The organism is Parabacteroides caeci (genome assembly GCF_023656795.1).
In the GTDB taxonomy this organism is placed as follows: Bacteria; Bacteroidota; Bacteroidia; order Bacteroidales; family Tannerellaceae; genus Parabacteroides; species Parabacteroides segnis.
In genome coordinates this window covers 1-45,709 of the sequence record NZ_JAMOKT010000058.1, presented here as the reverse complement: position 1 = coordinate 45,709, position 45,709 = coordinate 1, and the positions used below count along the sequence as shown (strand labels likewise).

Genomic DNA, 45,709 nt, shown 5'->3' with positions numbered 1-45,709 from the left:
GGTTGTATCATAGATCATGGATTACTTGTTGTGTGGTAACTTTAAAGTAATTCTTTCTTTGATATTTCCAATGGCTTTTTTCGTTTTAAGGGTATTTTTTCTTAAATTGATGACATTGAGTTGTTACCGTTGGCAATAGTCGTTGCCGCTAATTCTCCGGCCATGTATTTTTGTATGCGACCGATGGTCTCTTCGTCAAAAATGACACTACCTCCCTGATTGATAGATGCTTCATTGAAGAAATTGGCAAAACGGTATGAATCGAGTTGATTGGGGAGGTTGGTCGGACCGGAATAACGGACGTTATTGTTGTAGTTTATTTGCATTTTCCCGGCTTTACCTTTTTTTGTTGTTATCATGATTACGCCGAACGCTGCCCGCGAACCATAGATAGAGGAAGAGGAGGCATCTTTCAATACAGAAATGTTTTCAACATCTTCCGGATTCAGGTTGTTCATGTTTCCTTCCATGCCGTCGATCAGGATAAGTGGCTCGCCTTTGGAACCTTTACCGATCGTTCCCGTACCACGAATATTAACATTCATGTTCTGACCCAATTGTCCTCCCAGGTCGGCGGTGGATAAGTTTAATCCGGGAACTGCCCCTTGTAAAGACTGTGAAACGGAAGTTACCGGCCTGGATGCCAACACCTTCTTATCGACAGTCGCTACAGCTCCGGTCAGATTAACTTTCTTTTGGGTACCGAACCCAACTACTACTACTTCGTCCAGTGCCTGAGTATCTTCACTCAATTCTATTTTTAGACTGGATTGTCCGGTAAGTTTGATCTCCTGTGTAGTGTATCCTATGTAGGAGATCACCAGGATATCATCTTTCGAAGCGTTGATAGCGAATTTTCCGTCCAGGTCGGTAATGGTCCCGTTTGTTGTACCCTTTATTTGAATGGAAGCTCCGATAACGGGTTCATTCAGGTTCTTGTCAATGACAGTACCGCTAATGTTTTGCTGTTGCGCGTATATATGAAATATACTAACCATTAGCAGCACAATTAAAAAAGTGACTCTTTTCTTCATCCTTTTTAGTTTTAAGGTTGTTAATACTAATTTTATTAATCTTTGTAAGCAAAAGTATCTGGTCTGCCTGGAAGGGATAACGCGTGTTTTATTCATTAACGATGGGTGTTTTCTTTATTTTTCTTGTTGAAAAACAGGATACTGGGTGTTTTATTCATGAATAGTCGGCAGATTGTTCATGCATTATATTTATGTTGTTTTTCTTTGTCTTGTTTAGAGGTAATATCCTCCTTTTTTTGTTTCTTTGTATATGTTTGAAATATCTAAATGAGGAGCTTTGTTAATTAGATGATGAGGAAATTTATTGCAGCTATACTATTCTCTATTTTTTATAGTTTTTCCGGTTATGCCTTTTTTGAAAAGGATATCAGGGTGCTTACCATGCAAAACGGACTGGCCGATAATACGGTCTTGTGTATTCATAAAGATATGGATGGTTTTATGTGGTTTGGCACAGATAATGGTTTGAGCCGTTATGATGGAAAAAATATAAAGAATTTCGGTTCGGATGGGCTTTATATGAAAGTTTCAAGTATCCATGAGACCGGAAATAATCTGCTTTGGTTGAATGTGAGCGGGCAACTCTTCTGTTTCGATCGCCGTATGGAGCATTTTGTTTCTATTAATGAAAACGGGAAATTTACCGGAGTCCAAGATGAACTCTGTCTGTTTTATCTCGGCAATATGCTTAAAAGACGTGATAACATTCTTAACCAGCACTGATATATCAACTTCTGACAGTTTTAATTGCACCATTCCGGCTTCTATTTTTTGTACATAGAGTAATTGATTTACCAGGGTAGATAATGAGGTCGCATTATTGTAAACCAATGACAACTTATCATATAGAATTTGTGAAAAGCGTTCCGTCTGCAATAACTCCTGTAAAGGAGAAAGGATCAGTGTCAGAGGCGTACGAAGTTCGTGAGAGACGTTCGTAAAGAAATTACTGCGTTCCCGGTTGATTTGCTTCTCTTTCTCACGTTCCAAATTGGCAACAAACAATTCATGTTTTAACCGTTCCTCATGCCTTAGACGTGCCTGCTCCTTTTTTACACGACGCATCAGATAATATATAATAAAACCGATTGTGATAATAATTAGAAGACGGAACCAAATTGCCTCATACCAATGAGGCAGGATGTTGACATCCATGGATGTCAGGTAACCGCTAGAACCGTCTGCCATAATACTTTGTACCTCAAAAACATATTTTCCTTGAGGTAAGTTTGCATACGAGACCTTTTCACCTTCATTGATTGTCAACCAGTTCGATTGAGCCGGACTTAACCGGTAATTATATTTTTGCAGGTCGTCCGAGTAGGTCAGATTACTGAACATCAATGAAAAGCTATTATTAGCAGCCTTTAATGTTAATCCGTGTGTATAGGGAATACCTTGTTTCAAAATGACTTGATTATTTATCTTTTGCCCGATTTCAACTGGTTTATTATCTACTTCCAATTGAGTTATGACTACTTTGCCGGGAATAAAGTGGTTGTTCATTGCTTCATTCGGGAGGAAATAGGTTATGTTTTTATTATTCCCCCAAAACAGAAAATCCTTATAAAACATGACTGAGCGGTTGTTTCCGGATATATAGTAATTATAGAACAATTTCTGATGTCTGCTGTAGTTACAAACACAGGAAGCGGAACCCAGCCAAATACGGCCTTCCTCGTCTTCGCAAATACAACCTATGTAATTACTGCTTAACCCATTATGAGTTGTGTAAAAATTCTCGATTGAATCAGACTGAATATCCATTACTCCAAAACCGTCGGAATAACCGATATATAGCTTTCCGTCTGAAGCGGCATAAAGGGAACGTATATCCCTGACTGGAACATTGGCTGTTTTTTCATAGTCCGATCGAATAGGTTGACCATCCAAAGAACACTTTACTAAGCCGTATGACAATCCTAACAAGAGGTATTTACCGGGTACTTCTACCATTGCCCGTATGGTTCCGGAACCGACAGGGTAATAGGTAAAATCTTTTGTTTGGCGATCAAACAACAATAACCCGTTAGTGGTTCCCACCCATAAACGATTTTGATTATCAATCAATAAAGACCAGATGGAACCGGACCATTCAGGTTTGTTTTTAATGCGGACAGGATAAACGGTAAAGGTTTTATTTTCAGAATCATACTGAATTAGTTCGGACTGGCCGTTTCCGAACCATAAGTTTCCTTTTTTATCGTTGAGCACACATAAAACAGTATTGCTCGAGCCGGCAGGGACCGATTCAAACTCCAAACGGCTTTGAGGATTAAAAGGTTCCGTACTTCTCAAAATTCCCTTATGGAAAGTGGCAAGCCAGATATATTCATTCTTATCCATCGCCATTTCACATATTTCATTATGCGTTTCCTGATGAAAGCGCTGATAAAATTGTTTCCTTAAATCGGAGGCATACACTCCTCCGCCTTGTGTTCCGATCCAGATGATACCTTCCGTATCGTAATAAGCGGAGATCATCCGGGTCTCCAGGTTACGATGAAGTTGAGACGCAGTGTTGTTATAGACCTCTGTTGTATAACGGGTAGGGTCTTCTTTATCAGGAATAAAAACTGTGTAACCATTCCATGTAGCAGCTAAATACCGTCCGTCTCCCAAAGAAACCATCTGATAAATATCTCCGTGGGAAAGAGTTTTTTCCGTATCCTCCGGTTTATAGGTATATTGAGTATAGACACCTGTCTTCGGATTGTAACAAATCGCTCCGTTGGCCCAGGTTCCAATCCAGACAGAACCGTCGGAATAGAGAAGGCGGTGAACATGAATTTTATTGACTCTCGGTAAATCACCCCGGCTTGTCATTTGATGTTTTTGGGGATCGAAAGTGACTATATTTCCCCAATCGGTCGCAATATAAATAATTCCGTCAGGGGATTGGCACATGACCATATAGTTTGTATTGTTCCCGGCCAATCCTGTAAACTCCATTTCTACTTTTAAGTCCACTTTGTCTATATTCCCCATTTTATCCGTTTGATAAGCGACTGAAACAAGCGAAAGTACATCAGTGGATATCATCCAAAAACTCGTATCATTTTGCATGAGTACATCTTGGACTTTGGCATTCAATCTCTTTATCTCTGGATTGATATCTCAAAAATAGAATCAGCCTTGAAGAACCTCCTTTCGAATGCGCTCAAATATACCCCGAAGGGCGGAAAGATAAGGGTTACGATCGAGGAGAAGGAGGTAGACGGGAAAATGTTCTGTTTATTATCCGTTGCAGACAATGGGCCCGGCATCGCTGAAAATTTGCAGGGACGCATCTTTGAATCCTTTATAACGGGCGAAAATGATCCCTCATTTTCTACCAAGGTGGGTATCGGCCTGCGTATCGTTAAAAACACGATGGACCTCCATCATGGGAAAGTATTGCTGAACAGTGTTCCCGGCAAAGGCTCCGAGTTTATCCTTTATCTTCCGTTGGGGCGCGAGCATTTTAAAGAAGATGTATATCAACTGGTTGAGGATACCCGTGATGAACAGAAGGAGGAAGCATTCATTGCCCCGGAAAAGGTTCGTGAAGAGACATCCCCCGAATCAGGCAAGAAATTGCTGGTCATTGAAGATAACGATGAGATAAGACATTATATCCATACTCTATTCGAGAAGAAATACCGTGTTCTGGAAGCCCGGGACGGTGAAGAGGGCGTGCGGACCGCCCGTGAAGAGATCCCTGACCTGATCATTTCGGATATAATGATGCCGGTCAAAGACGGTTTTACCTGTTGCCAGGAGATCAGGCAGGAGTTGCAGACGGCCCATATCCCGATCATCATGCTGACAGCCAAAGCTGAGGAGGAGGATTTGCTGAAAAGTACCCGGATCGGTGTGGACGACTATATCATGAAGCCTTTCAACCCCGAAGTGCTCAAAGCCAAGGCAGAGAACCTGATCCGCATGCGTGAGCAGTTGAAACGCATCTATACGAAAACCCTGATGCTGAAACATACGGTAGAGAAGCCGGAGGAAGAAGAGCAAGCCGGGCTTTTCATGCAGCAGGTGATCAGTATCGTCGAAGCCAACCTGACGAACCCGGACTTCAGTGCCAAAAGTCTGGCAGGCCTGTTGAATCTTAGCCAGCCTACCTTATACCGTAAGATGAAGCAGTTGAGTAACCTGTCGATTATCGAAGTGATCCGCAGTATCCGTATCAGCAAGGCTGCTTCCCTGATCATGCAGAAGAAATATTCTGTTCAGGAGGTGGCTGAAATGGTCGGTTATAACGATATAAATACATTCCGCAAGCACTTCACGAATCAGTTTGGTGTATCGCCTTCCCGTTATAATGCTTTATAGTCTCCGTTACCCTTGGGATAGAGCCGGTTACAAGGGAGAGACTGCCGTTAACCCGGCGTATCGTTTCCCTTGCCATTACATTCTCTTTGCATATCACAGCTGTGAAACAAAAGAAATCCATCTGTGAAACAAACGGAATCCAACTGTGATATGAAAGGAATGCAGTTGTGATAAGCAATAGGAATATTAAAAAAGAATTATTGCCAATGGGTGTTGACTATTATGGAATAAATCTTATTTTTGTATGGTATTGAGATAAATGGAGTGAGCCTTCTTTATATTCTACAGGAGATGAGTAATATAAGTTTCAGCGATATATATACAAACTACTACAAACGTTCGTTTTTGTTTGTGAAGTCATATGTCAGAGATGACATGGCGGCAGAGGATATTGTATCTGAATCTTTGATTAATTTGTGGGAGACCAGTAAAAAGGAGAAAGTTGAATATCCACTGGCACTGCTTGTCCAGATGTTGAAAAACGGTTCCCTGAACTATTTGAAGCATCAGGACGTGAAACAGGCTGTCTCTGAATCCATCTCTTCTAAAATGGACCGTGACCTGTATTATCGCATCTCGACTTTACAAGCTTGTGACCTGGAAGAAATATTCTCGTCAGAAATAACCCGTATCGTCAATGATACCTTACAGGCTTTGCCCGAACAGACCCGCCGCGTTTTTGAAATGAGCCGTTACGAATGCCGTACGGTCAAGGAAATATCGGAAGAATTGTCTATAAGCCCAAAAGGGGTCGAATATCATATAACCAGATCGTTAAAGGTTTTGAGGGTCGCTTTGAAAGATTATCTGCCTGTTTTCTATCTCTTGTTTCTAAGATAACAGATTGTTGTTATCTGATAGTATACATCCGATAAAACAATCTGCTAACTCAACTATTCCGCTACTATCTTACCAGCGGAAATTCAGAAATCCTGAGAGTCGTACATCCGAAAGGAATGAGTGTGATCTCTTCTACAGGCTGTTTGCTTCTCCCTGTAGAGAAAGGTAACGGACCGGCCATTTCGTTGTACAATTGCCAGGAAGTTATTTCTTTCGCTTTTACTTTGATCCAGATGGGGGCATTCTCTACATTCCAGAAATAATTGCCGGCCTGCTTGCTCTTGTCGATCGTTACCTGGAAATTCTCCTGCATATTATCAGGATCGAAAGCAACTATGCCATAATTCCATTTGGTTGGTGAAGTCACTTCATAATAAGACTTTCCGAACTGGGTAACTTCATCTCCCTTAAATTCTTTCTTTTCCCATTTCTCATCCATTTTCAGGGCATATACCAATGGTCCGCGTTCAACGGCAACAGAGTTCTCATACCATTTGCTTGTTGAAACCTCCATGGGCAAATGTAAAAGAACCTGGTCTCCACTTTTCCATGTCCGCCGTATGATAGCCACGCTGTTTCCTTTGGCCGTTGATTCCGGGACGCCGTTGACTGTCACGGTTGCTTCCTTGCACCATCCGGGAATACGCAAATGGAGCGGAAATGCTATTTCTTTCGTTTTGTTAAGTAGCCGGACTGTCAGTTGGATTTTATCGTCCATCGGGTAACAGGTTTCTTCCGTAATTTTAATTTTACATCCGTTACCCACTTTTGCTGTTACTTCAGAAGGCGAGTAGGCCAATGCGGCAATACCGTTATCCGGGGTTGCATACCAAAGGCTTTGGGTGAACTTGGGCCATCCCTGGTGCATATTGGAGAAACAGCATGGATATCCGGTCCGTGTCCCGTATATAATATCTGTTTCTGCATGATTGGCATCTTCATAGAAATTGTGGGCGTGGCGGGTTATCATGACCTGGTTGGCTTGCTGGAAATATTGTTTGTTTATAAAGTCATCAGTGACCTGGGTCGGGAGGGCATTGAAGGCGATCCGTTCCAGATGATCTGTAAAAGCCAGGTCCCCTGTTATTTCCATAATCTTTTCCAGTGAATACATTAATTCGACGGCAGAACACAGTTCGGAACCTTGCGTAGGATTATTACCGTGTAATCCTTCGTCTCCGCCATACATCCCCTGCGGTTGGCCGTTGTATTGCCGGATATCGGCAAATCCTTTCTTTACGGCATCCAGGTATTTTTTGTCAGGATCTTGTTGATAGTAAATAACCGGCTCTTTGATACCTTGGGCCAGATTGACACAATGGATGGTGTTGAAGCGGGTCAGGTCATCCCGGTTGAGGAACATGTCGACGAAGTCATAGCTCTGTTTATGTAATAAATGACCTAAATCGAGTAGGAAGGCATCTCCGGTTATGTTGTAAAGCCAGTATACGGCCTGGAGATTGTCGCAGGCACGGTATTCAGCCCAGAAAGTCCAGTTTCCCAGCGGGGTGGACGGAAGGGTTTTCAGCTGGTAGCGGAAATACCGGGTCATAAAGTCTGTCACCCGCTTATCTCCGGTTGCCGAATAATATTGCTGCATGATCTTCAACAGAACCATTCGGGGCCACCAGTCGGCAGAGTTGTCCCGTTGAAGTCCGGGTTCTGGCGCATAGTCTTTGGCCGGTCCGAAGAAACCGTCCTCACGCTGGCTCTTCAAAGCCCATTCTATCCAGGGTTGTACCTTTTGTTTCAGTTCTTTATCATCGAGGATATAAGCCAGGGGCAACAATCCGTCTATCCAGTAAGGACCTCTTTCCCATTGGTCGCCGTCGCCTCCCAGCCATCCGTTACGTGCCCCCATTACTTCCGGATACAGGATGTCCATCTGGCTGGATGCCCCTTTTTTCTGCCGTTCCAGCATTTCAAGGAGCCAGCCTTTAGGTTTGATACTGCCTAACGGTAGTTCTATATAAGGTTTTCTTATAAGCGGATAGCGGTTATTGGGATAATCCGGATTATCGGCCTTCCCTGAAAAGGGAAGGCTATTCAATGCTGCTGCAATTAATAAGGATAGAATGACTTTATGTTTCATGACTCATTGTTTGTTTATTTTTCAATTGAAAGGGTTACCGGTCCCATAAGGCCGCTTTCTCTCAAGGGTTCATTCTTATCCGGCCATCTTAACACCCATGTCTTCCGGTTACTTTCCGGCTGTCCTGCGTCATAGACAAGACGGTTGAGCCAGGTGCTGGTTACTTTTACCTGAAGTGTGTTTTTTCCGGGACGAACGGCTTTTGTTACATCGGCTTTGTAAGGTGTGGTCCAGACTGTCCGGACAGGTTCGCCGTTGATGATTATTTCTGCAATCATATCCACTTTTCCCAGATCAAGAATAAACCGGTTGCCGGATGTATTATCTATATTGAAGGTCGAAGAATATTCGACTGTTCCGGAAAATGCTTTCGCTTCTGTTGAAGTATCCAGATCTTTCCACGGTTTCAGTTCAAATATCTGAAGAGATGCAGGTGCTCCCCAGCCGTCCGGGAATTTGAGTTCCCATGGCTGGCTGAGAGGAATCGTTGCTATGACTTGCTTTTCCACAGCACTTTTTGCAGGTATTTCGGGGTTGTCTTTGCGGAATACGACAAAATAAGATCCGGCCTGGGGTAAACTGATCTTTACAGATGTCCGGTCTCCCTTTTTTTCATATATGGCAGGAAGAACATCTCCTGTCAGAGGGTCCCATATCTCGGCATGTCCGCTATTTCGGAAATCCAACTCTCCCTGAAAACTTTTGTCTTTCGGTACTGTAACAAAATACCAGTCGGCATTCTCTGTCTTTCTGTGCAGCCACAGGGGACCTGAACCTTTTACATCCGGGGCGATATCCAGTTGTTCCAAAGCATCAGCCAAAGTTATACCGGAAATGATACGGCCTTTTCCTATCTGCCGGATACCTGTTTCCGACGCATTTCCCCATATTTTCTTTATGGTCCTGTCGAATCTTTTCTGTGCATCTTTTCCTCCTGAAAGTGTGGCAAGTCCGGATGGCACTTCTCCGACGACAGTCGCTCCTTCATAAATGAGTTCATATAATTTTTCGACTGTCTCCGGGCGCATGCGCGGTACCTCCGGTAGCCAGAGGAGACGGTAACGTAAACCTTCCGGAGTCACCAGGTCACCGTTGTTTACGGAAAGCCGGTTCAACAGTACATCCGGATTGCAATAGTCATATTTGAATCCTTCCGGGAACGGTGCTTTCTGGTCTGGTTTATGATCGGTCTCGTCTCCCAGATACCAAAGCACATCGGAGACTGGTTTCCCTCTTTCCAACAGATAGTTGCATCGGGCTAAATAAGTCGTAAACTCAGGCATGTATTTCCACCAGGTCTGTCCGCGTAAGAACGGTGTACCGATGCCTGCTCCGGAGAAAGAAGTTCCGGGAGGGGGAAAACCTACTTGCGGATTATGTGTATATGTATGGAATACCAGGTGGGTAACTCCTTCCGTAGAATTGACATTGGCTACTTCTTTCAGCATTTGCCAATGTTCGTCCCAGGTATGGTTAAAGGAAGTGAATGCTTCTGCCGCAACGCGGGGTTTCCCATATATGCGGGCTGCGGAGGCCGCCGGTTTGATCGGTTTGAAATTGATTGAACCTACGAAATTCTCCGTCATCGGTTGCCAGAACTCGCACATAGGGACATCGGCAAATTTGTAATATTCCAGGATATCCGTGGGGAAACCGTCGCCGGCACTGGTCTCGTATGTCAGGGAGAGATTATTCTCTTTGGCCAGCCTGGCTATATTCCCATAAAAGTTATTGACAAAAAGAGTATTGAGTACCCTGCGCCAATCGCATAAAAAGCGAAAAGTGGTTTCTTGATCTTCCACTATATAGCCGAAGAGTGCCGGAATCCATTTTTTCAGCGGATAACCTGTGATTTGTTCAAACTCTTTGTCGAGTCCGGCTGTCCAGGTCTGTGTGTAACACTCCCAGCTATCCATTAACAAGCCGTTGAGCAACCCTCCGGCTAAAGGACCGTTTTCTCCCGAGAGCCGTCCGATATATCCGGCGAACTGTGCACTGGAACCTTCTACGGAGAGTTTGTTGCATTCCCATCCTGTACCTTCCGGTGGTGCTGGAGAATTACGTCGTCCGGTATTCACATGGCCGATGCGTAAAACAGTCCATTTCCCTTTCGGTGCTTTCCATTTCAGATTGCCTTGTGCATCCATAAAGGTGGTTATATCCTTGATTTGTTTCGCATTCAGGTAGGTTTCCGGGTCATGCTGTTTCAGATCGCCTGTCCGTTCGATGCTTCTTGATACCCATGCGGCCTGTGACTCCCAACTGTTTTTGCGGGCAGCAGTGAATAAACGTAACGATTTAAGGGTGATATTGTGTCGGTTAATGAGGGTGATACGATATTTCTTTGCCCCTTTTGTCTCTGCACAGGCTAAAGAGATAGGGTAATTATCTTGTGTATTGCTCTGGGGAAGGTTTGTATTCAGAACTTCCCAGGTTGTTCCGTCAGGTAGACAGGCCTCCAGCTTCACACGCATATCAGGCTCAAAGCACCACGGGTGGTTCATTTCGTTACTGGAAGGAAGTTCCAGTGTACGGATAATCTCGTTTTCCGGGAATTCGACTTCGATCCAGTACGGGTTCTCGGCAGTAGTTGCGGTGAGCTGTACCGGGTTTTCACTTTTTTCCTGCCATAAATGTTCCCATGCCGCCTCTTTATTGCTTTTGAACGAGACTGGTATCAATGGCTTTCCGTCATCATCCACGGGCGTTGGGAATGCTATTACCATTAAGTCTTCATAATCCCTCCAATCTTCTTCACTGGGCTGGGGGAGAGGTAACTTTTGCATTATCTCATCCGAGTTCCCCTCTATGTCCGTGCGGCTCCAGGCCAGATGGCGCATGGCATTAGACGGTTTTATCCAGGGACCGCCCGCCATTGCCCATCCCGGGCAATTCTGCATTGTGAACCGTAACCCTAAACGCCGGCATTCTTCTGCCGTATGTTTCACCATTCCATCCCATAGCGGACTAAGGCAGGCTATTTGCGGATCGACCCCCGGCCAGGGGCCGCCGAACTGTCCGTGAAACAGATGTATCCCGGAGAATCCGGCATCCGCAATTGCTTCTAAGTCAGCAGTAATACCTTTGATGGATACGTTACCCCCGATGTAGTGGAACCAGGTTTCGGGGTAGAAGACTTTGGGCGGTGATTTAAATTTATCTGCGTCCGCATTCTCAAAAGGACTATATAGTTCTTTATCAGACGGCACGACCGGCACCTGTGCATTTGCAAATAAAATATTTGCAAAAAGCCCTGTTATGAAGCAGGACAATAGAATGAGCGAATCCGTATGTTTCATGATATAAAGAATTGAGTTTGTAAATTTAGAAGAATTTAAACGATGTTGTTCTCAAAAAAAGATTAAAATGCGGACAAATATCCTCATAATCGGAGATATCCTATCTTTTAATCGTGACAGGTCCTATAAGCCCTGAAGGCATCAGCTTGTATGCTGGCGAAAAACCAATATTCGTTTTGGTAATCCTTTTTTCTTCAGGCTGTGAAGCGTCATAGACCAACCGGTTCCACCAAGTATTGGTTACTGCTATTTCAAGAATATTTCCTTTCGGTTTGCAATATTGAGAAATTTCAAGTCTCCATGGAGCGCACCATACAGTACCCAGGTCATTCCCATTTAAACGGACAGTTGCCAGGTCGTGAACTGTTCCTAAATCAAGGAAAAGATTTTCTTCGGATAATATATCAAGATCAAATTCTTTACGATAAACCACTGTACCGGAATAATATTTGATTTCGGGTATATTGTTTGTTGTCAGATCCTGTAATGAATTGTAAATTACGGGCTCGCCAGGGCCTCCGGATTTAGGATCGAAATGCAGGCTCCATAAAGTATCAAGTGTTTTGACTACCGTATGCTCCGTGTAGTTAACTCCATCCTGCCGGGTATCAGAAGTAGGTTTACGGAAAACAACAAAAAGACCTTGGTAAGGTGCTAGCTGCATAGGTACGGTTGTTATCGAATCAGTGATTGAAAAGGCTTTTGCCGAACTTGTTGAACCATCAACCGGGTTCCAAAATTCCGGTACTTTTCCTGTCATACGAAACCTGGCATTTATATTTTCAGTTGTATTCCTTCGGTTAATAACAAAATATATATCAGTTTCTCCTTCTCTGCGATGGATAAAATCTATTTTTACGGGTGCTATTCCATAGCTGGCTATTTCATTCTCATTCATGTATGAGAAATCTCTTTCAATAGCATTTTTCTTTAATACGTCTGCAATTTTGAATCCACTGATAACACGTCCTTTGCCTACAATGCGATCAACTGGTTCATCCGTTTCGCCCCATAGTTTTTGGGTAATTTCACGAAGTATTTTTTCACTTTGGGGGAAATCTTTTAATCCTGGGGTTTTAACGAATCGCGGACCTATAACTGTTGCTCCTTCCTGAACTAATTCGAGAATCTTATGAGCAACTTCAACTGGAACAATCCCGGATTCAGGAAGAACAAGTACCTGATAATTCATTCCGTCAGGCAGGTAAATCCGACCATCCCGGACGGATAAACGGGTCATTATGATTTCTGTATTGCACACATCATAGTCGTATCCAAAGCCACGGTCAGGATCTATATTCTTCGGGGATACGAAACAGGGAACAAGATCTCCTTCATAATAAAGTACATCTGCAACGAAATGTCCGCGTCGAAGCATGTATTGGCAGCGTGCCAGATAGTCCGTAAATGATTTTGCCTGATTCCACCATGTAATCCGGTTATTGAAATGAATTCCGGCAGCAAATACAGTTCCCGGAGTTCCATTTGCAGGGCCGGATGTTGCAGAACCATGAAATGTTATATCGTTGATACCTTCACAAAAAGCGACATTGGCCCGTGGTAACAAAGTGGCAGGAGAACTTACCCAATGGGTAAAACTGGTAAATGCTTCCGAAGCCGTTCTCTTTTTCCCGTATAAATGAGAAGCACTGGCTGCTTGTTTGGTATTGACATTCTGGCGTCCCTCGTACCATTCTTCCGGGAGTGATCCGCTGTGATGTACTGCCTGTATCCATTGGTTTTCACTCCAATGGCCGCTATACCAGAATTCTCCGACCGGAACATCCAATCTTCCCAGATTCTTCAAACCGTCATTCATCATCAGTCGGGGAAGATGTTGTCCGCCGGCTTCCGCACGTACCATAACACCTTTTTCATGTGCGCGGTCTGCCCATACTTTATAATGTCCATCTGCAACACAATCTGCAATCGTCCGGCGTACGTCATTCAAAAAACGTTCTGTGATATCTGTATTTTCAATTATTTCGCCGGCCATAGCTGCAAGATAGGGTTTTGGATCATAACCCCGGCGATTACGGAACTCTTCCAGCATTTTTTTTGTCCATGAATAGATACCATGAATTTCTACATTATCTTCATGCAGATATTTAAAAGTTATTCCCTCATGTTTTTCAGCTTCACTGATTAGTATTCCACTACTATGATCAAAATCAAAGGATGTAGACTCTACTGATAAATAATCAGGCAGTAAACCGCCACCGACCGGAATCTTAACAAAAGCGGTTCCAACCCTGATGACTTTCCATTTTCCTTCCGGGACTTTCCAGTTTAAATTTCCATCCGGTGATATTTTATTGGTCAAGTCAATCGCATCCTTTGTACGGAGTGGCAACTTTTCAGAAGAAGCCCGTAATGGCTCGAGAGGGAAAGCCTGTTCCACCTGTAGTTTTGATGTGCCGATGGGAGTCAATGGATTCATCAGGCCGCGTTTGGCATTCATTAAAGCAACCTGGTGAACGTCCTCTTTGGTTCCAAGAGATACCATACGAACAGATTCGTTTGTCCCTTTCTTCAGGATAAGCCGGAAAAAACGAGCAGTGCATTCGGGTACGGACTGATAAACGTTTTGATAAACAATGCCGACTGAATGAAGCGTGTCGACTGGTTGATATGTTTTTCCGTCTTCCGAAAACTCAAGTATTGTTGTTCCCTCCCGTTCAAGATATACAAAATCGACTTTTTGGGGATGTTTATAATCAAATAGAATCCATGATTCTTCCGTCTCATTTTTCGGATTCCAAACGGTGTTGTAATCGCCATCCAGCATATTGTTGATATCTTTGGCATTACTACTAACTGAAATAGAGGGTTTAAATGATACAGGATCATGGACAGGATAAGCTAGAACAACATCATCCTTATATAGTCCGCTAACTCCGGATGGCATATTTAATTTCCCGGAAAATTGGGATTGCCCTTCAAGAATCGTTTCGCTGCATGCTACTCGTTTTGCCCCGTTTTCCTGATTGACCCAGGGACCACCGGAAGGCCATCCGCTACTTACATTAGCCCCACATTCCAGACCCAGACGGGCGCATTCCTGTACGGTATGGCGATATAACTCAAGCCAGGATTCACTTAAAAAAGGAACATCCGGCATTCCCCCATGATAGAACACGACAACTCCACCTATTCCCTTTTTACTTAATTCTTCCAAATGTTCTGTTATAGCAGGTTTATCTACATTATCATACCACCACATAAATACCCACGGACGATATTCTTTAGGTGGATTCAGAAAATGATCGATTGCTGTATTAGATCTCTCTGCAGCATGAATGGGACCTGATAATAAACCGGCAAAGAGTAGGATCGCAATAATTACAGATATTATTTTTTTACTCATCATTCTATTTTGATAAACTGTTTTTATAATATTACATTAGTCTTCCTGATATAGGTGTAGAGATTTGTATATTTCACATGTTCAATACACTTATAAAGTTCTAAGGACTGTATTGGTGTTTTACAGTCCTTAGATTAAGTCTATTTCAGAGTCGAAACAGAACTAATTTATCTCATATCCCGGGTTCTGCTCCAGGCTATTGTTACTTTTCTGGATTTCAGAGAAAGCTATAGGCAGGCGGTAAAATGCATCTTTCCATTCATTCTTCCGAGAATCCTGAGTCAATTTATATCGATTATAAGTAAATGTTCCATCATTATTCTTTATAATCTCATGGCCCATTATATGTGTAGTCTCTGTTTTTTCTGCTATCTTCCAGCGACGTACATCAAAATAACGATGTCCTTCGAAAGCCAATTCAATCATACGTTCATGGTATATTTTATTCAGTAATTCCTCTCCGGAGGCTGTTACAGGAGGCATTTTAACTCCTTCACGATCTCTTATTTTATTTATGTATTTACGTGCAAGATCTTCATTTCCCAAATGATATTGGGCTTCTGCATAATTGAGATACATTTCTGACAACCGGAATAGCGGAAAAGGTCCCGTATAATGTCTTGTTTCTGAAATGCCTTTATCCTCTTCTATAAACTTCCTTATATAGTAACCTGTCATGGTGGCATCCTGATTTGTGGCATCATAACCTCCTATATAAGTTTCTATTTTGCGATTCACAAAATCGGAACCGTTATAATAGATCGATGCATAGAAACGAGGGTCTCTGTTTGCATAAGGGTCGGATGGGTCGTACATTGATTTAGGGTTGACTGTTCCCAATTCACTATCGGTAACCGGAATTTCACCATCTATTGTTTCGTAAGCATCTACTATATTCAGGGAGGGAGCTACCCATGCACGTCCGTTATCTCCTGCGGTGCCAAGAAAAAAGGTTAATCGGCTGTAGTAGGTCTCATTGAATTCTTTTGTGAAGATAAATTCGCTACAGTTTACATCCAGAAACATTTTCTGATAATCTGTTGCCAGTGTATATCCTTTGTCGAAAAGAGCAGCAGCAGCTTCGGCTGCTTTTTGCCATTTCTGTTTATCGTTGGACGGATTATTCAATATACTTGCATCATAGAGTAATACTCGTGATTTAAGCGCGCGAGCAGCATTTCCACTAGCCCTGTTTCTTACTGAAGGTTTATCTGGGAGGTCGGTTATTGCCTCATCCAGATTTTTTACTATATAAGTAACACATTCATCCCATGAGCTTCTTTTTACTTGCGACCAGTCGCTATTGATATCATAAGCCTCCTCTATAATGGGAACACCTCCATATGACCAGATCAATTTGGCATAAATATAAGCACGTATGAATTTCATCTCTGCAATAAGCTCTTTTTTTACAGACTCATTAACCGATGATTCCTCTATGTTTTTAAAGAATACATTGATATTGTGTATGAATTTATACGAATTATCCCATACATATAATATGTTGCTTAGAGAGCCAACATTGTCGGCTGTCAATATGTTTTCCCGGACAAGATTACAACTACCGTTATTGTATTTACTGAAATTATCATCTCCGAAAAACATTATCTCATAATAATTATCCTTCGTACAAATACCACTATATTGTTCATTTACAAACATTTTTAGCAGGTTTTCGTCCTGCCAGACTAAAGGATCAGGATATCTGTCGGTTGGTGTTATGTCAAGCACATCACTACAGGAAGATAATAACATGATCCATGTTATGCTTACTAAATATATTATCTTTTTCATCATGTGTATTTTTAAAATGAAACGTTTACACCCAGATTTATCAATCGCATCGGATTCAGGTCCCATCCTCCGTTGGCAACTTCCGGATCTATACCGAATTTGCTGGTATGGTCAATAGAGAATAGGTTTGTCCCGCTCACATATACCCGGGCTCTTGACAAACCCACTTTAGATATGATCTCTTTAGGAATTCTGTATCCTATCTCTGCATTTTTGAGTTTGAAGAAATTAGCACTGATCTGAGTGAAAGTTGTTCCACCTATACCATATGCTGTACCTAACCGTGGTTTTGTACCATTCGGATTATCAGGGGTCATAGTATCTTCTGTCCACCATTGCAATATATTAGCACCACCGTTTGAAGTTGCGGGGTTAACCCAGTCTTCACGAAGGTAAAAGACTGCACGTGCTTGTCCTTGGAAGCCTAACGTCAGATCGAATTGTTTCCAACTTAGATTGATGTTGATACCATAAGTGATATCAGGTATATTAGTCAGATCCTGGCGTACCTGGTCCAGTGAATTGATTTCACCGTCTCCGTTGACGTCTCTGATTTTGATATCTCCGGCTACTGTTCCCGGTCTTTTGGGTACATTCGGGTCTGCAATGTCTGCTTCGTTATATATTCCGATCGCTTCGTATCTTAATGCTGCACCGATAGGTTTTCCTTCTTCTTTCTGGTATATTTCCGCCATGGGCGTTTCATCTTTAAATATTACTTTATTCCGGGCGTAAGTCAGGTTGCCGGATATTGAATAAGAAAAATCTTTGGTAGGGTCATCCCTGAAACCAAGCATCATTTCAACTCCTTTATTTTCGGTTTCTCCGATGTTTTCGTCAGGTAAACTCAAGCCTGTGAATGTAGGGATTGATGCATTACGTTTTGTCAGGATATCCTTTCTGTTTGTTTTGAACCAATCGAATTCAAAAGTCAAACGGTTATTCAAGAATCCAGTTTCCAATCCGATATCATACGTTTCGGCTTTTTCCCAGGTAATATTAGGATTGGGTACATTTGCCTGAGATATGCCTGAGTACTGTGTTCCGTTAAAAACTGAGCCGTCTGCCAACGTATACATCGTTAGATATTGGAATGAGTCTTTGAGATAATCATTACCCATTTTTCCCCATGAACCACGTGCTTTCAAATTGCTTAACCAGGTAATATCCTTCATGAAGTTTTCTTTGGATATTGTCCAGCCTCCTGAAACTCCGGGGAAGAATCCAAAACGATTTCCTGAAGGGAAGTTATGGGAACCATCGTATCTGAACTGGAATTGTAGCATGTATTTATGATCATAGTCATATAATACTCGTCCGAAGTAGTTTCTTCTGGCTGTTTTTGCTGAACTACTGTGATTTGTCTGTGTATTGGCATCTCCGGCATTCAATTCTCCCAATGCACTTGTAGGGAAATTAGTACGTTTGCCGTCCAATGCAGTACTTTTGGTTTGATTCTGTTCGAAACCGACAAAGGCATCCACCGTATGTACGTCAGCAAATGTGTTCAAATAATTGACACGTACATTTCCGTTTATATACTCAGTCCGCTTTTCCTCAATAAATAGCTGAGGAGCAGTTGTATGACCCATTAATTTTTCATAAGTATTGCTACTTTCATCATAGCTATATACATAATATACATCTTCGAATTGTTTGTAGTTCTGACCAAAATAGTCATATGCTATACTGCCTTTTAACGACAGACCTTTCACCCAGGGTATCGAGATGTCGATGGTGGATTGTCCGTTAAATACCCATGTTTTTGAAGCAGTACTACCGGCATCTCCTGTAGAGATAACCAAGGGATTATAATTACCCCATCCCTGATTTGTCGGATAATCTGTTCCAGGCCAGTATGCATGAGCTGTTGGTGCACTCAAACCGACCCAACTGTACATCCCGTTACCACTGGCTTGCCCATTATACGGTAAAGTCCGGTCTGTGTTTTTACCAAACAAGTCAAAAGTAAGTTTTATATAGTCGTTTATTTTTGCATCTATGTTTGACCGGACATTGTACATGCGGTTCTTCATAGAGCTTTCTCTGTAAGGAGAACCTTGATCCAGGAACCCTGCGGATACAAGATAAGTTAAGTTATCCATACCTCCTGTAAGTTGTATATTTGCTTTGTCCTGACCAGACCAGTTCTTTTGTACTACGTCATACCAGTTGGTATTAGGATAATGTTGTGGATCTGATCCGTCGGCGAATTTCTGTATCTCATCTTCTGTCCATCGAGCGCTGAGTCCTCTGACTTCATTTGCCAGGTTCTGAGCTCTTGCATATGAAGCTGAGTTTGCCATTTTTACAGTCCGGGTAGGCTGTGTAAATGAATGATTATAAGAGACTGAAATGGTCGGTTTTCCTACTTTACCACGTTTGGTGGTAATCAATATAACTCCATTTGCTGCACGAGAACCATATATTGCGGCTGAAGCATCCTTCAATACAGTGATTGATTCAATATCTTCCGGATCAAACCGACTGAATATACCTCCTTCTTCAGAACGAACAACACCGTCGATTACATAAAGCGGATCGTTGGATACCAAGGAATTCTGACCTCTGATACGTATGGTTGACTCGTCTGCCCCTGGTTCACCATTTCGGGTGTTAATAATAACACCCGAAAGACGTCCTGCTAATCCGGAGGCCATATTGGCTGTTGGGCTGAGTGAAATATCTTTAGATTTTAAAGAAGTGATAGCACCTGTAACCACTTCCTTTTTTTGAGTTCCGTATCCTACGACTACAACTTCATCCAATGCTTGCAAGTCTTCTTTCATGATAACATCCAATGATGTTTTATTCTGTACCCGGATTTCTTGTGTAAGATATCCGATATAGGATATTTGTAACATTGAAGAAGGAGAAACCGTTAAGGTATAATTACCATTTATATCTGTCATGGTGCCGTTTACAGTTCCTACTTCTATAACATTTGCTCCAATGATGGCTTCACCGTTTGAATCGGTTACCTTACCGGATATTCTTTTGCCACTTTGTTGCTTTTTTTCCGTTGTATTTTTCATTAACAGGATATTGTTACCTTCTACAGCATATACTACATCCGAGTTCTTAAAAAGAATTTTCAGAACTTCTGCTACGGAGATATCTGAAGCCTTTAATGATACTTTTTGTGACAGATCTACATTTTCATAATTGTAAACAAATAGATAATCCGTTTGTGACTCGATCTGACTGATAATATCCTTCATGTGCATATTTTCGGCTTGGATATTTACTTTAGTCGTCTGAGAATTGGCATTATTTGCCCAAACACTTGAAATACATAACAGAAATAATAAAAAGGTTAACTTCATAAGTCTGAATATGTGTTTAAAATTTGATAATAATAGGGCATACTTCTTCCCTATAGGTTTTTTTTTCATAACTTTGAAAAATCTAGAAAGTTAGTACTAAAATCAATTTGCTGTTGTGTCAGAGTACTGACTGTGATAACCGGGTTATGTTGGAGCATGATCCGGTTAATTTTTACATTCCATTTTTTATCTCATAGGCATTCTATTTTATAGTTATTAGATTTAAATCGTTATTTTTGGTATAACTGAATTTATGTTCTATCTGCAAGACTTTTAATACTTGCTCGATACCATCTTTTGTTCTGAACTTACCGGAATACCGACTGTTTAAAAATTTCTTATTGTGAGTCTCTATATTAATGTCGTAGTATAGTTTGAGTTTCTCAATAATTGTTGCAACCGATTCATTGTTGAAACAGATGAGTCCCTCTTTCCATCTGAAATAATCATAATCGGTAATATTGTTTATAATCAGTTTGTTGTTTTTTAATTTGATGTGTTCTTTCTCTTTCATCCGATAGGTGGATGAGAGGTTGGGCGAAGATAATTCTATACATCCTCTTAATAATGATACTTCAAAATCAGAAGAATAGGAAGTTACATTGAATTCTGTGCCTAAGACCTGTATGTCCATTTGACGAGTTTTTACAATAAAAGGTTGTTTTTCATTATGAACAACGTCAAAATAGGCTTCCCCGTTTAATTCTACCTGACGGTTTCCTTTTCCAAAACTGACAGGATATATAAGCTTACTATGTGCATTGAGCCATACTCGTGTACTATCCGGTAAAATTAACTCGGCACGTTGTCCGGCAGGTACATATAGTGTCTGATAGGTAATAATACTTTCTTCGGTAGTGTTTGTTTCGAATAATTTCGTGCCTCCCCAGAATATGATCAGTATAGCGGCTATTTTGGCCAATTCATAGCCTATTTTCCGGAAAGAGACAGTCCTTTTCTTCTTTTGGTTATCGGCCCGATTATCCGCTTGATTCAGTAGAGAGATATCATTTAGTTTATGTAATGCCATAAATTCCCGGACGTTATTTTCATCTGCATCTAACCAGTCGACTACGGCAATGATTTCTTCCGGGTTGACATTTCCTTCTACGTATCTTTGTAATATCTCTTTATCCATATAGGCTTACTAGTGTGTATTATTTTTGTCTTGTATAGAAAAGACAACACAAGTTCAGAAATCCCTAGTAGGAAAATGAAATATTTTAAACAAAAAGAGCATCCCGTGAATCAGAGATGCTCTTTTTTGTTTTACTGTTCCTTCTTTACCGGCGGATAATCCAACGTATAATGCAATCCGCGGCTCTCTTTTCGTTCGATGGCCTGGCGCATGATTAAATAACCTACATTAATCATATTACGCAGTTCGCAGATATCTTTCGAAGCTACCGAGCGTTTGAACAGGCTCTCCGTTTCTTCATAAATGATATCCAGACGGTCCCAGGCACGTTTCAGGCGCAGGTCGGAGCGGACGATGCCGACGTATGTACTCATGATTTGTCCCACTTCTTTCACACTTTGGGTGATAAGGACCATTTCTTCCAGAGAGGTCGTGCCCTCGTCGTTCCATTCCGGGATGTTTTCCTGATACTTCAATGAATCAATGATTCCTAAACTGTGTTTGGCTGCTGCATCGGCATAGACAACGGCTTCGATTAGTGAGTTGGATGCCAAACGGTTGCCACCATGTAAACCGGTGCAGGAACATTCGCCTACCGCATAGAGACGGTCGATAGAAGAACGTGCATCCAAATCTACCTTGATACCTCCGCATAGATAATGGGCGGCAGGAGCTACCGGGATATAATCCTTGGTAATGTCGATGCCCAGGCTCAGGCATTTCTCATAAATATTCGGGAAATGTTTCTTTGTCTCTTCCGGGTCTTTGTGTGTAACGTCCAGATATACATGGTCATCTCCACGGGTATCCATTTCGTTTTTGATGGCGCGTGCCACAATATCGCGGGGAGCCAGTGAAAGACGTTTATCATATTTCTGCATGAACTCTTTTCCGTCCAGCGTACGCAAAACGCCGCCGTAACCACGCATCGCTTCCGTAATCAGGAAGGAAGGGCGGTCGCCCGGATGGTACAAGGCCGTTGGATGGAACTGTACAAACTCCATGTCCTTAACGGTCCCTTTTGCACGGTAAACCATCGCTATGCCGTCGCCTGTGGCTACCAACGGATTGGTCGTTGTCTGGTAAACGGCACCTACACCGCCGGTTGCAATCAGCGTTACCTTGGAAAGGAAGGTGTCGATTCGTCCGTCCGGGTCCATGATATAGGCGCCGTAGCATTCTATATCCGGTGTCTGGCGGGTGACAGTGACACCCAGATGGTGTTGCGTCAGTATTTCGATTGCGAAATGATTCTCAAATACGGTGATGTTGGGGTGTTTTTGGATGGCCTGAATCAGGCTATCCTGTATTTCGGCACCTGTATTGTCTTTATGGTGCAGGATGCGGAATTCGGAATGTCCCCCTTCACGATGCAGGTCGAAGTTGCCTTTCTCGTCCTTGTCGAAGTCTACACCCCAGCTGATTAGCTCTTTGATTTGCTGAGGGGCGTTGCGCACGACCTTTTCCACGGCATCGCGGTCGCTGAGCCAGTCGCCGGCTATCATTGTATCTTCAATATGTTTGTCGAAATTATCAACAATCAGGTTCGTTACCGAGGCGATGCCTCCCTGAGCGAAATATGTGTTAGCTTCTTCCAGATTAGTTTTGCATACCAGGGCTACTTTTCCCTTGCTGGCAACTTTAAGTGCGAAACTCATTCCTGCAATACCGGAACCTATCACTAAGAAATCGAATCTTTGTACCATAAGACATTACTGTTTAGACCGCCAAAGTTAGGAATTAACTTTTATGGTTGTACCCTTCGATGCCCCTTTCCTTATAAATAAGGGCGAAATAGGCATTCTTTTGCTATTTTTAAAAGAAAAGCCATAAACATTCGCTGACTTCTCCTGTTTTAACTACGCATTGGATATCCGGCTTATTATTAATACTTAAACGTTTTGAAATATGAAATCTAAAGTTTTACTGTTAGCTTTGGCCGCTATGTTGGCAGGCGGGGCTATGGCACAAGATTGTACATTCTTTTTCCCTACGACAAAAGGTACTAAACTGGTGAAAAAGAGTTATGACGGCAAAGGAAACCTGTCAGGTGTAATGACTTATGTAGTGGATGAGGTGGAAAGTAAACAATCCGGCCTGGAAGTCGAAGCCGGCTACGTGTTCGTCAATAATGGCGGAACAGTTATCGACAAAGGCGAACTGGAGGCTTTTTGCCAGGATGGCGAATTCTTTATGGATATGAAAGAGGTGCTGTCCAATCCATCTTTTGTTACTACAACGAATACCGCAGTGGCGGCTACCGATGCCGTAATCAATTATCCGAGCGTAGCGCAAGGAGCATCTTCGGATGATGTCTATTTCGACGATGCAGTCATCAACATTTATTCAAAGAAGAATCGTAAAGACAGGAAGAACATTTCGATTTACGACCGCGAATATGTGAAAACCGAAGAGATTACCACTCCGGCAGGAACGTTCGATTGCACGAAGGTAAAATTTAAAATCAAATCACGTTCCCCGAAAGAAACAATCGAAGGTTACGGATATGAATGGTATGCTCCCAATATCGGGGTAGTCCGCACGGAACAATACAATAATAATAATGTATTGCAATCTTATTCCGTACTCGAAGAAGTAAAATAAGTAAAATATATTCCTTTTTGGAATTGTTTGACCGGTTTAAGTGGATACGCTGTTGCTGTGAAGCGGCGGCGTATTTTCTTTTCCCCTGTCAACTCTCTTTCCTTCTGTTTTTTTCTTTAAATTGGGTTGGAGTCATTCCTTTGACTTGTTTAAATATGGTACTGAAATACCGTTGATAAGTGAAACCTACTTCATAAGATATTTCCGATATGGTCAAATCCGTTTGTATAAGCATCAAAGAGGCTTTCTCTATCCGGATTTTATTGATGTAATCGTTAACGCCCATACCGGTAAGAACCTTTACCTTATTATATAAGGAAGCACGGCTCATAGTCATCTTTTTCATCAGATAGCTTACATCGAGGTCCGGGTTGGCCAGGTTATTATCTATCAGTTCATTCATCTTCGACATGAAATGTTCGTCTGCATTGCTGATTGTGGCCTCCTGTGGCAGGAGCAGGGTAGAGGATTCTTTATATTTTTGTTTGATGGCTTCCCGGCTTTTTAGCAAGTTAAGAATGATAGTCAGCAGGAAGTCTAACTCAAACGGTTTCGGGATATAAAAATCTGCACCGAGCTTATACCCTTGTTCGGTACTTTCCTGGTCGCATTTGGCTGTCAGCAGAATGATGGGGATATGGCTGATTTCAATATCGTTCTTTATATTCTTACAGAGTTCATAGCCGTCCATTTGGGGCATCATGACGTCGCTGACGATGATATCCGGTTGTTTAGCTTTCGTTATTTCCAGGGCGGCAAGACCATTTTCTGCGGTATAAACCTGCTTGAATATATCTTTGAACGAATCTTTCAGGAAAAGCCGAAGTTCATCTTTATCTTCTACGATGAGTAAAGAATATCCTGCACAAGAAATTCCGGTCGCGGACAAGTCTAACGGTATAGATAAATTTTCTTTGTTTTCTGTTTCCTGTGTTTCCTGTTGTCCGGACGTTGTATTTTCGGGCGATATGGGTAACTCATAATAGAAGGTTGCGCCTTTATCCGGATTATTATATGCACCTATGTGTCCTCCGTGCATTTCAATCAATACTTTGGCATAAGACAGACCGATTCCGCTACCGCTTTTATTGTGTTTGCCCTGATAAAAACGGTTGAAGAGCTTCCGGGGGTCGACATTCTGTAAGCCGATACCCTGGTCTGCGACGGCGACTCTGACATAGTTACCCATCAGTTGGGTCGATACTGTTATTTGTGTTTCCGGTTCGCAGAATTTAAGGGCATTCATCAGAATATTGGAAAAAATAGTCTGGCATTTCCATTCGTCGAACCAGATTGACTCAATCTGAGTATCCAGCTGATATATCAGCTGGATACTCTTTTCCTCTAATTCAGTTTTGAAATCTTCGGAGACGGAGACTATCCATTTATTTAACGGGTGAGGCTGTTTTTGTAAAGACTTCTGCTCCGTTTTGATGCGGTTTAGGTCGAGAACCATGTTAATCAGGTTTTTCATTTTTCTCGACTGTTTGTAAATAGTATTTAACTGGCCGTGAATAACTTCGGGATTCAGATTTTCATGGCTGGTGTCGATAAGTCTTTTCAACGGAGCGTAAATGAGTGTAAGGGGAGTCCTGAGTTCATGGCTTATATTGACCAGGAACTGTATCTTTTCTTCGTTCATGGCCTGCTCATGTTCTTTCATCTCCCATTTCAGTCGGTTTTCTTTTTTCTTCAGGATAGTATATACCGTAGCAGTAATGATTCCTATGATTAACAGGATTGCGCTGACAATAAAAAGATTGCTTTTATACCAGGGCGGGGTGATATGGAGTGTGAGTATCTTTTTGGGCTGGCTCCATATCCCGCTTTTCGTATTGTAGGATGCAATAATCGAATAACTTCCCGGGAGTAGTACCGGCAGATTTAATTTGTTGTTATAAGATTCGATGTATTGTTCGTTTGCCCCTTCTATTTTGTAGCGGAACATTGTTTTTCTGAATATATCTTTCTGGTTTATATTGAACACGACCGATAGAGATGTGTAATTCCAGGGAACCGTAATTGACCGTTGGGTTGCATCGAACTCTTTCAGATAAGTGCTTCCGTTGAATAGAATATCGGATAAATTTATTTCCGGTTGGAGGTCATTATTGTATGAGATATTCTTATCTATTTTTACCAGTCCGTCGGTTCCTGCCAGGTAAATGTTATTTGTTTTGGACTGTTCCTGATACATAAACAGGATTTCATTCGGCGAAAATCCATCGGATTCGCTCCAGATAATAAATCTCCCTTCATCGATAACATACGAAAAGAGCATATTCTGTGCACCTATCCAGAGACGCCCTTTATCGTCGAGGAAAAGATAAGACACGTTATTGAAAAGCCGGGTATTGATCCGGTGCAATACTTTCTCATTCAGATTGTAATAGCTGAGTCCCTGGTCGCTTCCTATCCAGACGGTCCCTTTTTTATCATAACAAAGGGTATGGATAGTTTCGCTTGGTTCAGTGGTGAATAGAAGGGACAGGCTGTCGTTCTTCTGTAATGTCTGTAAGACATAATTCTCTTTTATCATAAAAATAAGTGAATCGTCCGCATAGGTCAGGTTCAGCGCTTCCAGGGAGAAATCGGTTTCTTTTGTTTTTATGGTAGAGAAGGTCTTTGTCTCAGGATAGTAGATACGTGCACTGAGCGACAGAATATATATTTTGTCGTTGCTGACTTTATGCGCCAGGGGCATAAAGCCGTAATAACATTCTTCTGTATTGATCTGGTTGTTGACAATGGTAAATGGGGTGTATTTCCCCGTTTTTTTGTTGAAAACAACTATTCCCTGATTGAATAACGAGACCAGAAGCTCCGTGTCGGATAAGCCGGTAATGGAAGTCACCTTATCGCCGTAGGTGGAAGTAAATTGTTTGAATGTATCGGTAAATGGGTTGTATACATTGATTCCTCCGCCGTCTGTCCCTATCCATAAAAGACTGTCATTGTCTTCGTACAGGCTGGTGATGGCTTTTTCACTTAATCCGTTGGTGTTGTTTAAGGCAACGTCTTTATACGTCCTGATATAAGTTTCCTTGATTCCGAATATGCCGCCTCTCACACTACCGGCCCAGAGATTCTTTTCATTATCCATATAAAGGACAGTAATGGAATTGACGGGAAGCGAATTTGCATCTCCCGGAATATGTTGTAAGACGGTAAAATCTTTTGTGCTGGGATGATATATATTGATACCTCCGCCGTCGGTTCCTATCCATATATCCCCGTCTTTCTCCAGGATGCTGAGAATGATATTATTACTGAGTTTGGAGTTTTCGCTTTTGTAGTGGGCTATCAGTTTCCCTTTCGGGTCGTAGCAGAAAAGTCCCTGCCTGTAAGGGGATAGGTAAATATATCCTTCGGCGTTGATAAAAATGGCGGATACTGTATTGGTAAACGGCAACGAGTCGTCTTTATAAATCTCGTTTGTCGTATAATTATAGGTGAGAAGCCCATGCTTTTTTGTGTTCAGCAATACCTTATCCCCTTCTATGTTTAATATGCTGAGGATGGAATATTCTCCGGCTTCCCGTAAGTGATTTTCTGTATTGAGATGAGTACGTTCAATATTTTTGTTCTGATAATCAAAACGATAAAGTGTTTTTTCTCCTCCGAAAAGAATTCCTCCGGGTATACAGAGATAAGAAAATATCTTTTCTTTTATAATCGGGTCGAAATTGTTGTAGTCGGGATTATATTTAACCAATCCCTTATTGGTGGAAACCCAAAGATTATTGAGCGAATCTTCTGCAACAAATTGTATATAGTTGCCGGGAAGTGAATATTTATTGTCTTTTTCGTTGAAGAAACTTTTCAGTTCATGCTGGTCGTAGCAGTTTAATCCAGACTTTGTTCCTATCCATAGTATTCCTTTATGGTCGCATAAAATGGAGTTGATGCTCGATTGTGATAATCCCTGCTCGATTGCTATTTGTTTGAAATAATAGCTGGCATTGTTGCTCCGTCCGGTACCGGGTAAAAGACAGAGTAAAATAATGTATGCGATATGTGGAAAAAACTTCATAATCTAATTTTACTTTTTTTACAAATATACAGCTAAACAATGAATTCCCCAATAGGTAAAATAGTATAGGATCCAAAATCATATTCAAAAGGTTTGATTGTTATTTTCTGATAATTAGGTGTTTGTACAATAGAGGAATACTTTTAGACAGGATTTGACGCCCTTCTTGAAAGCAGACTATACATTTGTCAGCATATCTTAAATTTAAAATCAGATGAAAAAAAATGTAATTATTATGCAGAAAGGACCGCCTCCGGATAATAAACGGACTCTTAGAAAAATGATTGGTGATTTTGACTTTAAACTAAAAATACGATTAAACTTATGAATCAAGTACAGGCTAAGTATAAGCTGGTAGGTAGTCCCCTTCAAAAGGTCGGCGTACTGTTGCTGCTTATTTTGTTTATACGACCAGATGTACAGGCTGAGGCTAACAGTCCAGCTCTTGCTTCCGGTCCGGATAGTAATGTTCCGTCTATAACCCAGCAAAGAGAACAGAAAAAGCTGGTGAAGGGAACAGTCAGTGACGACACTGGCGAATTGATGATAGGAGCCACGATTTCTATCAAAGGAACGACTCAGGGAGTTCTTTCTGATATAAATGGAAATTATGAAATTGAATGTACGGATAATGATATTCTTCAGGTCTCTTATCTGGGTTATACGCCTCAGGATATAAAAGTCGGTAACCGGAAAGTCATCAATGTTGTTTTGGCTTCCGACAATGTTCAGCTGGAAGAGGTACAGATCATCGCTTATGGAACTCAGAAGAAGTTGACTGTGACCGGCTCTGTTTCTTCGATAGACACAAAGGATTTGTTGAAATCGCCCACGTCCAGTATCGGTAATATGCTGGCCGGCTCTGTTTCGGGTATTTCAACCGTTCAGTATAGCGGACAACCCGGTGCTGAGGACCCGGAAATATTTGTCAGAGGTATTGCTTCTTTGGATGGCGCCCGCTCACAACCATTGATTCTGGTGGATGGGGTGGAACGTTCTTTCTTCCGCATGGACCCTAATGAAATAGAGAATATTACTGTTTTGAAGGATGCTTCGGCAACGGCCGTATTCGGTGTACGGGGTGCGAATGGAGTTATCCTGGTAACGACACGTAGAGGAAAAGAAGGACGTACGGAAATATCGCTGTCTTCTTCGGTCGGTATCAGTGAAGCGATGCGTGTTCCGGAAATGATGGGGAGTTATGACCATGCCAAATATTTCAATGAGATGCAATTGAGCGACAATCCAAATTTAGGTCCCAACGATTTGAGATTCTCGCCTTATGTATTGGATATGTTCCGGACGAATGCCGATCCGATCATGTTCCCGAATACGAACTGGGAAGATTTGATGTTTAAGAAAGCATCTTTACAAACACAGCATAACCTGAATATTTCGGGGGGAACGAAAGATGTGAAGTTTTTTATTTCCCTGGGTTATCTGTATCAGGATGGTTTGCTGAAGAGATTTTATGAAAGTTATAATCCGAACTATAAAAACAACCGTTATAATTATCGGGCGAATCTCGACATTAACGTAACTAAGAGCACTACTTTGAAATTGGGGTTGGGCGGACGTCTGGAAACAAAGAAAGATCCTAAGTTCGGCGAACAAAACAATTTATGGATGGAGATTCTCCGTGTGCAACCATTCTCCAGTCCGGGCTTTGTAGATGAAAATCTGGTTCAGATTAAAAACCGTTATATCCCGATGACAATGCGTAACCTGTTCTCCATGTATTATGGGAAAGGATATACAGAGGCTTCGCAAAATACGATGAATCTGGATATGGATTTAACGCAGAAACTGGATTTTATCACCAAAGGTCTTTCTTTTAATATTAAAGGAGCTTACAATACCTCTTATACGGGAAGTAAATCATGGAATGGCTCGATGGAATCGTATACTCCGGTCTATAAATCCAGTCTGACCGATCCGGGATTGGCCATTGATGATCCTAATTTTGATCATACGATTGTGTATCAACTTGAAGGTACAGCGAGTGCTTTGTCTGCGTCGGAAGACTGGAGTACCAAGACGCGCGACTGGTATGTAGAGGCCAGTTTGCGTTACGACCGTACTTTCGGGGATCATAAAGTCGGCGGCTTGCTTTTGTATAATATGACCAAACAGTATTATCCCAAGGCTAATACGGATATCCCGAAAGGATATTTGGGATTGGTTGGGCGCGTCACTTATGCTTATAAAGATCGTTATCTGGTCGATTTCAATGCCGGTTATAACGGTTCGGAAAACTTTGCACCGGGTAAACGGTACGGATTTTTTCCGGCGGCCTCACTCGGTTGGGTGATATCGGAAGAGAAGTTTATGAAGCAGGTAGATTTTATCAGCTTCCTTAAATTAAGAGCTTCTTATGGTCTGGTTGGTAATGATATATTGAATGAATATAAACGTTTCTTGTATTTGCCGGACTCATATTCTGCCAGTTCGGGCGGATATTATTGGGGAGTGAATACGCCGCAGGCTTATCCGGGTGCATCGGAACTGATTCTGGGAAATCCGGATGTTACCTGGGAGAAGGCTGCCAAACAAAACTACGGCTTGGATATGAACCTGCTGGATCAGCGTTTGAGTTTCTCTCTGGATGTATTTTTTGAGAAACGTAAAGATATTCTTATTCAGCAAAATACAGTTCCGGGATTCGTTGCAGCCGACCTGCCTGCTGTCAATTTGGGCAAAGTGAACAATAAAGGGTATGAAATCTCTTTGGGATGGAACGATAAAATTGGCAGCAAGTTTCGCTACTGGTTGAAAGGAAATATCTCTTTCTCCAGAAATGAGATTGTCTATAAAGATGAAATTCCACAGAATGAACCTTATATGTATGAAACAGGACGTTCTATCGGTTTGAATTACGGATATGTCTTCGACCGTTTCTTCGAGGCAAAAGACTTTAATGAGGATGGTTCGACTATTACCGGAATCCCAGCACAATCGGGAACATTTAAGCCTGGTGATATTTTGTTCAAAGACCTGAATAATGACGGAGTAATCGACGGGGATGATAAAACTTATTTTGGTTATGGAGAAAATCCCGAATATATATTTGGCTTGAATGCCGGATTCGAATATAAAGGTTTTGACTTCTCGATGAATTGGACAGGGGCAACTAACGTTTCCAGACGTTTGGAAGAAGACTTTACCCGTCCGTTCAATACCGGTGACGCTCCCCTGATGAAATGGATGGTTGAGGAACGTTGGACAGAAGAGAAAGGACAATCGGCCCAATTCCCGCGCTTTACCCAAACCAACAGAATGCATAACTCGCAAATGTCGGATTTCTGGGTGAGAGATGCTTCTTATCTGCGTCTGAAGAACCTGGAGGTAGGATATACGTTGAATGCGGATGTGTTGAAGAAAGTCGGTATCCAGAAACTCAGGGTGTTTGCCAATGGGTATAACCTGCTGACATTTGACCATCTGGGATTTATCGACCCGGAATCAAAAATCAGTAATAAGAACAAGTATCCCAATACGCGTATTTACAATTTTGGAGTGAATGTAAATTTCTAATGATACAAATAGTATGAAAAGATTATTAATACCAATATCTATAATAGCCACCTCTTTCTATTTCGGTTCATGTAACGACTTGAAGATAGGCGATGATTTTCTGGAAAAAGCCCCGGGAGCTGATGTTACCCTGGATACGATTTTTGCATCCAAGCAGTATGCCGAACGTGCTTTGGCTGCGGCTTACAGGCATTTGCCCTATGGGGTTATGTACAGTTGGGATGCTGCCGAAGACAAACTGGGAGTAGACTTGCTTGAATCGACAACCGATCTTTGCCAATCTTACCTGGGATGGGGATGTGGTGCGGAACGCCATTATTATAACGGACAATATAATGCTTCGGTTGCCGACACCTATGATGTGATGTATGCTTACACAAAAGAACGTAGTTGGGAAGCTATCCGTAAAGCGTATATTTTCTTGGAAAATGTAGACCGGGTACCGGATATGACGGCAGAGGAAAAGGCCATCCGTAAGGGTGAAGCCAAGATGGTGATAGCAGTACAGTACACTCAAATGATGCGTCATTTTGGTGGCTTGCCTTTGATTGATAAAGCTATTTATCCGGGCGATGACTATAATTATCCGCGTGAAACCATTGAAAAGACGGTCAATTTTATCGTCAACTTGTGTAATGAAGCCGCAGCTGTACTTCCCTGGCAGGTATCGGTGGAAGAAGACGGGCGTTTCACCAAAGCTGCTGCACTCGGATTGAAGGTGCGTGTGCTATTATTTGCAGCCAGTCCTTTATTCAATGACAGCCAGCCTTATCTGGATGGCGAAGCCAGTACGAACCTGATGGTTTGGTATGGAAATAAATCCGATCAACGCTGGCAGGATGTTGTGGATGCCTGTAAAGAATTCGAACAGGCAAACAACTCGGGTTCTTATTACTATCAGTTGGTTGAAACGGGCGATTACCGGCAGGATTTTCAGGATGCATGGTATAAAAGAAGAAACGGTGAAGTGTTGATATCTACACGTGTAGCCTATACTTGTCCGGATATTTGGGATGGAAACTTTTATTTTATGCAGTCGGCCGGTTGGTATGGTTGTAGCTGTCCGACATTGAATTATATCGATATGTTCGGTAATGCCGACGGTACGTCTTTTAATATAGACTGGGATAATATACCGCAGGGCGTCAATCCGTTCGAAGGCAGAGACCCCCGGTTGTATGAGACTCTTGTTATTAACGGCGACAGATGGCAGGGGCGTACAGCTGAAACCTATATCGGTGGGCAAGAACAGAAAACGGAAAATGATACGCGTTGCCGTACCGGTTCTGTTATGCGTAAGTTCCTTCGTGAACATGATTATGCCACTCTGACCGGTTCGGTTATTCACTGGCCTTATTTGCGTCTGGCTGAGATTTATTTGAGTTATGCAGAGGCTTTGAATGAACTCGGACGTACGGGCGAAGCTTATGAGTGGGTAGACAAAGTCCGTGGACGGGTCGGTTTACCGAAGTTGCAGCGTAATCTGTCACAGGAGCAATTCCGTGAAATGGTACTGAATGAACGTGCCGTGGAATTTGGTTTTGAGGAGATCAGATGGTTTGACCTGGTCCGTTGGAAACGTGCGGAAGATTTTACCAAACCTCTGTACGGTGTAAAAACCTGGCGTCAGGCAGACGGTTCTTATAAATATGAAAAATGGCAGTTGGCCGAACGTTACTGGAAGAAGAACTGGTCACCTAAATGGTATTTGTGTGCATTCCCGCCTGAAGAAATTAATAAAGGTTATGGATTGGTCCAGAATCCGGGATGGTAATTCATTTGATAAATCATAAAAGCAGGTTATGAAAATAATAAAAGAAATATATGTAGCTGCATTTTTGTCTGTGTCTGTTTTCTCGTATGCACAGGATACAAAAATGGTAAACCGTGGATTTAATCTGTCTGTTCCCAGTGAAGAAAGTACGGTAGCTGTTTCCACAATATATATGGATGCCTCTAAAACGTCTGATATTAATCCAGCAAATTCCTTGTATGGAAGACTTCCCGGATTGATCAGTCTGCAAGGCTCGACTGTAGCATGGGATAATGATCCGACAATGTATGTGAGAGGTCTTGCCACGATGGGGACAGGAACTCCTTTGGTTCTAATCGACGGTTTTGAACGTCCCCTCAGTTCCTTGTCACAGGATGAGATAGAGAGTGTTACGGTTCTGAAAGATGCTGCATCACAGGCCTTGTATGGTGTACGGGGGGCAAACGGTGTCATTCTGGTGACTACCAAACGCGGTATTTTGGAAGGAATGAAAGTGCATGCTAGCTATCAGTTCGGGATAAATACTCCATTCCGTCTCCCCGATATGGCGGACGGATATACGTATGCATTGGCAATGAACGAAGCTTTACGGATGGACGGACTGTCCGCTTTGTATAGCAACTCTGATCTGGAAGCTTTCCGTACGGGTTCCAACCCGGCACTTTTCCCGAATGTGAACTGGAAGGATGAAGCCTTGAGAAATAAAGGGACGACTCATCAGTTTAATGCTTCTTTTACCGGGGGAGGAAAGAATGTGAGTTATTTTGCCGCAATCAATTACATCGGTGATAACGGTTTTATGAATGAGAACTATTTCAGCCCGGATTATTCCAGTCAGATGTCGTGGGATAAACTGAGTGCCAGGGCGAACCTCGATATTAATGCGACAAAACTCACGCTGGTAAAATTGAACTTGTTGGGTGAATTGTCGCAACATAATCGTCCGGCAACGGAGTATTCGACTTTGTTCCCGATGATTTACGATGTTCCGGCAGCGGCTTTCCCGGTAAAGACGAGTACTGGTGTATGGGGCGGCGATAATGTGCGCAAAAATCCTGTTGCAGAATCGGTGGCTAAAGGTTTTTCCGTTGGAAATGACCGGGCTTTATATGCCGACTTACGGATTATCCAGGACCTGTCGGTTCTTACTTCCGGTTTGAGTGCAGAGCTTGCTATTGCTTATGATAACCGGGCCAGCTATTGGGATAATAAAACAAAGAATTATCTGTATGAAAGTTTGCAGCCGGTCAGGGATAACGGAGGTACTATTATCGATATAACCCGTACACGTTACGGACAGGAAACGGATTTGTCTTTCAGTTCCAGCTTGGGATATCAGAACCGTGTAACAACGTTTGAGGCAAAAGTCAATTACGAAAAAAACTGGCAGGATATGCATCAACTGAATGCTGCGGTCATTTACCATCAGGAAGAAAATTCCCTGAAAGGAATTAATAATACGTATAGACGGCAGAGTTATATAGGAAATGCAAGCTATGCTTATAAAAGCAAGTATCTGGCTGATCTAGTGTTGACTTATTCCGGGTCGAGTGTGTTGGGAAGTTCTGATAAGTATGCATTTTTTCCTGCTATTTCTGCTGGTTGGGTCATTTCTTCCGAAGACTTTATGAAAGAAGTTACAGCGATAGATTATCTGAAAGCAAGAGCTTCGTGGGGTATTACCGGAAGTGATCGCTTTGCTTATGATTATGATAAATATTATTTCAAAACGGGCATCAGTTCCTATTTTTTTGGAGATAATAATAACTCTGTATCCGGTAATGGCGAGTTCCGTTTGCCTAATTTGAAATTGATGCCGGAAACAGCCTATAAGTTTAACTTCGGCATCGATATGGAAGTATTCAAGCGGTTGTCTTTATCAGCGGATGTCTTTTATGAAAAGCGGACGAATATTCTGGTGAACTCATCTGCTATTTACTCTTCCGTGTTGGGAGTCAGCACACCGATTTTGAATGATGGCGAAGTTAAGAACTATGGATTTGAAGCCGGTCTTTCCTGGCGTGACCGTATCGGAGATTTCACCTATATGCTGGCTGGTAATTTCACTTTTGCCCGTAATGAGATTGTAAATATGGACGAAGGATATAAACCGTATGATTACCTGAAAAATACAGGAAACCGGATCGGGCAGTATTATGGTTTGGAGGCAATCGGCTTCTTTCAGGATGAGGCAGATATAGCGGGCAGTCCTGTACAATCTTTTTCCAATGTGGTTCCGGGCGATGTAAAGTATAAAGATCAGAATGGTGATAAGGTGATCGATGATTATGATAAGGTGGCTATCGGTTACAGTACTGTTTTGCCGGAAATTATGTACGGGTTTTCAATTGGATTAGGATATAAGAATGTGAGTTTGAAAGCAGATTTCCAGGGAGTAGCTAACTATACGTTAGTTAGAAATATGTCAAGTATGTACCGTCCTTTGGTCGGTAATAAGAACGTCTCTCAACATTATCTGGAAAATCGCTGGACACCGGAGAATACCAATGCCCGGTATCCGCGTCTGACAACTAAACAGAATGATAATAATTTCAGGGAAAGTTCTATCTGGGCTGAAAACGGCAATTTCCTGAAACTGAGAAATGTGGAGTTGGCCTATACTTTACCTAAATCATGGGTAAACAAGATCAGACTCAGCAATATCAACCTGTTTGCCAGAGGTATGAATCTGTTTTCATTTGACCATGTGAAAGATATGGACCCGGAGCAAATGTATGCTACTTATCCATCTTTCAGATCATATAACATTGGATTAACTCTTGATTTTTAAAAATAGACATTATGAATAAGAAAATATTATCTGCCATATTTGCTTTTGCAGTGTGTATGTCTTCCTGCAATTATCTGGATTATAATGAATCGTCCGGATTTGACAAAGAAGATATGTTCACCTATTTTGAAAGAGCAAAAGGTATGCTTACCACCGTATATTCATATTTACCCGCCGATTTCGGTAATTTTGACGGAGCGACCCGGGCAGCGGCGACCGATGAAGCGGAATATGCTTGGAATACATCGGGCATCATCCGGTATAATAACGGTTCGTGGAGTCCTATCCTGACAATCGATAATGTGTGGGGCACTTACTATACCGCAATCCGTTCTGCTAATATGTTTCTGAATAATTATCAGGAAGACTTTACCAATATTGAATGGAATGATAATTATGAGACTTTGATGCAGCAATATCAGTATTATCCGTATGAAGCTCGTTTTTTACGTGCCTTCTACTATTTCGAGTTGGCCAAACGGTATAAGAACGTCCCGCTGATTACGGAATGCCTGGAACTCGATGAGGCGAATAGCGTGACTCCTTCTGATTTTGATAAAGTGATTGATTTTATTGTCAGTGAATGCGATGAGATCATGGATAAGCTGCCTGTATCCTATAAAGATGTGCCGGGATATGAAACGGGCCGTATCACCCAGGGAGCCGTGATGGCCTTGAAATCAAGAACGTTACTGTATGCAGCCAGCCCTTTATATGCCGGGACGGCTGGTCAGGAAAAATGGATTGCAGCGGCTAAAGCGGCCAAACAACTGATCGATAAGGTTGAATCGGACGGGCGGTATCAACTGGTAGATGAACAAATATGGAATAATCTGGCTTCCAAAGAACTGATTCTGGAAACGCGCAGAGGTAATTCAAATGATTTCGAAAAACTGAATTTCCCTATCGGTTATGAGGGAGGAAACTCCGGAACCTGTCCTACACAAAATTTAGTGGATGCTTTTGAAATGAAGGATGGAAGCCGGTTCGACTGGGGAAACCAGGAACATATCGATAATATGTACAATCCGGAAAAGAGGGATCCCCGCTTGTTTAAGACTGTTCTGACGAATGGCTCTACTTTCAAGAATGCGGCTGTTGAGACTTTTATAGGCGGTAAAAACGGAGCGCCTTTGGATGGTGCGACACCGACAGGCTATTATTTGAAGAAATATGTTGTCGAAACAATCAGTTTGAATCCGAACAATACGACTACCGAGCGTCATGTCTGGGTACTTTTCAGATATGCGGAGATTTTATTGAACTATGCGGAAGCTCTTTATGAGGCCTACGGCAATCCGGACTATACGGATAATACGTTTACGTTATCCCCACGGGCAGCCATCGACAAAGTCAGGGCGCGTGCCGGAATGCCGGGAGTTGCTTCGGATGATTTTCTTGAACGGATCAGGAATGAGCGCCGGGTAGAACTTGCTTTTGAAGACCATCGGTTCTGGGATGTCAGAAGATGGAAAATCGCTCCTCAGACAATGGATATTTATGGGGTGAAGATTGAGAAACAAGACGACGGGTTGATTTATACACGTCAGCTTGTTGATAAGCGCACATGGAGTGACAAGATGTATCTGTATCCTGTATCCAATGAAGAATTGTTTAAAAATCCACTTTTGAAACAAAATCCTGATTGGTAAGAATAAAATGAGCAGAGAAGCCACTCTAAACCTGTTTGCGGTGGCTTCTCTTTATAATACCTCGATTTAGAAACAATAGAACTTTAGAAAATGAAAATGTACACTTTCGTACTGGCATTGTTATTATGTGCCTGTACCTCAACACAGCGAACCTTTTATGTGGATAGCATAACCGGAGATGACACGAATAAAGGATCTTCACCGACAGAAGCCTGGAAGAGTCTCGATAAATTGAACAAACAAGTCTTTGAACCGGGTGATAGGATTTTATTTAAATCGGGGACTGAATATGTCGGTCAGTTTGAACCGAAAGGTAGCGGGAGCGAAGGAAAACCGGTGATGGTCGATAAATATGGAGACGGAGGGAAGCCTATCTTGCATGGAGACGGTCAGAAACAACATACGATACTGCTGGAAGGACTTGAGTATTGGGAACTGAATAATCTGGAGGTTACCAATAAAGGGGAAAAACCGGATCCCGGTAGAAATGGTATTATTATTTATGCTTGGGATAAAGGCGATGTGCATCATATCCATTTGAAGAATCTGACTGTCAGGGATGTGAACGGGAGCTGTATAAAGAATGAAGGAGCCGGAAACGGAATTTACTGGCATAACGGGGGAGATGAAGTGCCGACCCGTTTTGTTGATTTACTGATAGAGAACTGCCATATTTACCGTTGCCAACGGAATGGAATAACCGGTAATGGTAATAGTGACCGTGATAAATGGTTTCCCAGTCTGAATGTCGTTATCAGGGGGAACCTGATCGAGCAGGTTCCGGGAGACGGGATTGTTCCTATAGCCTGCGACGGTGCATTGGTAGAACATAATATAGTAAGGGATAGTCCGGATCTTCTGCGGATAGAAGATGCCGCTGCCGGTATCTGGCCCTGGGGTTGTGATAACACGATTATCCAGTTTAATGAGGTAAGCGGACAGAATGCCAAATGGGACGGGCAGGCTTTCGATTCGGATTACAATTGCCGTAATACCGTTATCCAATACAATTTCAGCCATGATAATGCCGGAGGTTTTGTGATGGTGTGTAACGAGGGTAATACTTTGGGTAAACCTTATAATATAGGAACGGAAAATACGATAATCCGTCATAATGTAAGTATCAACGACGGTTTGCGTGCTTATCCGACACGTCCCGGCTGGTTCTCTCCGGTTATACATATTTCCGGACCGGCTAAACAGACCGCTATTGAAGAAAATGTGATTGTTATTATGAAAAAGCCTTCACCGGAGATAGACCGTTCGGTACTTATCATGGATAACTGGGGAGGGCCCTGGCCGGAAAATACGGTGTTCAATAAAAATATTTTTTATGTAATAAACGATGATCTGGAATATAAGTTCATAACAGGTGGTAGTAAAGCCACTCAGTTTGATGGAAATGTCTTTTACGGTAATTTTATAAATAAACCGGATGATCGGAATGCTATCGAAAAAGAACCGGATTTTACTTCCGGATTTCCTTTTCATGAGAATTTCCCTGACTACTTGAGGGAGAAAGTGATTAAAAGGTTAAAACAACAATAGGGAGTGTTGTTTAAAAGAGAGTGTGTCAAAATCTTGTTTTGTCATGGCGGTCCCGGATCAAGTCCGCCATGACAAAAACTGGGCGTCAAAGGATCTCCAATGTAACAAATTTCTCTGTCTGAAACCTTCTCCGATAAATTCGCAACGACGCTCACGGCGTATATTATATAAGGTTTGTTTCTTGCAAATGCTTGTATTACAGCGGATTGTTTTTTTTCTTTTGGGATACTCCTTCTAATGTGATCATATAGGGAAGAGATTATGTGCAGGCCTCTATCGGATAAGTTCTAAGCTAAAATACACTATGAAGATAATTAGAGCATCAGTGAGGTAAATGTCTTTTTGTTATTCATGCTTTTTCATGCAATAATATTGAAGGCCAATAAACTTTTTAATGTGAGCAAAAATTCGTAATATTGCTTATTACTAACTTTAATACATAAGGTTATGGAAAAGAAGACGTTTGGAAAGAGAATAGTGACCCCGAAGCATGTTGCGATAGCGGTCAGCATAGTAATCCTGTTTGGATTGTTCTATTTGAACCAGATACAGTTGATTGCTTATATTTTGATACTGATTTTCATTATACCGGTATTTTATCCTTATAAGATCGATAAAGGTTATCTGACGCAAGGTAATTTTGTGGCGATCCCTATCAAGGATATAGAGAAGTTATTTGTAAAAGAGTCTGGTAGTGTCGTGATTTATTACACTAAACCTTATAAAGACAAGGAGTACACCAACACGGTCTATCCGGTCGATACCGAAGGATTTGTGGCTGCTTTACAACAAGTAAATGAAGAAATGACTATCTTGCGCGAAAATTCGTAAAATGGATAGAGTCTTTAAATCTAAGATCGGCTGGTGGTATCATTTATTGATCATTGTGCTGGCAGTATTGTGTGTAATATCTGTGTTACATCAGAATGTAGCGGCTATTGTTACATCGTTGGTTGCCAGCGCATTGGCGTTGCATGTGTTTTTTAATACCTATTATGTGATTACGGCAGACGGAATGTTGCTGCTCCGTTGCGGCTTCTTTCCTAAAAAAGAGATTGCTATCGCTGATATAGAGGCGTTACAACCTTCCATTCTGCCTGTATTTAGTTATTCCTTATCGTTGGACAGAATCGTTATCTGGAAAGAAGGAAAAATGTGGATGTTGATATCTCCGCAAAACGAGAAAGAGTTTGTAAAGCTGCTGAAGAAGATTAATCCGGATATTCAGATCAAGAGTAATGAAGGATTGTTATGAAAGCAACTTTTAAGAGAGATTATAGTTATTGGCCAGCTTGGTTGCCTATTACTGTCTATTTTCTTGCGGCAATAGGACTTTTTATAGTCATGGGGATAGGCAGCGATAATTATTATCTGTTGATGATGCCTGTCGCTTTTGTTTTTTACTTTGTGGCAATGATTCGAAATCCTTTTCATATAACAGATGATAATAAACTTACTGGAAACGGATTCATAGATGTTGGACTGATCACCAGGTTTGAAAGAAAAAATAAGGGCGTAACTGTCTATTATCTTTGGCCAAACGGGAAAGCAGAGCAAAAACGTTTCTTCCCTTTGAAAGATATCGATACTTTTATATCAACTTTATTAGAAATAAATCCAAATATAAAACTTAATTAAATCTGAAAACATGAAATACGACGTTGCTATAATCGGGGGAGGACCTGCCGGTTATACGGCTGCTGAGAGAGCGGCTGCCAGTGGACTATCCACTGTGTTGTTTGAAAAAAATGCGTTGGGAGGAGTCTGCCTCAATGAAGGCTGTGTTCCCACAAAAACATTGCTTTATTCGGCTAAAGTGTATGATACTATTAAACATGCACAGAAATATGCCGTTAAAGCGGAGAATCCTACATTTGATTTTCCTAAAATTATTGCCCGTAAAAATAAGGTGGTGAAAAAGCTGACAGCTGGTATCCGGATGAAAATGACGGAACATGGGGTTGTTGTCGTCAGTGGGGAGGCTGAAATTAAAGGGCGTGCTGCCGACGGAACTATCACTATCGCCTGTGGTGAAGAAACTTATGAGGCAGCCAACCTGTTACTGTGTACCGGCTCTGAAACGGTGATCCCACCGATCCCCGGCCTGGCAGAAACTGAGTACTGGACGAGCCGTGAAGCATTGCAGACAAAAGAGCTTCCCGCATCCCTCGTTATTATCGGTGGCGGCGTGATTGGTATGGAGTTTGCCTCTTTCTTCAATAGCATGGGAACGGAGGTACATGTGGTAGAAATGCTGGACAAAATATTAGGTCCGATGGATAAGGAATTGTCCGATATGCTTCAGGCTGAATATGCAAAAAGAGGTATCAAATTCTATCTGAGTCATAAAGTGACAGCTGTTCATAATGGCGAAGTCACCGTTGAGAAAGACGGGGAGAGCTTTGTCATCAATGGAGAAAAAGTATTGTTAAGCGTTGGCCGCCGTCCGGTAACCAAAGGTTTCGGACTGGAAACGTTGGGTGTCGAGCCTTTCCGGAACGGTATAAAAGTGAATCAATACATGCAGACTTCTTTGCCGAACGTATATGCTTGTGGTGATATCACCGCCTTCTCTTTGCTTGCCCATACCGCTGTAAGTGAGGCGGAAGTCGCCGTGAAACATATTCAGGGAAAAGCCGGTGGCGGAATGAGCTATAAAGCAATACCGGGTGTGGTCTATACAAATCCGGAGATTGCCGGTGTAGGTAAAACTGAAGAAGAATTGCAGGCGGAAGGCATCCCTTATACGGTAAAGAAGTTGCCGATGGCCTTCTCCGGTCGTTTCGTGGCAGAAAATGAGCAAGGAAACGGTGTCTGCAAGCTGATCCTGGCCGAAGATGAAACGGTGATTGGCGCTCATTTGCTGGGAAATCCAGCTTCTGAACTGATCGTGATAGCAGGTCTTGCCATCGAGAAAGGCATGAAAGCCGAAGAACTTAAATCAATCGTATTCCCGCATCCTACTGTCGGAGAGATAATCAAAGAAGCACTTTATTGATTTAAATCTCTATCTTTGCAAAGCTAAATCGCAGCGCATGGATATGTTTGAAGGGTATGTAGGCATTCGTTTATGGGACGGGCAGCTGGTGGATGATGTGATCTTCTCGCTGCTCTTGTCCCTGCTGATTGCCTTTGCTATTATATTTCGCTCTAATTTTCAGCATTTTGTAAAGATGCTGAAAGATGTCGTGTATCTGAAGGAGCGGCAAAACCTGTTTGACGAAACCATCGGTAAAAGTGGTTCTTTCTTCCGTAATTTTATGACTTTTCAGGCTTTGTTTCTTTGCAGTATTGCCTTGTTTGCAATTGCCCGGGCAAGAGGGATGGTCAATCATCTGGAAGAAAAGGAGGTACTCTTTGCCATTCTGATTATTTTTTCGGTATTATTTCTGTTTTACCAGTTCAAACAGTTGAGTTATTATCTGTTAGGCTTTGTCTTTTCGCCCCCCGATAAATATAAATTCTGGAAGAAGAATTATAATGCAATTATGGGATCCTGGGGGATGTTATTATATATTCCGGTCGTATGGTTGATGTTCGTAGGAAGTAAAACATTAGCTCCCGTAATATTGTTTTGTATTTTCTATTTTTTGTGTCGTTTTGTAATAATTTATAAGACAATACGGATATTTCACAAGAATAATGTCGGTTTTTTATATATTAGTTTGTACCTTTGCACCCAAGAAATCCTACCCCTCATATTTTTGTATGAAGGTATGATTTTTTTGTATAACTTTATTGAGACGAGTACTCTATGGCATTGAACATCAAAAAGTTGCTGGTATCACAACCGAAGCCTGCATCCGAGAAGTCACCGTATTTCGACATTGCGGAGAAATATGGGGTCGAGATTGACTTCCGTCCTTTTATCAAAGTAGAAGCTCTTTCTTCCAAAGAGTTTAGACAGCAGAGAATTTCTATTCTGGACTATACGGCAGTAATATTTACCGCCCGTACAGCTATTGACCACTTTTTTCATTTATGTGAAGAACTACGTGTAGCCATTCCGGAAACAATGAAATATTTCTGTATGACAGAAGCTGTTGCAGTTTATCTTCAGAAGTATATCGTGTACAGAAAACGTAAAATCTTTTTTAGCCAGACCGGAAAGCCTGAAGATCTGGTGACTGTTATCGGAAAGCATGCGAAAGAAAAATATCTGGTGCCTGTATCCGATGTGCACAAAGATGATCTGTTGGCTATGTTGGAAGCTAAGAAAATCAACTATACAAAAGCTGTAATGTATAGAACGGTTAGTAACGAATTTGCGAAAGACGAGAAATTCGATTACGATATGTTAGTATTCTTCAGCCCTTCAGGAATCTCTTCATTACTGAAGAACTTCCCGAACTTTAAACAGGAAGATATAAAGATCGGCTGCTTTGGTCCTACGACAGCGAAGGCTGTGAAGGACGCCGGACTCCGGTTGGATGTGGAAGCACCTACTCCCGAGGCTCCGTCGATGACGGCTGCCCTGGATTTGTATCTGAAGAAAGAGTTGGGTGGAAACAAAAAGAATGGAAAATAAAAGGTATACCCTTTCTAAAGAAGAGCGCCTGTCGTGGAAACGTTACATTGACCTGTTATTTGAAAAAGGACAATCGTTTGTGGCGTTTCCACTGCGGGTTGTTTATTTACCGCTGGAGGAAGAGATGTCTGCTCCTGTTTCTATCCTGATCAGCGTCCCCAAGAAGAAATTCAAACGCGCCGTAAAACGGAACCTGATCAAGCGTCAGGTGCGTGAAGCCTACCGGGTGCGTAAATACGATCTGATCGATCCGTTGACAGAAAAAAACAAGCGCATGCTTATTGCTTTCCTCTATCTGGATAAGGAAATCCATCCTTTTACCGATATGGAGAAAGCGATGACAAAAGCAATCAGGATATTGCGCGACAAGGAATAATGAAGAAATTCTTTACAACACTTCTCCTGTTGCCGGTTTATTTCTATAAATATTGTATCTCACCTATGACACCGGCTTCGTGCAGGTACACACCTACTTGTTCCGAATATGCTGTGCAGGCACTGAAAAAACACGGTCCCATAAAAGGTCTTTATCTGGCTGTCAAACGGCTGCTCCGATGCCATCCCTGGGGCGGAAGCGGATATGATCCGGTGCCGTAAATCGTTTTCCTCTTTCTTATTTTACTTCAAAATCTTTGTTTACAAGATATTCTTCCGTCTATTTGTTATATTTGTCGTTCATTATGAATGAATTGAAAAGACAGATAAATACTGTATATTATGATATACATGCTCACTCGGTACAGACTTCTGTGGTGGAGGATGTAGTGGTCTGTTACAATGTAATTGTAGGAAAAGGCACTCTTTCAGATGTATCTTCCGGGCAACCTGTATCTTGCGGTATCCATCCGTGGTATATCCGGGAGGAGGCGGTGGTAGAGCAACTGGCGCGGTTCCGGGAATTGGCCCTGAATGAGCAAGTGATAATGATAGGAGAAGCCGGGCTGGATAAGCAAATATCCATATCGCTTGATATGCAGGTCAAGGTATTTGAAGAACAGATTCGTGTTTCTGAAGAGTTGAAGAAACCCTTGATCATCCATTGCGTCAGGGCGTGGGAAGAGTTGATAGCCATCCGTAAGAAATACGCTCCATCTATGCCCTGGATCATTCACGGCTTCCGTAAAAAGGGAGAGCAGGCTGAGCAATTATTGAAACAAGGCTTTTACCTCTCTTTTGGGGAGCACTTCCAGGAATCGGCTTTGCGCAAAGCCTGGCCGGAACGTTTGTTGATTGAAACAGACGAATCCTCCTGTCCTATACAGGAAATCTATCAGCATATCGCTGCTGCCCTTCAAATATCTGTTGATGAGTTGGGTAATCAGGTTCAACAAACAGTACATCGTTTATGTTCCAGGGCAACCGCATCATAATCTTTTGTCTGTATCGTCTAATAGTTATTCCGACATGTATCCAATGACTTTTCATTTAGAGGTAGGTGTAAACAGACATTGAGAACTCTTCTCCCGTTCATTGGAATAAAATGATCGGATCAATGGGATGAGAGATTATTTTCGCTTCTTATCAAAATTGAGCTATCTAATTATAGACTGGTTGTAACTGGCTCCCCTCTGGAGAGGGGGAAGGGGGTGTGTCATATCTTCACATATATAACTTGTCTTATCACAACCACTTAGCCATTACAGGTTTATTTGCCGTCTGCTTCAGCTGACGGTTTACAAGTTGTTTCTCTCTTTTGGCTTCAGCCACATTTCTCTTAGATATAGACCTGTAAAAAATGTGACTAAAGTCCAGAGAAATAGATTATTTACCAATCCGTCAGCTGAAGCAGACGGCAAATAAACCTGTAACAAGGTCTGTTTTTATTGACTGGCTTAACACCCCCCCCTGCCCCCTCTCCAGAGGGGAGCCAGTTACAACCAGTCGCCATAGCAACACACTAAATAGCTCATATTTCTATAATTGGGAAACAGCTATTCCCGGAATCAAATACAAGAGCGTAAATATAAGCCTGTTTGTTATCTGATTCGCTCTCCTTATGAATTGCATGTTATTGCTTTCAGCTTTCAGATGC

Annotated in this window: 25 protein-coding genes and 3 pseudogenes; 18 read left to right on the top strand and 10 right to left on the bottom strand. The window is 42.0% G+C overall.

Annotated features, from left to right (window positions below):
• Positions 1–119: 119 nt before the first annotated feature.
• Positions 120–1,034: pseudogene (locus NBH15_RS22725) on the bottom strand (carboxypeptidase-like regulatory domain-containing protein); the annotation flags it as partial.
• Positions 1,035–1,322: 288 nt separating this feature from the next.
• Between NBH15_RS22725 and NBH15_RS29420 the strand changes: the two are divergent.
• Positions 1,323–1,463, top strand: a pseudogene (locus NBH15_RS29420) (hypothetical protein); the annotation flags it as partial.
• 99 nt (positions 1,464–1,562) lie between these two features.
• On the opposite strand, the gene NBH15_RS22720 reads toward NBH15_RS29420, so the two are convergent.
• Complete coding sequence (locus tag NBH15_RS22720; RefSeq protein WP_250823618.1) at positions 1,563–4,022, bottom strand: ligand-binding sensor domain-containing protein; 2,460 nt, start codon at positions 4,020–4,022, stop codon at positions 1,563–1,565.
• Between the two features lie 108 nt (positions 4,023–4,130).
• On the opposite strand from NBH15_RS22720, the pseudogene NBH15_RS22715 reads away from it, so the two are divergent.
• Together NBH15_RS22715 and NBH15_RS22710 are read left to right on the top strand one after the other, a co-directional pair.
• Positions 4,131–5,357, top strand: a pseudogene (locus tag NBH15_RS22715) (hybrid sensor histidine kinase/response regulator transcription factor); the annotation flags it as partial.
• Between the two features lie 291 nt (positions 5,358–5,648).
• A complete protein-coding gene (locus NBH15_RS22710) occupies positions 5,649–6,197 on the top strand; it encodes an RNA polymerase sigma-70 factor (RefSeq protein WP_009860425.1) in 549 nt (182 codons plus the stop codon).
• 64 nt (positions 6,198–6,261) lie between these two features.
• Here NBH15_RS22710 and NBH15_RS22705 read toward each other — a convergent pair whose 3' ends face one another.
• From NBH15_RS22705 to nadB, 7 genes are all read right to left on the bottom strand, one after another.
• Positions 6,262–8,289, bottom strand: a complete 2,028-nt coding sequence (locus NBH15_RS22705) for a beta-L-arabinofuranosidase domain-containing protein (RefSeq protein ID WP_244050504.1) — start codon at positions 8,287–8,289, stop codon at positions 6,262–6,264.
• Between the two features lie 14 nt (positions 8,290–8,303).
• Positions 8,304–11,588, bottom strand: coding sequence for a glycosyl hydrolase (locus NBH15_RS22700; RefSeq protein WP_250823617.1), 3,285 nt, complete (start codon positions 11,586–11,588; stop codon positions 8,304–8,306).
• Positions 11,589–11,688: 100 nt separating this feature from the next.
• Positions 11,689–14,955 (bottom strand): glycosyl hydrolase, encoded by a 3,267-nt coding sequence (locus NBH15_RS22695; protein WP_233566892.1) that lies wholly within the window; start codon positions 14,953–14,955, stop codon positions 11,689–11,691.
• A gap of 162 nt (positions 14,956–15,117) precedes the next feature.
• Positions 15,118–16,749, bottom strand: a complete 1,632-nt coding sequence (locus NBH15_RS22690) for a RagB/SusD family nutrient uptake outer membrane protein (RefSeq protein WP_233566890.1) — start codon at positions 16,747–16,749, stop codon at positions 15,118–15,120.
• An 11-nt stretch (positions 16,750–16,760) separates the two neighbouring features.
• On the bottom strand, positions 16,761–20,075 hold the full coding sequence (locus NBH15_RS22685; RefSeq protein ID WP_244050505.1) for a TonB-dependent receptor: 3,315 nt from the start codon (positions 20,073–20,075) through the stop codon (positions 16,761–16,763).
• A gap of 202 nt (positions 20,076–20,277) precedes the next feature.
• Positions 20,278–21,213 (bottom strand): FecR family protein, encoded by a 936-nt coding sequence (locus NBH15_RS22680; RefSeq protein ID WP_128133374.1) that lies wholly within the window; start codon positions 21,211–21,213, stop codon positions 20,278–20,280.
• 131 nt (positions 21,214–21,344) lie between these two features.
• Positions 21,345–22,919: an L-aspartate oxidase gene (gene nadB / locus NBH15_RS22675; RefSeq protein WP_129697152.1), complete on the bottom strand. Its 1,575-nt coding sequence runs from the start codon at positions 22,917–22,919 to the stop codon at positions 21,345–21,347.
• A 202-nt stretch (positions 22,920–23,121) separates the two neighbouring features.
• Between nadB and NBH15_RS22670 the strand changes: the two genes are divergently transcribed.
• A complete protein-coding gene (locus NBH15_RS22670; protein WP_244050506.1) occupies positions 23,122–23,817 on the top strand; it encodes a TapB family protein in 696 nt (231 codons plus the stop codon).
• A gap of 88 nt (positions 23,818–23,905) precedes the next feature.
• Here the strand turns inward: NBH15_RS22670 and NBH15_RS22665 are convergent, their stop codons facing one another.
• Positions 23,906–27,850: a two-component regulator propeller domain-containing protein gene (locus tag NBH15_RS22665; RefSeq protein WP_128133372.1), complete on the bottom strand. Its 3,945-nt coding sequence runs from the start codon at positions 27,848–27,850 to the stop codon at positions 23,906–23,908.
• Between the two features lie 324 nt (positions 27,851–28,174).
• Between NBH15_RS22665 and NBH15_RS22660 the strand changes: the two genes are divergently transcribed.
• From NBH15_RS22660 to NBH15_RS22590, 14 genes are all read left to right on the top strand, one after another.
• Positions 28,175–31,384: a SusC/RagA family TonB-linked outer membrane protein gene (locus tag NBH15_RS22660; protein WP_250823616.1), complete on the top strand. Its 3,210-nt coding sequence runs from the start codon at positions 28,175–28,177 to the stop codon at positions 31,382–31,384.
• Positions 31,385–31,397: 13 nt separating this feature from the next.
• Positions 31,398–33,158, top strand: a complete 1,761-nt coding sequence (locus NBH15_RS22655; protein WP_250823615.1) for a RagB/SusD family nutrient uptake outer membrane protein — start codon at positions 31,398–31,400, stop codon at positions 33,156–33,158.
• Between the two features lie 28 nt (positions 33,159–33,186).
• Positions 33,187–35,949, top strand: a complete 2,763-nt coding sequence (locus NBH15_RS22650; protein ID WP_250823614.1) for a SusC/RagA family TonB-linked outer membrane protein — start codon at positions 33,187–33,189, stop codon at positions 35,947–35,949.
• A gap of 11 nt (positions 35,950–35,960) precedes the next feature.
• A complete protein-coding gene (locus NBH15_RS22645; RefSeq protein WP_128133370.1) occupies positions 35,961–37,601 on the top strand; it encodes a RagB/SusD family nutrient uptake outer membrane protein in 1,641 nt (546 codons plus the stop codon).
• A 90-nt stretch (positions 37,602–37,691) separates the two neighbouring features.
• Complete coding sequence (locus NBH15_RS22640; RefSeq protein ID WP_250823613.1) at positions 37,692–39,149, top strand: right-handed parallel beta-helix repeat-containing protein; 1,458 nt, start codon at positions 37,692–37,694, stop codon at positions 39,147–39,149.
• Between the two features lie 447 nt (positions 39,150–39,596).
• The gene (locus NBH15_RS22630) at positions 39,597–39,980 is read left to right on the top strand and encodes a hypothetical protein (RefSeq protein ID WP_009860409.1); all 384 of its coding nucleotides are present in this window, start codon (positions 39,597–39,599) and stop codon (positions 39,978–39,980) included.
• A 1-nt stretch (position 39,981) separates the two neighbouring features.
• Positions 39,982–40,404 carry a PH domain-containing protein gene (locus NBH15_RS22625; protein ID WP_250823612.1) on the top strand — a complete coding sequence of 141 codons (423 nt, stop codon included), beginning with the start codon at positions 39,982–39,984 and terminating at the stop codon, positions 40,402–40,404.
• Positions 40,401–40,787 carry a hypothetical protein gene (locus NBH15_RS22620; protein ID WP_250823611.1) on the top strand — a complete coding sequence of 129 codons (387 nt, stop codon included), beginning with the start codon at positions 40,401–40,403 and terminating at the stop codon, positions 40,785–40,787. The genes NBH15_RS22625 and NBH15_RS22620 overlap by 4 nt, the downstream gene beginning before the upstream one ends.
• Positions 40,788–40,797: 10 nt before the next feature.
• The gene (gene lpdA / locus NBH15_RS22615; protein WP_250823610.1) at positions 40,798–42,147 is read left to right on the top strand and encodes a dihydrolipoyl dehydrogenase; all 1,350 of its coding nucleotides are present in this window, start codon (positions 40,798–40,800) and stop codon (positions 42,145–42,147) included.
• A gap of 37 nt (positions 42,148–42,184) precedes the next feature.
• Positions 42,185–42,913, top strand: a complete 729-nt coding sequence (locus tag NBH15_RS22610) for a DUF4271 domain-containing protein (protein ID WP_186957869.1) — start codon at positions 42,185–42,187, stop codon at positions 42,911–42,913.
• Entirely contained in the window at positions 42,910–43,677 is a 768-nt protein-coding gene (locus NBH15_RS22605; protein WP_044215119.1) for a uroporphyrinogen-III synthase, read from the top strand. Before NBH15_RS22610 ends, NBH15_RS22605 begins: the two co-directional genes overlap by 4 nt.
• Entirely contained in the window at positions 43,667–44,053 is a 387-nt protein-coding gene (rnpA, locus tag NBH15_RS22600; protein WP_046145890.1) for a ribonuclease P protein component, read from the top strand. The genes NBH15_RS22605 and rnpA overlap by 11 nt, the downstream gene beginning before the upstream one ends.
• The gene (gene yidD / locus NBH15_RS22595) at positions 44,053–44,274 is read left to right on the top strand and encodes a membrane protein insertion efficiency factor YidD (protein WP_009860402.1); all 222 of its coding nucleotides are present in this window, start codon (positions 44,053–44,055) and stop codon (positions 44,272–44,274) included. The genes rnpA and yidD overlap by 1 nt, the downstream gene beginning before the upstream one ends.
• Positions 44,275–44,357: 83 nt before the next feature.
• Positions 44,358–45,047 (top strand): TatD family hydrolase, encoded by a 690-nt coding sequence (locus NBH15_RS22590; protein ID WP_250823609.1) that lies wholly within the window; start codon positions 44,358–44,360, stop codon positions 45,045–45,047.
• Positions 45,048–45,709 lie beyond the last annotated feature (662 nt).

Excerpts from the sequence above, each read along its gene's own strand:
- NBH15_RS22720 (WP_250823618.1), bottom strand. The coding sequence starts at position 4,022 with ATGGGGAATATAGACAAAGTGGACTTAAAAGTAGAAATGGAGTTTACA.
- NBH15_RS22710 (WP_009860425.1), top strand. The coding sequence starts at position 5,649 with ATGAGTAATATAAGTTTCAGCGATATATATACAAACTACTACAAACGT.
- NBH15_RS22705 (WP_244050504.1), bottom strand. The coding sequence starts at position 8,289 with ATGAAACATAAAGTCATTCTATCCTTATTAATTGCAGCAGCATTGAAT.
- NBH15_RS22700 (WP_250823617.1), bottom strand. The coding sequence starts at position 11,588 with ATGAAACATACGGATTCGCTCATTCTATTGTCCTGCTTCATAACAGGG.
- NBH15_RS22695 (WP_233566892.1), bottom strand. The coding sequence starts at position 14,955 with ATGAGTAAAAAAATAATATCTGTAATTATTGCGATCCTACTCTTTGCC.
- NBH15_RS22690 (WP_233566890.1), bottom strand. The coding sequence starts at position 16,749 with ATGAAAAAGATAATATATTTAGTAAGCATAACATGGATCATGTTATTA.
- NBH15_RS22685 (WP_244050505.1), bottom strand. The coding sequence starts at position 20,075 with ATGAAGTTAACCTTTTTATTATTTCTGTTATGTATTTCAAGTGTTTGG.
- NBH15_RS22680 (WP_128133374.1), bottom strand. The coding sequence starts at position 21,213 with ATGGATAAAGAGATATTACAAAGATACGTAGAAGGAAATGTCAACCCG.
- nadB (WP_129697152.1), bottom strand. The coding sequence starts at position 22,919 with ATGGTACAAAGATTCGATTTCTTAGTGATAGGTTCCGGTATTGCAGGA.
- NBH15_RS22670 (WP_244050506.1), top strand. The coding sequence starts at position 23,122 with ATGAAATCTAAAGTTTTACTGTTAGCTTTGGCCGCTATGTTGGCAGGC.
- NBH15_RS22665 (WP_128133372.1), bottom strand. The coding sequence starts at position 27,850 with ATGAAGTTTTTTCCACATATCGCATACATTATTTTACTCTGTCTTTTA.
- NBH15_RS22660 (WP_250823616.1), top strand. The coding sequence starts at position 28,175 with ATGAATCAAGTACAGGCTAAGTATAAGCTGGTAGGTAGTCCCCTTCAA.
- NBH15_RS22655 (WP_250823615.1), top strand. The coding sequence starts at position 31,398 with ATGAAAAGATTATTAATACCAATATCTATAATAGCCACCTCTTTCTAT.
- NBH15_RS22650 (WP_250823614.1), top strand. The coding sequence starts at position 33,187 with ATGAAAATAATAAAAGAAATATATGTAGCTGCATTTTTGTCTGTGTCT.
- NBH15_RS22645 (WP_128133370.1), top strand. The coding sequence starts at position 35,961 with ATGAATAAGAAAATATTATCTGCCATATTTGCTTTTGCAGTGTGTATG.
- NBH15_RS22640 (WP_250823613.1), top strand. The coding sequence starts at position 37,692 with ATGAAAATGTACACTTTCGTACTGGCATTGTTATTATGTGCCTGTACC.
- NBH15_RS22630 (WP_009860409.1), top strand. The coding sequence starts at position 39,597 with ATGGAAAAGAAGACGTTTGGAAAGAGAATAGTGACCCCGAAGCATGTT.
- NBH15_RS22625 (WP_250823612.1), top strand. The coding sequence starts at position 39,982 with ATGGATAGAGTCTTTAAATCTAAGATCGGCTGGTGGTATCATTTATTG.
- NBH15_RS22620 (WP_250823611.1), top strand. The coding sequence starts at position 40,401 with ATGAAAGCAACTTTTAAGAGAGATTATAGTTATTGGCCAGCTTGGTTG.
- lpdA (WP_250823610.1), top strand. The coding sequence starts at position 40,798 with ATGAAATACGACGTTGCTATAATCGGGGGAGGACCTGCCGGTTATACG.
- NBH15_RS22610 (WP_186957869.1), top strand. The coding sequence starts at position 42,185 with ATGGATATGTTTGAAGGGTATGTAGGCATTCGTTTATGGGACGGGCAG.
- rnpA (WP_046145890.1), top strand. The coding sequence starts at position 43,667 with ATGGAAAATAAAAGGTATACCCTTTCTAAAGAAGAGCGCCTGTCGTGG.
- yidD (WP_009860402.1), top strand. The coding sequence starts at position 44,053 with ATGAAGAAATTCTTTACAACACTTCTCCTGTTGCCGGTTTATTTCTAT.
- NBH15_RS22590 (WP_250823609.1), top strand. The coding sequence starts at position 44,358 with ATGAATGAATTGAAAAGACAGATAAATACTGTATATTATGATATACAT.